Consider the following 55193-nt stretch of genomic DNA (forward strand, 5'->3'; position numbering starts at 1 on the left):
CCGGCTCGATCACCCGCCGCACCTTCGACCGCGCCTGCGCCAGCCAGGGCGTGCAGCCGCGGGTGCTGCTGGAGCTGGACAGCCGGGAAGCGGTGACCGAAGCGGTGGCCGCCGAACTGGGCGTCGGCGTGGTGTCTTCCCTGGAGGTCGGCAACGATCCGCGGGTTCGCGCGGTGCCGCTGGTCGGTCCCGAGCTGACCAACTGCCACCTGATCGGCTGCCTGGAGAAGCGCCGCGGCCTGCGGGTGATCAGGGCGTTCCTGGAACTGGCGGCGGCCTGAGTCGCGCCGTCAGCTCCAGTGACGCTCGCGGGTGCGGCGGTCTTCGCCGAAGCCGAACAGCGAGGCCAGCGAATACACGATCAGCTCGGCGATCCAGGCGACCAGCAAGGCGCAGCCCAGGCCCCAGGCGATCACCTCGGGCTTGAGCAGGACCTGGTAGCTGTAGCTGGCATAGGTTTCCATCAGCAACTCATGGTTCGGTGCGCGCAGCATGTGCCAGGCGCGGGCGTACCAGGGCCCCTGCATGGCCTGCCACTCGGCGTCGAGCATGCGCGCGCGGCGCATCAGGCGGTCGAGGTTCTCGCCGTCGCGCTGGAACACCGGATCGCTGTTGCTGCGGTAATGCCTGACCAGTTCCTCCAGGCTGCCGTTGAAGAACTGTCCGGCGGTCTGCTGGAAGCCCTGGATGTTCTGCGCGGCCTCCAGGCGATGGGCGTCGACGCGTTTGGCGTAGTCGTCGATGAAGCCGGGCACCTGCACCCCGAGCAGCAGGCCCAGGGTGAACAGCACCAGTCTCAGGTAACTGCGGAACATGCGCTCTCCTCGTCCACGGCGGCGATTCAGACCCGCCCCTTGGCCAACACCTCGCCGCCCCACCAGAGGACCCACTCGCCGCTCTGCTGCAAAGTCCAGTTCTCGTTGTCGGTGAGCGGCTCGGTGGCGATCACCGTGACCACGTCGTCCGGCGTGGTTTCCGCATGGAAGTCCACGGTCAGGTCGGCATCCTTCAACCGTGCCGGGCCGAACGGCGCGCGGCGGGTAATGTAGGCGAGTTTGCTGGAGCAGAAGGTGAACAGCCAGTCGCCGTCGCTGATCAGGGCATTGAACACGCCTTTCTTGCGATATTCGTCACAGGCCGAGATCAGCACCGGCAACAGCACCTCCACCGGCACCGGCTCGGGGAAAGCCCGGCGCACGCGGTTCAGCAGGTCGCAGAAGGCCGCCTCGCTGTCGGTCTCGCCGACCGGGCGGTAGAAGCCGGGCTTGGGCTGGAAGTCGGCCAGTTGGCCATTGTGCGCGAAGGTCCAGTAGCGCCCGCCGAGTTCGCGGATGAAGGGGTGGGTGTTGCTCAGCCCGACCTTGCCGACGTTGGCCTGGCGGATGTGCCCGATGACCGTCTCGCTCTTGATCGGGAAGCGCTGCACCAGCCGCGCCACCTCCGAATCGACGCTCGCCAGCGGGTCCTGGAACAGCCGCACGCCGCGTCCTTCGTAGAAGGCGATGCCCCAACCGTCGCGGTGCGGGCCGGTGCCGCCGCCGCGCTGCATCAGTCCGGTGAAGCTGAAGACGATGTCCGTCGGGACGTTGGCGCTCATGCCCAATAGTTCACACATGGCTCAAACCTCCCTGAGCAAGGCTGTACGTAGTAGTTCTCCTTCCCGCTGCAGACGCGCCTGCAGGCTCGCGCGACCAACCGGCAGGAAACGGGTCAGGGCGCGCCAGAGCAGTCGCGGCAGGTCGCCGCGACGCCGGGGAATCAGGTGCAGATGCAGGTGCGCCACGTGCTGGTTGGCCGCCACGCCATCGTTGAGCAACAGGTTGATGCCTTCCACGCCGAAACCGGCCCGGCGCAATGCGCGACCGGTACGCTCGGCGAGCGCCGGGAGGGCGTCGCGGGCGGCGGCGGAAAGATCGCTCAGGTGCGGGGCGTGCTCGCGGGCTACGATCAGCACGTGCGCCGGTCGCAGCGGAAAGATGTCCAGCAGGACGATGAAATGCTCGTCCTCGAAGAGTCTGTGCGCCGGCTCGCGGCCACCCGCTATGGCGCAGAACACGCAATCCATGGGAAATCCCGACATAGGCCTCGCCTCATGCTGAACGCCTGCCGGGCGTAGCGCAAGAATGGATTTCGTCGCGAAAGGCTACAGGCGCGGCTCGATGCGCATGCGCCGGTCGCCGTGCTCGTCGGTGCGGGTGTCGACGTCCGGCATCAACTCGGGCTGCATCATCTGCCGCAGGGTCGGCTCGTCCTCGGCATCCTGCGACGGATGCCGGCGATTCTTCCAGGCCCGCTCCAGCGGCCAGCGGATGGCGGCGATCAGCAGGTACAGGCCGAAACCCAGCAGCGCCACCAGGGCCAGGTCGGAGACCGCGCGCCAGGCGTTGTTGCCGACCTTGAACACGACGTCCAGCGCGGTGATGGCGATGGCCGGGGCGTAGAGGTCGTTCTGCGGGTCCACCGGAGTCGGCGTGAACAGCAGGATGAAGACGATCAGCCGCAGGGGTTCGCGCAGCCAGCGCCACATCCAGCCGGTCATCAGCCAGAACACCAGCATCAGGCCGAGTCCGGCGATGGCGTAGGCGCCCCAGGCGATCAGATAGTCTTGTTCATTCATGCGGCGTGCGTGGCGATAGCGGTGATGGGGGGCTTATGATAGCCGCTTTTGCATGCCGACGCGCCTACCCACCGATGGCGGGCGCCGCGCCGCCAGTTTTATTCAGATTTCCCGGCCTCGCGCATGGCCGGATCGACGAGGATTCCCGATGCCCCATCCGCAGCCCCCCATCGCCCGCCGCGACGCCGGACGCGACCCCTACGCCTGGCTGGAGGAGCGCGACGCCCCGGAGGTGCTCGACTACCTGAAGGCCGAGAACGCCTACCTGGATAGCGAACTGGCCTACCAGGCCGGGTTGCGCGAGACCCTGTTCGAGGAGATCAGGGGACGCATCCGCGAGACCGACCTGTCGTTGCCCAGTCCCTGGGGTCCGTGGCTGTACTACCAGCGCACCACCGCCGGCGATGAATACCCGCGCCACTACCGCTGCCCACGTCCGGCGGACGGCAGCCTGGCGGTCGACGAAGGCGCCGAGCAACTGTTGCTCGATCCCAACCAGTTGGCCGACGGCGGCTTCCTCTCCCTCGGCGCCTTCAGCATCAGCCCCGACCAGAGCCTGCTGGCCTACAGCCTGGACACCAGCGGCGACGAGATCTACCGCCTGTTCGTCAAGGACCTCGCCAGCGGCTCGGTGCAGGCCCTGCCCTTCGACGACTGCGACGGCAGCCTGACCTGGGCCAACGACAACCGCACACTGTTCTTCGGCGAACTGGACGACACCCACCGCCCGCACAAGCTCTATCGCCACCGCCTGGGCGAGGCCGGCGCCGAGCTGGTGTTCGAGGAAGGCGACGGGCGCTTCTTCCTGCACTGCTACCGCTCCAGCTCGGAACGCCAGTTGATCCTCCTCCTCAACAGCAAGACCACCAGCGAGGCCTGGGTGCTCGACGCCGACCAGCCGCAGGGAACGTTCCGCTGCCTGGCGCCGCGCGAGGAAGGCCATGAGTACTACCCCGACCACGGTCGCCTCGACGGCCGGGGCCTGTGGTTGATCCGCAGCAACCAGGCGGGGATCAACTTCGCCCTCTACCAGGCCGAGGAGTCGCGGCCGACTCGCGAGCACTGGCAACTGCGCGTGGCCCACGACCCGCAGCGGACCCTGGAAGATGTCAGCCTGAACGCCGAGGCGGTGATCCTCGGCCTGCGCGACGGCGGCCTGCCGGTGATCGAGGTGCAACCGCAGGGCCTGCCGGCCTACCGCGTGCAGTTGCCGGACGCCGCCTACAGCCTCTACGTGCAGGACAGCCTGGAATTCGACAGCCCCTGTGTGCGACTGCGCTACGAGGCCCTGAACCGTCCGGCGCAGGTACGCCAGCTGAACCTCGCCGATGGCACGCAGACCGTCCTCAAGCAGACCCCGGTGGAAGGCCCCTTCGACGCCGACGCCTACGCCAGCCGGCGCATCTGGGCCAGCAGCGGCGACGGCACGCAGGTGCCGGTCAGCCTGGTGGCGCGCAAGGAAGTCCTCGACGGCATCGCCGCCGGGCGCCCCGCGCCGCTCTATCTCTATGGCTACGGCGCCTACGGGCATAGCCTCGATCCCTGGTTCTCCCACGCTCGCCTGAGCCTGCTCGAACGCGGCTTCGTCTTCGCCATCGCCCATGTCCGTGGCGGCGGCGAACTGGGCGAAGCCTGGTACCGGGCCGGCAAGCTGGAACACAAGCAGAACAGCTTCGACGACTTCATCGCCTGCGCCGAGCACCTGCTCGCCGAGGGCTACTGCCGTCCCGAGGGCCTCGCCATCAGCGGCGGCAGCGCCGGCGGGCTGTTGATCGGCGCGGTGCTCAACCAGCGCCCGCAACTGTTCGGCGCGGCGATCGCCGAGGTGCCGTTCGTCGACGTGCTGAACAGCATGCTCAATCCGGACCTGCCGCTGACCGTCACCGAATACGACGAGTGGGGCAACCCGCAGGAGCCCGAGGTGCATGCGCGGATCGCCGCATACGCGCCCTACGAGAACGTCAGGGCCCAGGACTACCCGCACCTGCTGGTGGTCGCCGGCTACAACGACAGCCGCGTGCAGTACTGGGAAGCCGCCAAGTGGGTGGCGAAACTGCGGGCGACCAGGACCGACGCCAACCTGCTGTTGCTCAAGACCGACCTCGGCGCCGGCCACGGCGGCATGAGCGGCCGCTACCAGGGGCTGAAGGACGTGGCGCTGGAATACGCCTTCCTGCTCAAGGTCCTCGGCCTGGTATGACGACCGCGGGGGCCGGCGACGCCGGCCTTCCGCCACGAAAAAGGGAACCTTCGTGAAACGACGCTTCTGGCCCGCCATGGGCCTGCTCGCCGCGATCATGCTGGCCGTCTACCTGGCGAATCCGTTCGGCACCGCCAGTCTCGACCCGCGCGCGCGGCTCCTCGGCGTGGCGCTGTACAAGATCCCTTCGCGCTCGATGGAACCGACCTTGCAACAGGGCGACTTCATCCTCGCCAACGCCGCGCGCTACGCCTTCGCCGACCCGCAGGTCGGCGACCTGGTGGTGTTCCGCTTCCCGCCGCAGCGCAGCATCGCCTATGTGAAGCGCATCGCCGGGATACCCGGCGATCGCGTGCGAATCGATGGCGGCCGGCTCTACGTCAATGACCACCAGGTGACCGAGCCCTACCTGGCGCAGCAGGCGCTGCACCAGCCGGACTCCCTGCGCATGGCCGAGCGGACCGTCCCCGCCGGCCACTACTTCATGCTCGGCGACAACCGCGACAACTCCAACGACAGCCGCTACTGGGGCTACGTACCGCGCGCCGACCTGGTCGGCCGGGTGTTCGTCGTCTGGTATGCCGAGGACACCCGGCGCATCGGTTCGGTGCGCTGACGCCCCTCAGAAGAACTGGGTGACGCTGATCTTGGCGTTGCGTCCCTGGCTGTAGACCAGGTCGCCGCCCAGCGGCTGGCGATAGGAGCGGTTGAACAGGTTGTCCACGGTGAAGTCGATGCGGGTGTCCTTCAGGCCCAGCTTGGCCGGGACCCACTCGGCGAACAGCCGATGGGTGTCGTAGCTGTCGTTGGCCGCGTGATCCCAGTAGATATCGCCGGAACCGGTACCCATCCCGCCGCTGTAGCGATCGCTGGGCAGGCGGTCGGTCTTGCGCACGAACTCGCCCTGCCAGCCGAGCTTGGCGTCCCATTCCGGAACCTTCAGGCCGAGCATGGCCACCCACTTCGGCGGCGGGATGTCGCGCGCCCACACGTTCGGTCCCCAGGGATTGCTGTAGGCACCATCGTGCTTGCCGGTCATCCACGAGTAGGACAGGCTGCCGAACAGCCGCTGGCTGTCGTAGAAGCTCTCGATCTCGAAGCCCTTGATGGTCAGGCCCGGCAGGTTGCGGTAGTTGCTCAGCGGCAGCATGTCGCCGCAGCTACCGCCGATACTGCCGTTGTCGATCGACTGCTGGCGGCAGCCGACGCTGCGGGTGCGGAATATCTCGTCCTTGATGCGGTTCTGGAACAACGTGGTGCGGATCTGCAGGCTGTCGCCGGCGACCAGCAGGTCCGGCAGGTTGATCACGCTGCCGCCACGGATCGCATGGATGCGCTCGGCGTCCAGGTCGCGGCTGCTGCCACCGATGGTCGAACTGTTCTGCACTTCGTACTGCTCGTCGATCACCGGCGCTCGCCAGGTCTCGGTGTAGTCGGCGAAGAACGCCAGGTTCGGCGTCGCGGTCCAGAACACCGACAGCCGCGGCGACCAGCCGGAGTAGGTCTGGGCGCGATAGTCATGGCCGAGCTTGGGATTGTCGTAGATCGGCGCCAGGTTGGCCTGGCCGTCGTTGCGCACGCTGTCGAAGCGCATCGATGGGGTGACGGTCAGGCTGCCGTAGGTGATCGCGTCCTGGATGTAGAAGCTCTGCGTGTCCTGCTTGCCGGCCGGCATGAATGCCGGTTGCAGCCAGCCGTAGTTGTAGCGCGGGGTCTCGTAGGTCTTGCCCGGCATGTGCATGAGGATGTCGCGCTTGTGCTTGTGCAGCGCCGTGCCCAGGGTCAGCTCGTGCTGTAGCGCTCCGGTATCGAAACGGCTGGTGTTGCGCAGTTCCAGGACCTTGTCCTGGTACTCGGTACGCATCCGCTTGCCGCCGGTGGCGAGCTGGTAGAAGGCGGTGTCCTCGCGACGGTCGAGTTGCTCGGTGCGGGCGTCGGAATAGCTCAGTTGCAGGTCGATCCAGGGATTGTCCAGCGGATGGTAGTTGTACTTGCCGGTCCAGGTGGTGTCGGTGGTATCGCGGTGGGCCAGCAGGCGGGTCAGGCCCAGCTCGTAGCCGTAGCGGTCGATGGTCCACTGGCTCGGCGGGGTCGGGTAGCTGCTGGCGGAGAACGGCGTCCAGCGCGAGCTTTTCGAGCGCAGGTAGGTGAAGCCCAGGTCGTGCTCCTCGGTGGGGTGCAGGTTGAGCTTGAACAGGCCGGTCTTCTCGTCCTGGGCGCTGTTGGGCAGGCGCTTGGGGTTGATCGGGTAGTCGGTGGGCGACAGCGGCAGGTTGTCGGCCAGCTTCATGTCGCGGCCGTCGCGGCCGTTGAGGTAGAGCAGGGCATCGACGCGGCGGTCTTCGCTGCGACCGAACACGGCGCCGGAGTAGATCTTCTGCTGGTCGTTGGAGTGATAGCCGTACTTGAGCATGGCGCCGAGGTCGCGGTCTTCGCGCAGCAGGTCCGGGGCGTCCTTGGTCTCCATGTGCACGGTGCCGCCGAAGCCGCCATTGCCGGTGAACACCGAGTGCGGCCCCTTCTCCACCTCGATGCGCTTGATCATTTCCGGTTCGATGAACACGGTGCCTTGCTGGTAGCGCTCGAAGCCGCTCTTCTGCGCGCCGTCCAGGGTATAGGGCACGTCCTCGGCGTCGCCCAGGCCCCAGATGTTGGTGGTCTGTCCGCCCGGCTTGGGCGAGCCGCCCATGGTCACCCCGGGCAGGGTCTGCAGCAGGCTGGGGATGTTGTCCGCCTGCTGGCGTTCGATATCCCGCCGGGTCAGGGTCGAGCGGCCGACGTTGCTGGCGTCCACTTCGCGACCGTTGCCGACGATGGTCTGCGCGTCCAGTTGCAACGCGTTGTCGCTGTAGGCGTCGACCTGGCGCCGGCGCACCACGTAGCCGCCGCCCGCCTCCACCAGCTCCAGCTCGGAACCGACCAGCAACCGCTCCAGCGCCTCGCGCACCCCGTAGCTGCCGCTCAGCGCCGGAGCGCGCAGGCCCCGCAGGAGCGACTCGTCGAACAGCACCTGGACCTGCGCCTGCTGCGCCAGGCGCGACAGCGAGGCGGCCAGCGGCTGCGCCGGCAGGTCGAAGCGTCGTTCGGCAGCGCTGGCGCCGGCGGCCCACAACGCGGCGCCGAGCACGGCGGCGGAACACAGTGGGCGCCAGGCGGCGCGGGTGAAAGGCAAGGTCATGCTGGAACTCTCCCCAAGTGACTGCTGGATGTCGCCGGCAGCGGCGACGGACAGCAGAGAAGACGCAGCAGGGAGAAAAACCCACATATGCGAATGAAAAATATTTTCATTAATGCTGAAGACGCGCCTCAGCGCGCCAGGATCAGCACCTCGCCGCCAGCCTGCGGCTGTACCCGCACCGGCAATAGCGCCGGCAGGGCGAGGAGAAAATCGTCGGGGCGGGCGATCCGCACCGTGCCGGAGACCCGCTTGCCGGCAAGCCGGGGATCTCCCAGGCGGATCGGCGCGGCGCGATAGCGCGACAGTTCCTCCACCAGTTCGCCCAGCGGCTTGTCGCGGAACACCAGTTGCCCATCGCGCCAACTGGCGACCTGCTCCGGCGCCACATGGCCGAGTTCCAGGCGCTGGTCGGCGAGGTCCAGGCGCGCGCTGTCGCCAGCCAGCAGCACATGTTCGGCATCCTTCTCCAGGGACGGCTGCAACGCCACGCGCCCCTGTTTCACCGCCACGGCGAGGGCCTGCGCGTTGCGCCGGACGCTGAACTGGGTGCCAAGTACGGTGACCCGGCTGTCGCCGCTGCCGACCCGGAACGGCCGGGCCGGATCGTGGCTGACCACGAAGAACACCTCGCCTTTCTTCAACAGCACGTCGCGGGTGCGCTCGGCGTAACGCACCTGCACCTGGGTATCGACGTCGAGGAACAGCTTCGAGCCGTCCGCCAGGACCACCTCGCGCTGCTCGCCAGGCGCCGTGCCGTAGGCGAGGTTCGGCCCGAGCGACTGGTCGCGCCAGAACAGGGTGGCGACGAGCAGCGCGCAGAACACGAAGAACGCCGCCGCCAGCGCCCGTGGCAGGCGCCAGGCCGGCACCGGCTCGGGAATATCGTCCAGCGCCGGGCGCGGCAGGCCGTCGAATTCGCGCCAGAGCCGCTCCATGCCCTCGAGCGCTTCGCGATAGCGCGGATCGGCGCGTAGCCAATCCTCCAACTCGGCCCGGCAGGCAGCGCTGAAATGCCCGGAACGACGCCGGCTGAACCAGTAGGCGGCGCGGTGATCGATGTCCTCTTCGGTTTCGTCGGCGAACAGCGGTTCCAGTCGTTCCAGCGGCTTCATCCTTCGCCTCCCTGGCCAAGCCGCCGCTTGCAGTGCAGCAAGGCGCTGGCGATGTGCTTTTCCACCATGCTCAGGGAGATTCCCATGCGCTCGGCCACTTCGACCTGGGACAGGCCGTCGAACTTGTGCAGGACGAACGCTTCGCGCCGCCGCGGCGGCAACTCGGCCAGCGCGGCCGCCAGGTGGCTGAGGCGCTGCTGCTGTTCGAAACGCTCGCCCGGCCCGGCCGCCTCGCCTTCCAGCGCGGCGGGTTCGTCGTTCGCCGCCGGCCGGTCGAGATCCTGGCCGCGGCTCTGCTGCCGGCGCCAATGGTCGCGCAACAGGTTGCGGGCGATCTGGAAAAGAAATGCGCGCGGCTGCTCGACCGATTGCCGGCCCGGCCATTTCAGCCACTGGGCGAAAATATCCTGGGCAAGGTCGGCGGCGTCCGCCGAACTGCCCAGGTGCTTGCGCAGGAAGCGCAGCAACTCGCCATGAAACGCCTGATAGGCATGCGAGACGGAACCACGGAAGCGCTCATCCATCCGTGCATCCTCCGGCGGCGCCCCCCGCGCCGTTGACCCGCTGCAACACCTCGCCTCCCCGCTTCCGTCGGATACGGAAGTCCCTTCGCAAATATGCGAATGATAATACATATCATTTCACAAGGTAAGGAAGTGCGACGGACGCGAGCTCAGCCGGCGCGGAAGATCAGGTAGTCCTCCCAGTCGTCCTCGGCCACCTGGGTCTCGCTGAGCATGCGCCCGGACTGGGAAATACGTTCCTTGTGGACCCGCTCCGGGTCGCCGCAAACCAGGTGGTGCCAGAGCGGCAGGTCCTTGCCTTCGGCAACCAGGCGATAGCCGCAGGTCGGCGGCAACCACTGGAACTCGTCGGCCTGCGCCGGGGTGAGCTGGATGCAGTCGGGGACGAAACGGATGCGCTCGGCGTAGTTGGTGCAGCGGCAGCTTTGCAGGTCGAGCAGCTTGCAGGCGATACGCGTGTAGTAGACGCTGCCGTCGTCCTCGTCCTCGAGCTTCTGCAGGCAGCACAAGCCGCAACCGTCGCACAGCGACTCCCACTCGTCCTGGTCGAGTTGGGCGAGGGTCTTGCGTTTCCAGAAGGGTTCGACTTTGGCGGCCATGGCATCGGGGGCTGGTGAAAAGGCGCGATAGTCTAGTCCCCCGCCCCTTCCAGGCCAAGCACCGGCCGGCACATGGCTACTTCAGGTAGGAGCGCAGCGCGGTCACCACCAGCTCCAGGTCTTCGCGACGCTGCTCCGCGCTCGCCTGCTCGGCGCCGAGGTGTTCGCGGATGTGCCCCTCCAGCACTTCGTTCATCAGGCCGTTCACCGCACCGCGGATCGCCGCGATCTGCTGCAGCACCGCCGCGCATTCGCTGCCCTCTTCCAGCGCCTGCTCCAGCGCCCGGGTCTGCCCGGCGATGCGGCGCACCCGCGCCAGGAGCTTCTTCTTCCCATGGATGGTATGGGCCACCGCTCTCTCCTCCAGGTAATATACTGGGGTATAGTATATTTTCGACGTCTCGACAGGACAGTAGCAAATGCCCGGCACCCCGACTACCCAGCCCCTGCGCCATTCCCATCGGTTCGACCAGGGCAACCCGCTGGCCGAGCGCAACACGCGCTGGGCGGTATTGCTCACCGCCTGCATGATGGTCGCGGAAATCGCCGGCGGCTGGCTGTTCAACTCCATGGCCCTGCTCGCCGACGGCTGGCACATGAGCTCCCATGCCCTGGCCCTGGGTCTTGCGGTACTCGCCTACGGCGCCGCGCGGCGCTATGCCAACGACCCGCGCTTCAGCTTCGGTACCTGGAAGATCGAGGTGCTCGGCAGCTACACCAGCGCCCTGCTGCTTCTGCTGGTAGCCGGGCTGATGCTCTACCAATCGGTCGAACGCCTGCTCGACCCCAGCCCGATCCACTACCAGCAGGCGATGCTGGTCGCCGCGCTCGGCCTGCTGGTCAATCTCGCCTGCGCCTGGCTGCTGCGCGACGGCCATGCCCACCACGGGCACGACCACTCGCACCATCACCACGACCACGACCATCATGCCCACCGGCACGATCTGAATCTGCGCGCCGCCTACCTGCACGTGCTGGCGGATGCCGCCACCTCGCTGCTGGCGATCGTCGCGCTGGCCGGCGGCCTGCTGTGGAACGCGGCCTGGCTGGACCCGCTGATGGGTATCGTCGGCGCGGTACTGGTCAGTGTCTGGGCATGCGGCCTGATCCGGCAGAGCAGTCGGGTATTGCTGGATGCGCAGATGGACGCGCCGGTGGCTGCGGAAATCCGCGCAGCGATCGCCAGCAGCCCGCTGCCGGCGGAACTGCTCGACCTGCACCTGTGGCAGGTCGGCCAGGGCAAGTACGCCTGCCTACTGAGTCTGCTGACCACCGAGGAAGGCAGCGCCGACTATTTCAAGCGCCGCCTGGCCGAGCATGAGGAACTGGTGCACATCACCGTCGAGGTGAATCCGCTGCTCCCGCTCGCTGCCTGAGGGAACGCGGCTCAGTAGCCGCGAGCGAAGTCCACCTCGCCACGCATGGCGGTGCCCGCCCAGAAGCGCGCGAGGTTGTCGCGGAACAGTTCGACCATCGCCCCCGGCAGGGTCGGCGCGGCGGTGTGGCCGGTCAGCAAGAGGCGCGGGGTATGCCAGAACAGGTGGTTGGCCGGCAGCGGCTCTTCGCGGCAGACGTCGATCACCGCGCCGGCCAACTGGTTGTTCTCCAGCGCCGCCACCAGGTCGGCGTCCACCACCGCGACGCCACGCCCGGCGTTGATGAACAGCGCCGTGGATTTGAGCCGGGCGAACAGCGCACGGTCGTAGATGTCGTGGGTATCGGGGGTGTCGGGCAGCAGGTTGATCAGGTAGTCGGCCGTCTCCACCAGGCGGCCGAGGTCGTCGAGCGAGCCCATGCGGTTGAACGGCACCAGCGAACGCGGATTCTTCGCCACCCCGGTCAGGTCCATGCCGAAGCCGGACAGGGTATGCGCCACCGCCTGGCCGATCTCCCCGGTACCCACGATCACCGCCTGCCGGCCACGCAACCCGCCAGGCGTGCGGCTATCCCATTGCGAACCGACCTGGCTGGCCAGGCGACCGAGGAACTGGCGCTCGTGGGCGAGCATGTAGGTCAGCAGGTATTCGCTCATCACCTGGCCGAAGATGCCTACCGCGCGTGTCAGGCTGTAGTCCTTCGGCAGGTCGGCGGCCAGCAGCGGCGTGATGCCCGCCCAGGTCGACTGCACCCAGACCGGATGCACGCCCTGGCGCAGCATCTGCGCCACCAGGTCGGGCTGGCCGAGCCAGATCGAGCACTCGCTGGCGGCGTCGATGAGTTGCAGGGGGTCGTCCCCCGCCACCACCTTCAGGCTGGGGTCGGCCGCCATCAGCAGCGCGGCATAGAGAGCGTGGTCACGTTCGAGAATCAGCAAGCGCATGGGTCACACTGCCAAGCCGGACAAGGGCTGGCGATCAGGCCGGAGAATATTGTTCTTTCATGCATCACGGCTCCTGGAGGGAAGCCCTCGAGAGCAGCAGGATTGGCGCTGGTAGACCACGGTCGCTGCCAGGGGTTCCGCTATCGTGCGACATCTTGCGGACATCATGCACCGAAGGCGCAGCCTTGCACAGAGCGGGTTTCACGTCGTTAAAGTGGCGCCGGGAAGCCGGCGCCAGCGGGGTACGGCTCGCGTCAGAGCGGGTCGTTCATGCGCAGCAACTCTTCCGGGAGATGCTCGATGTACTCTTCTTCGCCCGGCGGCATCTGCAGGTGGAAGCCCTGCTTCTCGATGTTCTCCAGGACCTTGGCGACATCCTCGCGGGCCAGTTGGCGCTCGGGGGTGAGCAGCAGGTCGAAGACATGTTGCGGCGCGCCGAACGACACCAGCAGGGCCTCGGGCACGCGGCTCAACGCCTCGCGCTTGTCGACGTAGAGGTACATCTCGTTCTTGCGCGGGCTCTTGTAGACGGAACAGATTCGTTTCATGCGCTCTCCAGGGCGTCCAGCAGGGCCTGGCCCATGCGTTCGCGGCGCCAGCCGCGGAGGGAATCGGGTAGTTCGTAGGGACCGTCGGGATAGCCGCTCTTGAGCAGTGCCTCGAGGATCTTCTTGCGCAGCATCAGCTCGGGCGCCATGCCCAGGGTCTCCGCTTCGCGCTGGCCGATGGCGCGCAGGCTCTTGAGCAGCGGGGTGACCTCCGGCGGCAGCGGCTCGGGCAGCGCCTCGGGCCATTCGCTCTGCGGCAGGCGCGCAGCCTGGGCGATCAGTTCGATGAGGAAGTCGCCGTCCTGGCGCACGGTGCGCGGATGCATGTCCTCGATCGCCGCCAGGTCGGTCTTGTTCTTCGGCAGCAGGCGCGCCAGCGGCCACAGGGTGCGTTCGCGCAGCACGTGGTTGCGCGGCCGGTTGCGCAGGCGTGCCTGCTCCTCGCGCCAGGCGCAGAGTTCGCGGAGCACCGCCAGTTGCTGCGGACGCAGCCGCCAACCCAGCTTGACCTCGCGGTAGGCCTCGCGCGGATCGCTCTCGCGGCAGAGGTTGGCGACCAGTTCGGCGCCGTCCTCCAGCAGCCAGGCGCGTTTCTCCTCGCTCAGCCGCGCATCCAGGGCCAGGTAGACCTGGGCGAGGTGCTGGACGTCGTCGGCGGCGTAGCGCATCTGCATCTCGGTGAGCGGCCGTTGCAACCAGTCGGAACGGGTCTCGTCCTTGGGCAGGTCGATGTCCAGCACCTCCTTCACCAGCTTCGAATAGCCCATCGAATGGGCCATACCGAGATAGGCGGCGGCCAACTGCGTATCGAACAGCGGCACCGGCAGGCTGCCGGTGAGGCGCAGGAACACCTCGAGGTCTTCGCTACAGGCGTGCAGCACCTTCACCACCCGCTCGTCTTCGAGCAGTTCGGCGAAGGGACTCCAGTCCTGGATCAGCAGCGGATCGATCAGCCACTCCTGCCGGCCATCGCCCACCTGCACCAGACCGGCCGCGGGATAGAAGGTATCGACGCGCATGAACTCGGTATCGAGCGCGAGGTACGGCTGTGTGCGCCATTCCCGGCATTGCTGCGCCAGGCTGGCATCATCGCGGATCCACTGGATTTCGGGCGCGGTCACGAACATCTCCTTGGTCAAGTGCGGCGCATTATATAGAGCCTCGCGCCCTGCGAGCATTCCGCTCGGCACCGCGCTTGCCGATGAACGTAGCGAATGTCCATACTCCGCCCCTTGTCCGACAATCCGAACAAGGGAACTGCATGAAGAAGCTCAGCGGAATAATCGTCCTCCTGCTGGCTGGCGCGGCTCTTTACCTGGCCCTGAAGACCAGCCCGATCGACCCGCTCGCCTGGGATGCCCCGGCCGCTCCGCAGATGACCGGGGTCCTCGAACCCAACGACACCCTGATGAAGGCCGAGCTGCTTGGCCAGGGCCAACTGCACGGCCCCGAGGACACCGCCGTGGACAGCCAGGGCCGCGTCTATGCTGGTCTCGCCGACGGCCGCGTGGTACGCCTGGACGCCAGCGGCAAGGTCGAGACCTTCGTCGACACCGGCGGCCGCCCGCTGGGCATGGACTTCGATGCCGCCGGCAACCTGATCCTCGCCGACGCCTGGAAAGGCCTGTTGCGCATCGATCCGCAGGGCAAGGTGGAAACCCTCGCCACCGAGGCCGACGGCGTCCCCTTCGCCTTCACCGACGACCTCGACATCGCCAGCGACGGCCGCATCTACTTCAGCGACGCTTCCAGCAAGTTCCACCAACCCGACTACATCCTCGACCTGCTCGAGGCCCGACCGCACGGCCGCCTGCTGCGCTACGACCCGTCCACCGGCAAGACCGAGGTGCTGCTCAAGGACCTGTACTTCGCCAATGGCGTGGCACTCTCGGCAAACGAGGACTTCGTACTGGTCAACGAGACCTACCGCTATCGCATCACCCGCTACTGGCTGAAAGGCGAGAAGGCTGGCCAGCACGAGGTGTTCATCGACAACCTGCCGGGCTTGCCGGACAACCTCCAGGGCGACCGCAAGGGTACCTTCTGGGTGGCCCTGCCGACCCCGCGCAAGGCCGACGCCGACTTCCTCCACCGACATCCCTGGCTGAAGGCGCAGCTGGCCAAGCTGCCGCGCATGTTCCTGCCGAAGCCCACTGCCTACGGGCTGGTCATCGCCATCGACGAACAGGGCAGGATCGTCCGCAGCCTGCACGACACCAGCGGCCACCACCTGCGCATGATCACCTCGGCGAAGCCGGTGGGCGACCAGCTCTACTTCGGCAGCCTGGAAAACGACCGGATCGGCCGCCTGGCGATTCCCTGAAAAAGCCGAGGCGAAAAAAAGCCCGGCGCAAGCGCCGGGCCAAGCCAATCGGACAAGCGTTCCGAGGGATAGAACACAGGAGCGGATACCTCGGAACGAGCCGATTCTGCATGTCTGGACAAATACCTCGCTGCCGGGCGAGGCTGATGACCGAGTAGGAATCTTCCTCGCCTGGAGCCAGCCCTTTCCTTTCGCCATTTCTCCGCCTCGCCGCGCGACGCCGGGATGACGCGACGCGGTCCAAGGGGCATGATCCACCCATCCGCCACCGGCTTTGCTTCCCGACCCAAGGAGTCCGCGATGTCGTCCGCCCAACTGCTGACCGCGCAACAACTGGCCGCCCGCCTCAGCGAACCCGACCTGCTGGTCCTCGACTGCCGTTTCGCCCTCGAAGACCCGTCCTACGGTGCCCGCGTCTATCAGGAGAACCACATTCCCGGCGCGCATTTCGCCGACCTCGAACGGGATCTTTCCGCTCCCGTGCGCAAGGGCGTGACCGGTCGCCATCCGCTGCCGGATCCCGCCGAGCTAGCGCTCAAGCTACAAGCCTGGGGCCTGCGCCAGGATAGCCAGGTGGTGCTCTACGACGACGGCCCCGGCGCATTCGCCGCCCGCGCCTGGTGGCTGTTGCATTGGCTGGGCAAGCGCGACGGGGTCTACCTCCTCGATGGCGGCCTGGCGGCCTGGAAGGCTGCGGGGCTGGCACTGACCAATGGCGAAAGCAGTCTTCGACCCGGCGATTTCCAGGGCCAGCCCGATGCCTCGCTGTTGATCGACGCCGCCACCCTCCAGGCCCAACTGGGCCAACCCGGACTGGCGCTGCTCGATGCTCGCGCGCAGCCGCGCTTCCGTGGCGAAGTCGAGCCCATAGATCCGGTCGCCGGACACATTCCCGGTGCCCAGTGCGCCGCCTTCAGCGACAACCTTAGCAGCGACGGCCGCTTCCTTCCGCCGGAACAATTGCACCAGCGGTTCTCCGCCCTGCTGCGCGGTCGCCCGGTGGACGAGCTGGTTGCCTACTGCGGCTCCGGCGTCACCGCCTGCCACAACCTGTTCGCCCTGAGCCTCGCCGGCTTCCCGCTTCCGCGCCTCTACGCCGGCTCGTGGAGCGAGTGGATCACCGACCCGCGCCGCCCGGTCGCCACCGGCGACTGACGACGCCATACGCTCGGACGCGGCTTACGCCGCGTCGGGCAGCTTCCTGAAGTAGTCGAGCAACTCCTTCTGCAACGCCTCGTTGCGGAACAGCCCGAAATGCCCAACCGCCCCCTCGGCCCGTCCCTTGCGACGCAACTCCAGGTGCGCCGCGGCATAGACCAGGTGAAGCTTTTCCGCCGCAGCCCAGGGCACGTAGTCGTCGTCCTCGAACAGGAAGCTGGCGACGGGGATGTCCAGCGCCTCGTAACCCTGCCGCTGCAATCCGAAGCGCGGTGCCAGGAGGTAGTCCGGCTGCCGTACCCAGCGCGCCCAGTCGCGCATGAAATGACTCGGCATATCCAGGCTGCCGAGGCCGAAGAAACGACTGGGAAAGCGTCGGAGCAGTCCGGTCAGTAGCGGCACCGCCACGCAGAACAGGCCGAACATCTGCCAGCGTTGCCTGCCTCGCCAGCGCCTCCAGTACGGAAACGAACCGGCGACGAACGCGGCGCCGCTCAATCCGCTGGCCTGACCAGCCAGACCGAGCAACTGCGCGCCGATGCTGTGGCCGACGAAATAGCGCGGTAGCTCCGGCGCGCGCGCTCGGCACCAGGCCAGCGCCGCATCGATGTCCTCGCGTCCCCAGTCGGCCAGGCGATAGCTAGCCACGGCAGGGTCGTCGCCTTCGCTGCCGCGGTAGCTGAACAACAGCACCTCGTAGCCGGAAGCCGCGGCCAGGACGGCGAAGCGCTGGTAGAAGGCGCGCCTGACGCCGAGCGCGCAGGCCACCACGATGCTCCCCTGCGCATCGCCGACGGCCGGGAAGTGGTCGCCGGCCAGGCGCACGCCGTCACGGCAGGCGATCTCCACTGCGGTACTCATTCGCGCTCTCCTTTGCCGTGCGGGTTCGAGCAGCCGGGACGGACGCAATGCTCGACGGATCGCCAGGCGTGCTAGCATGAACATACCGACGGTATGTAAGAAGGCAACAGTATGAATGTCAAGAGCAGGCAGCAGGAAAATGCCGAGGCGACCCGCGAGGCACTGCTGGAAAGCGCCCTCTCCGCCTTCATCGAACATGGCTACGGCGGCGTCTCCATCGACGCCATCGCCCGCGAGGCGCGCGTGACCAAGGGCGCGTTCTACCACCACTTCGGCAGCAAGCAGGAACTGCTCGCCGAATGCTACGAACGCCAGGTACGGACGATCGCCGAGGACCTGGACAGGGTGCCGGCGCATGTCGACAAGTGGGCGGAGGCCGCCGCACTGGCCGACGCCTTCATCGACAGCGTGATGGCGCGCGGCAAGCGGCAACTGTCGCTGCAGGAGGTGATCACGGTCGTCGGCTGGGAGCGATGGAAACGCATCGACTCGCGCCATACGCTGCGCTACGTCGGGCGCTTGGTGGACGAACTGGCGGCCAGTGGCGAACTCAAGGACTACCGCCGGGAAACCCTGGTCGGCCAGCTCTACGGCTTCCTTACCCAGGCCGCGATGAGTCTTCGCGATGCACGCAACAAGCGGCAAGCGGCCAATGAAGTGAAAGCCATCCTCCGCGACTTCCTCTACAGCCTGCGCAGGGGCTGAGTATGCCGCCCAGCACAAGCGAAGCAAGGACGCGCCGGTTTAATTTCCAGCGGGCATATCAGCCGTTCTCTAAAGCTGGAAACAATTTAAAAACAGTCCTTTACAGCTGACTTGTTTCACTACACTTCAAATCAAGCGGCTAAGTCCGCTATCGGCGGGGCCATCGGAATAGAAGCTGCCAAACTGCCCGGCCCCGCCGATCCACCTTGCGCGAGGCCGTCATGGGTATTTCCGCCAACGATCTTTGCCAGCACGTGATACGCCCGACCCTGGACTACCTGTCCTGCCACAGCCCCGCCGCCGAAGCGCTGCTGCTGGGCGCGGCGGCCTGCCAGTCGGCGCTGGGGAGCGCCCTCGACGACCGCCGTGGCCACGGCCTGTACCGGATCGCCAGCGAACGCCACCAGCAGCTCTGGGACCAGTACCTGGCGCTGGACCCGGAGCGCGCCAGCCGGGTCCGCGGCCTGGCCAGCCAGCATGCCTTCCTTGCCGCGCCGCACCTGGAACTGACGGTGAACCTGCGCTACAGCACGGCCATCGCCTGGTCGCTGGTGGAAGCCGCGCGACTGCCGCTGCCCGACCAGCACGACCACCTCGCCCAGGCTCGCGTGTGGCGCCAGGTATTCCAGCCGCACGGTCGCCTGCACGAGTTCATCGACGCCTGGCAACGCTGCATCGGCAGCCTCAGCCAGGTCGCCTGACGGCGAATGGAAAAATCCCGCGTCCGAAACAGACCAACCGGTCAGAAAATTTTTTACATACAGACACGAACGGTTGCGCTACCTTCGCTTCACTGGCACCGGAGCCAACCGCTCTGTTCCGCACCCTGCGGAACTTCGGAACACTGGCGCCGGTCTGGGAATCTTGGTAGTTTGCGCGCCGTTATACACAGGAGTTGCTCCAACAATGAAAACAATATGGTTTAAAACCTCTCTCGCACTGACCATTAGCGCTGTCTCCACCTACACCCTCGCCAACGGCATCGCCATCAACGAACAGAGCGCCAGCGGCGCCGGCACCGCGTACGCCGGCCGCGCCTCGTCCGCGCTCGATGCCAGCACCATCTACGGCAACCCGGCCGGCCTGTCCAAGCTGAAACGCACCGAAGTCAGCGGCGGTCTGGCCATCGTCAAGGCCAAGGACGACATCAGCCAGGCCCACAGCACCGCCCAGGGCAGCAACAAGGGCGACTCGGTACCGCTGGCCGCCGTACCGTTCGGCTACTTCTCCACGCCGATCAACGAAGATTTCACTTTCGGCCTGGGCATCTACGTGCCCTACGGCATCATCAACGATTACGAAAACGGCTTCATGGGCAGCTCCCACGGCTCCTATAGCAAGGTGCAGGTGATCACCGTGCAGCCGACCATCGCCTGGAAGATCAACGACAAGGTTTCCGTCGGCTTCGGTCCGACCTTCAACCGCATCGACGGCCAGTTGAAGAACACCCTGGCCACCAATGGCCTGCTCGGCAGCAACGGCGATACCAAGATCAACATCAAGGGCGACGACACTGCCATCGGCTACAACGTCGGCGTGATGGTCGACCTGACCGACGACACCACCTGGGGCCTGACCTACCACTCCAAGGTCAAGTACCACCTGGGCGGCAACACCGAAGTGAAGAACGCTCCGGGTGCCCTGGGCCTGAATGGCAAGTACGATGCCAAGCTGGACATCACCCTGCCGGAATCGGTGGATACCTCCATCACCCACAAGTTCGACGACAAGTGGACGGGCTACCTGGGCGCCGTCTGGACCCGCTGGAGCCGCCTGGAGAAGATCGAAGTGCGCAACAGCGGCGTACCGGCGCTCGGCCAGGCCCTGGGCTTCAACACCATCGGCGAAGACCTGAACTTTCGCGACACCTGGTCCTTCTCGGTAGGTACCTCCTACCAGGCCACCCCGGAGTGGGTGCTGCGTACCGGCTTTGCCTACGAGCCCTCGCCGACCACCAACGAGGACCGCAACGTGCGCATCCCGGTGGGCGACCGCAAGGTCTTCACCGTCGGTGCCGGCTGGTCGCCGAACCAGGACCTGACCGTCGACGTGGCCTACGCCTACCTGTGGGAAACCACTGCCGGCGTCAACCAGGAAGGCAGCGCCCTGCAGCCGGCCTACAGCGCCAAGTACGACAACAGCGCGCATGGCCTGACCGCCCAGGTCACCTATCGCTTCTGATCGCACGCGCCAACGAAGAAGCCGGGCATTGCCCGGCTTTTTCATGCCTGCTCCTCAGGGCTGGCTGGCGATGGCTTTCTCGATGGCGGCCTGGAGCTGCGGATCGTCCGGGGTGGTCTTGCTGGAGAACTGCGCGACCACCCTGCCCTGGCGATCCACCACGTACTTGTAGAAATTCCAGCGCGGCGCCTGGCCGCTCTGCTCGGCCAACTGGCGGAACAGCGGGATCGCCTCGTCGCCGCGCACGTGCTGCGGCTGGGTCATGGCGAAGGTCACGCCGTAGTTGCCATAGCAGATCTTCGCGGTCTCGGCGGTATCCGCGGCTTCCTGCTTGAAGTCGTCGGAAGGTACCCCGAGCACTTCCAGGCCCTGCCCCTTGTAACGCTGGTAGAGCGCCTCGAGCCCCTTGAACTGCGGGGTGAAGCCACAGTGGCTGGCAGTGTTGACCACCACCAGCGGCTTGCCGGCGTAACGCTGGCAAAGATCGATGCTTTCCTTGGAACGCAGCTTGGTCAACTGGCCCTGCAACAGTTCCGGGCAATCGGCGGCCCAGCCGCTCAGCGGCAGCCCGGCGAGCGCCAGGGCGGACAACAGCACGCGAGGTTTCATGGAATGGCTCCTTGGCGACGAATGTCCCAGCTTACCCTTCCCCGCGCCTATCGCCACCTATCAGCATGCGCCCATGCCCAGTTCCAGCAGCGCCAGTCCGCCACGCTGCCAGCCCCACCAGGCGAGTCCCAGCAGCGCCCCGGCGGCGAGCAGCCAGGCCAGCTTCACGCCGCGCCTCCGGCCACCTGCAGGCGCGCCACCGGACGCTCGCGCACCGGCCAGTTGAGCAGCGCCGCGAGCAGGCTTAGCAGGATCGACAACTGCCAGACCAGGTCGTAGCTGCCGGTGCGGTCGTAGACCACCCCGCCCAGCCAGCCGCCGAGGAAGGCGCCCAACTGGTGGAAGAGGAACACGATGCCGCCGAGCATCGACAGGTTGCGCACGCCGAACAGGGTCGCCACGGTGCCGTTGGTCAGGGGCACCGTGGACAGCCACAGCAGCCCCATGGCCACGCCGAAGGCGTAGGCGCTGTAGACGCTCAGCGGCAGCCAGAGGAACAGCACGATCACTACCCCGCGCACCAGGTACAGCGCGGTCAGCAGGCGCGGCTTCGACCAGCGCCCGCCGAGCCAGCCGGCGATGTAGGTGCCGAACACGTTGAACAGCCCGACCAGCGCCAGCACCGTGGTGCCGACCTGCGCCGGCAGGTGCTGGTCGACCAGGTAGGCCGGCAGGTGTACGCCGATGAACACCACCTGGAAGCCGCAGACGAAGAAGCCCAGCGCCAGCAGCCAGAACCCGGAATGCGCGCAGGCCTCGCGCAGCGCTTCGCCGAGGCTCTGTTCGTGGCCCTGCGGCGGCAACGGGCGATCCTTCATCAGCCCGGCCAGCGGCACGATCAGCGCCACCAGCAGGCCCAGGGCGAGCAGGGCCGAGGACCAGCCCAGCCAGCCGATCAGGCCGAGGGTACCGGGCAGCATGGCGAACTGGCCGAAGGAGCCGGCCGCGCTGGAGATACCCATCGCCATGCTGCGCTGCTCCGCCGGCACTGCGCGGCCGACGGCGCCGAGGATCACCGAGAACGAGGTGCCGGAAAGGCCCAGGCCGATCAGCAGGCCGGCGCTCAGCGACAGCCCGGTGGCCGACTGCGAGAGTCCCATCAGGACCAGGCCGAGGGCGTACAGCAGGCCCCCCACCAGCACCGCCCGCGCCGCGCCGTAGCGGTCGGCGAGCGCCCCGGTGAACGGCTGGGCCAGGCCCCAGACCAGGTTCTGCAAGGCGATGGCGAAGGCGAAGACTTCGCGGCCCCAGCCGAAGTCGGCGCTCATCGGCGCGAGGAACAGGCCGAAGCCATGTCGCACGCCGAGGGACAGGGCGAGGATCAGGGCTCCGGACAGCAGGATCCAGAAGGCGGCACGCGGCATGGGTCGCTCCATCTACGGGTATATACCCGCTTTATCGTGAACGAAGCGCCTCGGCGAGAGGCTTCGTCGGTTGTCAGTCCAGTCGCTCCAGTTCCGCCAGCAACGCCGCCAAGGCGCCGCTGCGCTCCTCGCCAAGGCGCCCGGCGAGACGCCGCTGCGCGTCTTCCCAGGCCGGCGTTCCGCGCTCCAGGGCATCCAGCCCGGCAGGCGTCAGCTCGACCAGGCGGTTGCGCTGGTCCTCGCCACCGGTCAGGCGCAGCAGGCCGTCGCCTTCCAGCACCCGCAGGTTGCGACCGAGGGTGCTGCGGTCGAGTCCCATGGCTTCGGCGAGTTCGGAAATGCTCGGCCGGTCCAGGCGCCGCAGGTGCCGCAGCAGGGAAAACTGCGCCACCTTGAGGCCGGTATCGGCCAGCGCCTCGTCGTAGAAGCGGGAAACGCTGCGGGCGGCGCGACGCAGTTTGGTACAGAGGCATTGGGTCGGTAGCATGGATGCGTGTATATACCCGTACCTCTCGTCGGTCAAGCGGATTGTCCGAACTGCCAACGCCGTCTGTTGCCCCTGCCAAGGCCGGACGCCGGGCGCTGGCCTATAACTCGCGCTGTCAGCGGCGACCGGGAGCACCCGGCGCCCTCCATCCATCGCCGAGGTAGCCATGCCCGTTTACAAAGCCCCGCTGCGCGACACGCGCTTCCTGCTCAACGAAGTCTTCGATTTCCCCGAGCATTACCGCAACCTGGTCAACGGAGCCGAAGCCACGCCGGACATGGTCGATGCGATCCTCGGCGAATGCGCGAAGCTCTGCGAGGAAGTGATCGCCCCGCTCTACCACAGCGGCGACGAGGAAGGCTGCCACCTGGAGAACGGCGAAGTACGGACGCCGAAGGGCTACAAGGAAGCCTACGAGGCCTATGTCGCCGGCGGCTGGCAGGGCCTCTCGCACCCGGTGGAGTACGGTGGTCAGGGCCTGCCGATGAGCCTCGGCGCGCTCAAGCAGGAGATGATGGGCACAGCCAACTGGCCGTTCTCCATGTATCCCGGCCTCTCCCTCGGCGCGATGAACACCCTGATGCAGCACGGCACCGAGGAACAGAAGCAGACCTACCTGGTTCCGCTCACCGAGGGCCGCTGGGGCGGCACCATGTGCCTCACCGAGCCGCAGTGCGGCACCGATCTCGGCCAGGTGAAGACCCGCGCCGAGGCCAACCCCGACGGTAGCTACGCCATCAGCGGGACGAAGATATTCATCTCTTCCGGCGAACACGACCTGACCGAGAACATCGTCCACATCGTCCTCGCCCGCCTGCCGGACGCACCGAAGGGCACCCGCGGCATTTCCCTGTTCATCGTGCCCAAGTTCCTTCCCGGCGAAGGCGGCGCGCTCGGCCCGCGCAACGGCGTGAGTTGCGGCGCGCTGGAGAAGAAGATGGGGATCAAGGCCTCGGCCACCTGCGTGATGAACTTCGACGGCGCCACCGGCTTCCTCATCGGACCGCCGAACAAGGGTCTGGAATGCATGTTCACCTTCATGAACAGCGCCCGCATCGGCACCGCCATCCAGGGCGTGGCCACCGCCGAGCTGGCCTACCAGGGCGCCCTCGCCTACGCCCGCGAACGCCGCTCCATGCGCGCGCTCTCCGGGACCAAGGAACCCGACCAGGTCGCCGACAGCCTGATGCACCACGGTGACGTGCGGCGCATGCTGCTGACCCAGAAAGCCATCGCCGAAGGCGGCCGGGCGCTGGTCTACCTGGCCACCCAGTACGCCGACCGGATGATCCAGGGCATCCTCAGCAAGGACGACGCCGAATACGAACGCTGGGACGACAAGCTCGGCTTCCTCACGCCGATCCTCAAGGGCTGCCTGACCGAACTCGGCCTGGAAAGCGCCAACCTCGGCATGCAGGTGTTCGGCGGCCACGGCTATATCCGCGAACACGGCATGGAGCAGATCGTCCGCGACGCGCGGATCGCCACCCTCTACGAAGGCACCACCGGCATCCAGGCCCTCGACCTGCTCGGCCGCAAGGTCCTGCTGATGACCCAGGGCAAGGCCGTGCGCGACTTCACCAGGGGCGTGGCCCGGTTCGCCGTCGACCTGCTGAAGAACGAGCCGCGCATGCGCGGCCGCGCCCTGGTGCTGCTCAAGCTCTGCGCCCAATGGAACCTGCTGACCCTGCGCATTGCCCTCACCGCGCGCAAGCAACGCGATCTGGTGAGCACCGCCAGCCACGACTACCTGATGTTCTCCGGCTACGCCACGCTGGCCTATTCCTGGGCCCTCCAGGAAGCCGCTGCGCGCCGGCGACTGCGCCAGGGCGGCAGCGAGTCGGCGGACTTCTACAAGGCCAAGATCGCCACCAGCGAGTTCTACTTTGCCCGCCTGCTTCCGCGCGCCAAGGGCCACGCGGCGGCGATGGCGAAGCCGACCGGTTCGATCATGGACCTGAAGAGCGAGCACTTCGCCTTCGACTGAGGCGACCACCCGCAGCGCGCCAGCGGAGCCTCAGTCTCCGCTGGCGCCAGCCGCCGTCAGCAACAACGCACGGACGTCGTCGAGCATCGAGTCCCACTCGTCCTGGCCAATGTCCATCAGGCGGAAGTAGCGCAACATGAAGGCGCCCTCCACCGCCAGGAACGCCAGGCGCGCACGGCGCCCCTCGGGTGCGGACAGGTCCAGGCCTTCCAACCGGCTGCGATACCACTGGTTGCTGCCCTCCAGGTGCTCGGGCGTCTGGATCAGCGCCGCCATCAGCGCCGCCGCCTTGCTGCTGGACAACTCGTCCGAACGCTGGGTCGCCTCGGCATGCGCGCGAACCCGCGTCAGCGGCGTCGGCTGCTTCCCCGCCACCGCTTCGAACAGGCTGTCGTAGGCCTTGCCCCAGCGCTCGAAGATCGCGTCGATCAGCGCGTCCTTGGTACCGAAGCAGTACTGCACGCCGCCCTTGGTGATGCCCATTTCCTTCGCCACCGCATCGATGGTCAGGCCGGCCGCGCCCTCGCGGGCGATCACCGCCTCGGCGGCATCGAGCAACTGGTCGCGGTCGATCGTTCGTCGGCGTCCCATGGCTACCTCTTGAGTTTAAATCCATACGTATGTATTTATATTTTCACGCGTCCGCCCGTGGCGCGCAATTCCCGTTATCCACGGCGAGCGAAGAACCGTTCGCCACAGAGGTTATCCCATGTTCCGGCAGAACCGCTGGCTGGTCCTGGCCATCGTCTCCAGCGCCCTGTTCCTCATCATCATCGACATGACCGTGCTCTACACGGCCCTGCCGCGCCTGACCCACGACCTCGGTGCGACGGCCGCGGAGAAGCTCTGGATCGTCAACGCCTATCCGCTGGTGGTCGCCGGCCTGCTGCCCGGCGCCGGCTTGCTCAGCGACCGCCTTGGCCACAAGCGGCTGTTCCTCGCCGGCCTGCCGCTGTTCGGCCTGGCCTCGCTGTGCGCCGCCTTCGCCCCCAGCGCCGCGGCGCTGATCGCCGCCCGCGCCGGGTTGGCGGTGGGCGCGGCGCTGATGATGCCGGCGACCCTGTCGATCGTCCGCCATGTCTTCCAGGACGAACGCGAACGCGCCCTGGCCATCGGCATCTGGGCCTCCGTCGCCTCTGCCGGCGCGGCGCTGGGGCCGGTGGTCGGCGGCGTGCTGCTGGAGTTCTTCTGGTGGGGCTCGGTGTTCCTCATCAACGTCCCGGTGGTGGCCATCGCCCTGTTGCTGGCGCTGCCGGCCATCCCCGCCTGCGGCGGCCAGTCACGGCGACCATGGGACGCCCTCGGCTCGCTGCAGGTGATGTTCGGCCTGGTCGGGGTGGTCTATGCGATCAAGGAACTCAGCGCGCGCGCCCCGGACTTCGGGCTGGCCGTCCTGGCCGCGCTCGGCGGCATGCTCTGCCTGTACCTGTTCGTCCGCCGCCAGCGCCGCGCCCGCGAACCGATGATCGACTTCGCGCTGTTCCGCAACCGGCGCTTCGCCCGCGGCGTCGCGGTGGCCCTGGTGGCGACCATGGCGCTGGTCGGCATGGAACTGGTGTTCAGCCAGCACCTGCAACTGGTGCAGGGCCTGACGCCGCTGAAGGCCGGCCTGTTCGTCCTGCCGATCCCGCTGGCCTCGCTGGTGGTCGGGCCGCTGGCCGGCTGGCTGGTGCCGCGCTGGGGCGAGAACCGGGTGATGTGCGCCTCCCTGCTGCTCGGCAGCGCCGGATTGCTCGGCCTGGCCCTGTCCTACCAGTCCGCCACCGGAGCGCAACTGGCCAGCCTGGTGCTGCTCGGCGTCGGCTTCGGCGGCGCGATGACCGCCGCCTCCACCGCGGTGATGCTCAACGTGGACGAACAGAGTTCCGGAATGGCGGCCGCCATCGAAGACGTGTCCTACGAACTGGGCGGGGTGATCGGCGTGACCCTGCTCGGCAGCCTGATGAGTTTAGTCTACGGGATGTCGCTGAGGCTGCCCTCGGCCGAGCTGCCGGCGCGGGTCCGCGACAGCCTCGACGACGCCCTGTTGGTCGCCGAGGGCCTGGCGCCGGAGGTCGCGTCGCGGCTCGTCGAGCTTGCCCGGCAGGCTTTCGACCAGGCCTTCGTCGCCGTGCTGCTGGCCGCCGCCGCGCTGCTCTTCCTCAGCGCCATGGCGGTCCTGCGCCAGCCGCGTCCGGCTACAGAGCCAGCGCCACCAGCACCGCACACTCGGTAAGTTCGACCAGCGCGCCGGCGGTGTCCCCGGTGGTGCCGCCGAGGCGCGCGAGGAAACGGCTGCGCAGCCAGGCGAAGAGCATCAGCGTCACCAGCAACGCCAGCAGGCCGGCCAGGCCGAACGCCAGGGCCAGGCCGAAACTCACCCCCAGCACCCACGGCAGGCTGCGCGCCGGCAGGTGCTCGGCGATGGCCTGGCCGAGGCCGCCGGGGCGCGCGTAGGGCGTGGTCAGGAACAGCAGCGGCAGGCTGCTGCGCGCCAGCCACGGAGCCAGCGGCAACAACCCGGCCTCGCCCTGGCCGAGCAGCGCCGCCAGGGCGGAGAACTTCAACAACAGGACCAGTACCAGGACCACCACCGCCACCGGGCCGCTGCGCGGGTCCTTCATGATCGCCAGGGTCCGCTCGCGGTCGCCCAACCCGCCGACCCAGGCGTCCGCCATGTCGGCCAGGCCGTCCAGGTGCAGCGCGCCGCTCAGCGCCACCCACAGGCTCAGCAGCAAGGCTGCCTGCAACAGCGGCGGCGTACCGTCGAGCGACCGCGCCGCGGCGTACAGCACGACGCCGATCAGCACCCCGACCAGTGGATAGCAGAGCACCGCGCGGCCGAACTGTTCCGGCGTCGGCATCGCCGACAGGCGCACCGGCAGGCGGGTGAGGAACTGCAAGGCGACCAGCAGTGAGCGCAAGGCTTCGCGCATGACTATTCCCCTTCCCGGCATTCGTGCCAGCGATCGTCGCCCTCTCCGGCGCGCAGGCCGAACAGTGCGCCATGACCGACGTCCACCTGCAGCAAGTGCTCGCGCGGCAGGCCACGGGCGCGAGCGAGCAACAGACGGATGACGCCGCCATGGGTCACCAGCAGCACACGACGGCCGGCATGACGCTGGCGCAGGCGTCGCTGGGCGGCCAGCACCCGCGCCTCGAACTCGGACAGCGGCTCGCCGCCCGGCGGGGTAAAGGCGTAGGGATCGGCCCAGAAGCGGCCGAGCGCCTCGCTGTGGCCGTCCATCAGGCTGGCCGCCGAGCGCCCCTCCCAAGCGCCGAAATGCAGTTCGCGCAGATCGTTTTCCAGTTCCAGCTCGATCCCCTGGCGCTGCGCCAGTTCCTCGGCGAAGGCGCGGCAACGTTGCAATGGCGAGCTGACCAGCAGGTCCCAGCGTCCGCCTTCCACCGCCGTGCGCATCTGCGCCCAGCCACGCGCGGTCAAGGCGTCGTCGAGGCTGCCGCGGAAACCGCCGCCGGACTCGGTTTCGCCATGCCGCAGGAGGTCCAGGCGCAGGCTCATGCCGGGCGGTCCGAGACCGCCGCTTCGGCGAAGGTCGCCATCCCCGCGTGCAGCGCGCAGGCCTGGCGCAGCAGCGGCACTGCCAGCGCCGCGCCGCTGCCCTCGCCCAGGCGCAGGCCGAGGTCGAGCAGCGGTTGCGCCGCCAGGGCTTCGAGCACATGCCGATGGCCCGGCTCGGCACCACTGTGGGCGAACAGCAGCCAGTCGCGGCAGGCCGGGTTCAGGCGCACCGCGCAGAGCGCCGCGACGCTGCAGATGTAGCCGTCGACCAGGGCGACCATGCCTTTCTGCGCGCAGGCCAGGTAGGCGCCGGCCAGCGCGGCGATCTCCAGCCCACCGAGACGGCGGAGGGTTTCGAAGGGGTCGGCGCGATGGGCGCCGTGCAGGGCCAGGGCGCGCTCGATCACCGCGGTCTTGTGCGCCACGCCGCTGGCGTCCAGCCCGGTTCCCGGCCCGACCAGCGCGCTCACCGGCGCATCCAGCAGCGCGCAGGCCATGGCCGCCGCCGCGGTGGTATTGCCGATGCCCATCTCGCCGCCGATGAACAGCTGGCTGCCGGCCTGCTCGGCGCGGCGCACGCTTTCGCGCCCGGCCTCGAGCGCCAGCAGGCACTGTTCGGCGCCCATCGCCGGGGCCTCGACGAAGTTCGCGGTACCCGCCGCCAGGCGCAGGTGGCGCACGCCGGGCAAGGCTTCCAGGGGGACGGCGGTGCCCAGGTCGACCACCTCCAGGCCGGCGCCGAGTTCGCGCGCCAGCACGCTGATCGCCGCGCCGCCGCGGACGAAGTTGCGCAGCATCTCGCCGGTGACCGCCTGCGGATAGGCCGAGATGCCCTCGGCGACTACCCCGTGGTCGCCGGCGAAGACCGTCACCCAGAGCCTCTCCAGGCTCGGTCGTTCGCGCCCCTGCAACGCCGCCAGGTCGATCGCCACCTGCTCCAGGCGGCCCAGCGAGCCGCGCGGCTTGGTCAACAGGTCCTGGCGTTCGGCCGCGCGCCGGCGCATCTGCGGATCCGCCTCGCGGCAGGTGTCGCGCCACCATTGCAGACTCATAGCGGTTCTCCTTTCAACGGCATGGGCAGGCCGGCGACGGTGAAGGTCACCCGCTCGCAGCGTTCGGCGATGGCCTGGTGCAGCCAGCCGGCCTCGTCGACGTAGCGCCGGCTGAGTTCGCCCAGCGGCACCACGCCGAGCCCGGTTTCGTTGCTGACCAGGATGATCCGTCCCGGCAGCGCGCCGAGACATTCCAGCAGCGCCTCGCGCTCGCCGTCGAGACGCTGGGGATCGTCGCAGAGCAGCAGGTTGGTCAGCCACAGGGTCAGGCAGTCGACCAGCAGGCAGCGTCCGGGCTCGGCCTCGCTGCGCAGCGTCGCCGCCAGCGCCAGAGGCTCCTCCAGGGTTCGCCAGTGGGCCGGGCGGCGCGCGCGGTGCTCGGCGATGCGCCGGCCCATTTCGCCGTCGCCGGCCTGGGCGGTGGCGATGTAGCTCACCGCCAGCCCACTCTCGGCGGCCAGGCGCTCGGCCAGGCGGCTCTTGCCGGAACGGGCGCCGCCAAGGATCAGGTCACGCATGGGGTTCTCCGCAGAGGGCGAGCAATCGCCCGGTATCCAGGTGGCGCTCGACCAGGTCGGCGAGCCGCTCGATGTCGCGTTCGCGCAAGGCCTGGTAGTCCACCGCCTGGACCTCGCGCAGGCCGGCCCAGCGCAGCAGCGCCGAACAGGCCGCGGTGGATTCGAACAGGCCGTGCAGGTAGGTGCCCATGACGTGCCCGTCGACGCTGCGGGCACCATCCGCGCGGCCATCGTCGAGCACCACCGCCGGCCGCGCCAGGGCCTCGCCACGGGTGACCCCGGCATGGATCTCGTAGCCCGACAGCGGCGCGTCCTCCAGGCTCAGGCGGCCCTGTACGTTGCGCAATTGCTTGTCCGCCTCCAGGGTCGTTTCCAACGCCAGCAGGCCGAGGCCAGCGCTGCTGCCGGCCGCGCCTTCCAGGCCGAGCGGATCGTGCAGGCGCTCGCCGAGCATCTGCAGGCCGCCGCAGATCCCCAGCAGGCGACCGCCGTAGCGCAGGTGACGGAGGATCGCCTCGTCCCAGCCACGCTCGCGCAGCGCCGCGAGGTCGGCGCGCACGCTCTTCGAGCCGGGCAGGACGATCAGGTCCGCCGACGGCAGCGCCTGGCCGGGGCCGACGAAGCTCAACTCGACCTGGGGGTGCAGGCGCAGCGGATCGAAATCGGTGTGGTTGCTGATCCTCGGCAGCACCGGCACCACCACCTTCAGGCGCGGCCCGACCTTGGCCGCCTGGCGCGTGTCGATGGCGTCCTCCGCCTCCAGGTGCAGGTCGCTGACATAGGGCAGCACGCCGAGCACCGGCTTGCCGGTGCGCGCCTCCAGCCAGTCGAGGCCGGGTTGCAGCAGGGCGATGTCGCCGCGGAAGCGATTGATGACGAAGCCCTTGACCCGCTCCCGCTCCGAGTCGGAGAGCAGTTCCAGGGTGCCGACCAGGTGGGCGAAGACCCCGCCGCGGTCGATATCGGCGACCAGGATCACCGGGCAATCCACCGCTTCGGCGAAGCCCATGTTGGCGATGTCGTTGGCGCGCAGGTTGATCTCCGCCGGCGAGCCGGCGCCCTCCACCATCACCACCCGGTAGGCGGCGGCGAGCCGCCCATGGGAAGCCAGCACCGCTTCCATCGCCACGCGCTTGTAGTCGTGGTAGGCGGCGGCGTCCATGCTGGTCACCGCGCGGCCATGGATGATCACCTGGGCGCCGATATCGGTGTTCGGCTTGAGCAGCACCGGGTTCATGTCGGTGTGCGGCGCCAGCCGGCAGGCCTGGGCCTGGACCGCCTGGGCGCGGCCGATCTCGCCGCCGTCGGCGGTGACCGCGCTGTTCAGCGCCATGTTCTGCGGCTTGAACGGCACCACCGCGACGCCGCGCCGGGCCAGCCAGCGGCACAGCGCGGTCACCAGGGTGCTCTTGCCGGCGTCCGAGGTGGTGCCCTGGACCATCAGGGTCCGCCCGCGATCACTCATGAGCAGGCTCCTTGAAGCCGAGCAGCGCGGCATCGAGCCGGGCCCAGGCGGCCTCGTCGGCGGGCAGGCCGAGGCGCAGGCTGGCCGGCTGCTCGAACTGGCGTGTGAGGATGCCGCGCCGCGCCAGGTAGTCGTGCAACGCCGCGCAGCGTGGATCGACCAGGCGCTGGAACAGCGCGCTGCCGCCCGCCGGCGGCCAGCCGTGGCGGCGCAGCAGTTCCTCCAGGCGCTGGCTGGCGGCCAGCAGGCGCTCGCGCTGCTGGCGCTGTTGCTGGCGGTCGCGCAAGGCGCTCTGGGCCACATGGCGCACCGGGCCATTGACCGTCCACGGACCGAGCTGCTCGGCCAGCGCCTGCAACAGCGGCCGTTCGCCGAGGGCGAAGCCGAGCCGCGCGCCGGCCAGGCCGAAGAACTTGCCGAACGAGCGCAGCACGATCAATCCGGGCCGGTTGCTGCAGGCCGCCAGGCTCGACTGCGGGGTGCAGTCCATGAACGCCTCGTCGACCAGCAGCCAGCCGCCGCGACGTTGCAGGCGGGCATGCCAGGCCAGCAACTCGGCGGGCTCGAAGACCCGCCCGGTGGGGTTGTTCGGGTTGACCACCAGCAGCACGTCGAGGCTGTCGAGATAGGGCTCGACCTCGGCCTCGCCGATCTCCCGCACCAGGTGCCCGGCCTGGCGCCAGGCGTGGGCGTGCTCGGCATAGCACGGCGACAGGACGCCGACCCGCCCGCCCCGCCGCAACCTTGGCAGGGCCTGGATCGCCGCCTGGCTGCCGGCCAGCGGCAATACCCGTTCGGCGCCGTAGTAGAGGCAGGCGGCGGCTTCCAGGCCGTCGTCGCTCTCCGGCAGGCGGGTCCAGGCCTGCTCGGGGATCGCCGGCAGCGGAAACGGCCAGGGCGCGATGCCGGTGGACAGGTCCAGCCAGTCCGCCAGCGGAATGTCGTAGCGGCGCGCCGCCTCGCGCAACCGCCCTCCGTGTTCAAGCATGCAGCCACCCCATGGCCCAGAGTCCGGCCAGCACCAGCAGCCAGAGCAGCACGCCCTGGCGCACCAGCGCCAGGGCCCGATAGATGTCGCGGCCCTGCGGCTGCGGGCCGCTGCCGAGGAGCGGCCGCTGGTGCAGCTCGCCGTGGTAGATCGCCGCGCCGCCCAGGGAAACCCCCAGCGCACCGGCGCCGGCGGCCATCACCGGGCCGGCGTTGGGGCTGTCCCATTGCGGCGCCTGCTCGCGCCAGCAGCGCAGGGCCTGGCGGGTGCCGCCGAGCAGCGCGTAGGTCAGCGCCACCAGCCGCGCCGGCAGGTAGTTGAGGATGTCGTCGATCTTCGCCGCGGCCCAGCCGAAGCGCTCGAAGCGCGCGTTGCGGTAGCCCCACATCGCGTCCAGGGTATTGCTCAGGCGATACAGCACCACCCCCGGCGCGCCGGCCACGGCGAACCAGAACAGCGCGGCGTAAACCGCGTCGCTGCCGTTCTCCAGTACCGATTCGGTGGCCGCGCGGGCGACCCCGGCCTGGTCCAGTTCGCGGGTATCGCGGCTGACCAGGTAGCCGACACATCGCCGCGCCTCGTCCAGGTCGCCGGCGCGCAAGGCCAGCGCCACCGGTTCGGCGTGCTCGCCGAGGCTACGCAGGCCGAGCGCGGCGTACAGCGCCAGGGCCTGGACCAGCCAGCCGAGGTAGGGAAGTTCAGCGAGCGCCCAGGCCAGCAGGGTCAGCGGCAGTACCGCGAGGACCCAGGCGGTCACCCCGTGGCTGCGCCAGCCGACCCCGGGATCGCCCTCGCCGGCCAGGCGCGAGCGGTTGAAACGGCGCTCCAGGCGGTCGGCCAGGCGGCCGAAGGCGACCAGCGGGTGCCAGCCCTGCGGCTCGCCGAAGCGCGCATCCAGCACCACGCCGAGGATACCCAGCAGTGCGCTCATGCTCGCTCGCCCCAACGGTTCTGGTAGACCAGCTCGGCCAGCGGACGCGGTTCGCTCCAACCCTCCAGCGCCAGCATCGGCGCCGGGTAGAACTCCGCCACCGGGCCCAGGCAGAGCACCGCCACCGCCTCGCTGCCGGGCGGCAGGCCGAGCAACTCGCCCAGCGCGGCCGGATCGAACAGCGATACCCAGCCCAGCCCCAGGCCCTCGGCGCGACTGGCCAGCCAGAGGTTCTGGATCGCGCAGGCGAGCGACGCCAGGTCCATCTGCGGCAGGGTCCGGCGACCGAACACATGGCGTTCGCGGTCGTCCATCAGGGCGGCGACCAGCAGTTCGGCGCAATCCAGCACGCCCTCGACCTTGAGCCGCATGAACTCGTCGGAGCGCTCGCCGAGGGCTTCGGCGGTGCGTCCGCGTTCCTCCTCGACCAGCCCGTGGATGGCCCGCCGCAACGCCGGCTCGGTGATACGGATGAAGCGCCAGGGTTGCATCAGGCCGACGCTGGGCGCCTGGTGTGCGGCCTCCAGCAGCCGCGCGAGCAGCTCCGGCGCCACGCTGCCGCCGCTGAAGTGGCGCATGTCGCGGCGCTCGGCGATGGCCCGGTAGACGGCGGCGCGTTCCGTGGCGCTGAAGGCGTGGGAAGAATCGGACATGTCAGTCGGCGTCTCGCGCGGGCGCCAGCAACGCAGCGGCGGCCTGCGGGTTGGAAGGCAGGTAGAAATGGATATAGGAAGCCGTCAGCCGGCCAAGACGGAACACCGCCTCCGCCGTGTTCCGGCCGTTCGGGCAGACGCCCCGGGCCAGAGGCTCGACGGCGCAGTCGAGGGTCGAGTGATGGAAGGTATGACCGCGCAGCCGCCCTTCCGGCAGCTCGACCTCCTGCAAAGCCAGGGCGGTCAAGCGCTTCTGCAGGCGCGCCCGGCCCGGCAGCAGGCCGAGCAGTTCGCCGCGCTCGCCGTCGGCGTCTTCCAGGCAGTCGAGCAGGTAGAGCATGCCGCCGCACTCGGCCAGCAGCGGCTTGCCGGCGGCATGGTGGGCTCGGATCGCCTCGGCCATGGCGCGATTGCCCTGCAGGCGCCCCAGGTGCAGTTCGGGATAGCCGCCCGGCAGGTACAGGCTGTCCACGGCGGGCAACGCCTGGTCCTGCAGCGGCGAGAAGAACGCCAGTTCGGCGCCGAGTTCGCGCAGCAGGTCGAGATTGGCCTGGTAGAGGAAGGCGAACGAGGCATCGCGAGCCACGCCGATGCGCACGCCTTCCAGGCTGCGTTGCAGCGGCGCCGGAGCGGGCACCTCGAAGGTCACCGGCTCCGGCAGGTCGGTCTCGGCGCTGGCCCGCAAGGCGTCGGCGGCGGCGTCCAGGCGCACATCGAGATCGGCCAGTTCCTCGGCCTGGACCAGGCCCAGGTGGCGGCTCGGCAATTCGAATTCGGCCGAGCGCGGCAGGCCGCCGAACCAGCGCATGCCGGGCGGCAGGCAATCGCGCAGGATGTCGCTGTGGCGCTGGCTGCCGACGCGGTTGCCGAGCACTCCGGAAAACGGCAGGTCCGGCTGGAAATGCGCCAGTCCGTAGGCCAGGGCGCCGAAGGTCTGGGCCATCGCCGCGCCGTTGATCACCCCCAGCACCGGCACGCCGAAACGCCGCGCCAGGTCTGCCGCCGAGGGGTTGCCATCGAACAGGCCCATCACCCCTTCGATGAGGATCAGGTCGGCCTCGCCGGCGGCCCGCGCCAGCAGGCGTCGCGCTTCGGCCTCGCCGACCATCCACAGGTCGAGCTGGTAGACCGGCGCGCCGGAGGCGCGAGCGAGAATCATCGGGTCGAGGAAGTCCGGTCCGCACTTGAACACCCGCACCCGTCGCCCCTGGCGCGCATGCAGGCGGGCCAGAGCGGCGGTGACGGTGGTCTTGCCCTGGCCGGAGGCCGGGGCGGCGATCAGCAGGGCCGGACAGCGTGCCTGGGTCATGGGCGAAGCGTCTCCGCGCATGGCGCCGGCATCAGAACTCCACTCCTTTCTGCGCCTTGATCCCGGCCTTGAACGCGTGCTTGACCAGGCTCATCTCGGTCACCGTGTCGGCGGCCTCGATCATCCCCGGCTGCGCGCCGCGACCGGTCACCACCACATGCTGCATGGCCGGGCGCGCCTGGATGTCGGCGAGGACCCTGTCCAGTTCCAGGTAGCCGTGCTTGAGGGCGATGTTCAGTTCGTCCAGCACCACCAGGCCAACGTCCGGGTCGGCCAGCAATTGCGCGGCGACCTTCCAGGCCGCCTCGGCCTTGGCGATGTCGCGCTGGCGGTCCTGGGTCTCCCAGGTGAAGCCCTCGCCCATCACGTGATAGCTGACTTCCTCGGGGAAGCGCCGGAAGAAGGCTTCCTCGCCGGTGCTGGCGGCGCCCTTGATGAACTGCACGACACCGACCTTCATGCCATGGCCCAGGGCCCGCGCGACCATGCCGAAGGCCGAGCTGCTCTTGCCCTTGCCGTTGCCGCTATGCACCAGGAGCACGCCGCGTTCATCGCGGGCCTGGGCGATCTTCTCGTCGACCACGGCCTTCTTGCGCTCCATCCGCTCGCGGTGGCGCTGGTCCTTCTCGGGGGATTCGTTCATCGTCGATCACTCCTTGCGGCGACGCGGCCGCGCCGTCGCCTCGTTCATTCGAAATACCCGGCCTCACAGGGCCTGGTAGCGCACGCTGAGGTAGACCGCCTGGCCAGGCTGGTTGTAGCCATACGCGGTTTCGTAGTCGGCACCGAACAGGTTGGCGATCCGGCCCTGCAGGCGCCATTCGTCGTTCAGCCGGTACTCGCTGCGCAGGTCGAGGGTGGCGTAGCCGCCCAGGCGCACCTCGTTGGCCGGGTCATCATAGCGTCGGCCTTCGGCGTGCACGCTGGCGCCCAGCGAAAGACGCTCGAAGCGCCGGTCCAGTTCCAGGTTGAACATCCGCTGCGCCCGGCGCGGCAGTTCGTTGCCGTCGTTGACGCCGCCGGAACGGTTTTGCGGGTCGAGGAAGGTCGCGTTGGCGTTCCAGTCCCAGCCCAGCCACTGGCTGCCGAGGACCAGTTCGACGCCACGGATGCGCGCTTCGTCGATGTTGAACGGCACATAAAGCCCCTGACGGGTTGTATAGGTGATCAGCGAGTCGATGTCCGTACGATAGGCATTCACCGCCCAGTGCCCCCAGTCGTGCGTACCGCTGAGACCGACCTCCAGGCTGCGCGAAGTCTCGGCGTCCAGGTCGGGATTGCCGTAGTCGGGGAGGTAGAGTTCGTTGAAGGTCGGCGCCTTGAACGCCGTACCGTAGCTGACGGTGAAGCGCAGCGCGTCGCTCAGCGCGTAGCCCCAGGCGGCGCTGCCGGTGTCGTGCACGCCGAACTGCTGGTTGTCGTCACGGCGCAGGCTCAGTTGCCAATCCTGGCGACCGTACCGGCCGAGGTACTGGGCGAACCAGCCTTTGTTCAGCCGCGAGTCGACGCTGAAGGCTTCGCTGCTGCTGATCTCGTCCTTCTGCCAGTCGTAGCCGAGGGTCAGCACATGGCCTTCGGCCAGGGTCAGGTCGTTCTGCCAGGACAGGCTGTCGCGACGGGTATCGAAGCGCGAGTAGAAACGGCCATCCTGATAGGCATCGGCCTTGTCCTCGCTGCGCCCGGCCTGGAGGGTCACCAGCCAGGGATCGAGCGGAGTGAAGCGGGCACGGCCGCCGACCAGGTTCTGCTCGCCGTCGGCGTTGGTATTGAAACCAGAGTTGCCGAAAACCTGGTCATAGTCGTTGTGCGACTTGGCCCTGAGCAGGGTGCCGTCGAGTTCCAGGCCATTGTCGAAGCGATAGCCGCCGCGCAGGTTACCGGACAGGTTGCGATAGCCATCGCGGTCTGGTTCGTAGCTCGAGGTGCCTGCGCGCTTGGCGTTGATGCCCGCCGTATCGAAGCTGCTCACCCCGAGGCTGTACCAACCGTTGCCAGCGCCGCCGCTGACCCCGGCGCTGCCCTCCAGGGTGTGATGGGTGCCGTAGCCGGCGGAGAAGAACGGCTTGGCGCCCTGGCCGTCGCCGCGCCGGGTGAAGATCTGGATCACCCCGCCGATGGCCTCCGAGCCGTACAGGCTGGAACGCGGCCCGCGGACCACCTCGATGCGCTCGATCAGCTCCACCGGCAAGTCCTGGAACGCGGTGAGGCCAGCGCTGGCCGAGCCGACCTTGATGCCGTCGATCAGCACCAGCACATGGTCGGACTCGGTGCCGCGCAGGAACAGCGTGGTGTTCTTGCCGAAACCGCCGTTGTTCGCCAGCGACACGCCGGGTACCTGGCGCAACAGCTCCGGCACGCTGCGCGCCTGGCTGCGCTCGATATCCTCGCGGTCGATGACGCTCACCGCCGCCAGGCTCTGGGAAGCGGTCTGGGCGGTACGGGTGGCGGTCACCACCTGGTCGGCAAGGCTGACCGGTTCGGCCAGGCTCAGGGAAGACGCGCCGCACAGCGCCACGGCTGCCGGGGTCAGGAAAACTCTGTTCATGCTCTGCGCTGCTCCGTCGCTCTCACCCGCGCGACCTGGGTTGAGGCAGACGGAGGACGAAGCGACGGCAGGAGACGTCCGACAGCGCCCTCCGCGATGCCGTGGGTGCGTCAGGCCGGTCTCCGGGCTCGCGAGCGAAGCGCTGGACGCTTCCAGCCGCGCCTTCCCATGCCTGAGCACAGTGGTCATCGAGCGGCTGTCTGATTCGCCTACCGTTGCGGGGGCAGCGCTGGCCTGGTTCCGACGGAACGCACCAGCTTCCCTGTTTCACCCCTTGCGGGGCACCTGTCGCAAGGCGCGCAGCTTAGTGGTTCGGGGCTTGCGCGGTCAATGTGGCCGGCCACCGCAGAACTAGCGCCCGGCTCCGGGGAGCGGGTCCGCGCGCAGCGCCGTCCCGGCCGGAGCATGGCTGCGGCACCACTGCCGCCAGGTAGCCTGCAACTGCACCAGCGCGGCGCCGGCCAGCTCGCCGCGTTCGCTGCCGGCCAGCGGGCTGGCGGCCAGGGCCTTGAGCAGGCGCGCGGTCGGCGGGTCGAGGGCGTGTTCACGCTCGGCCCGCGGGCCATCGCCCAGCAGCGCCAGGCGCAGGCGCCGCAGGTAGCGGTCGCGGGCCTGCGCCAGGGACGCCGGGACCTCCTCCAGGCACTGCCGCAGGTAGAGCAGCTCGTCGCCGAAGTCGAGTCCCATCAGGCCGTCCGACCAGGGCTGGCGGCGCCCCTCCGGTAAACGGTCGTAGCGCTGCGCCAGGCGGATCAGGCGATCCGCGGTGCGCCCGCCGAACCAGGCCTCGGCCTGCGCCGGCGAGCGCAGGGTGAGCCGCGCCAGGTCGCCGAGGGTGGCCTGCAGCATGCGCCGGTAATGGCGTTCGCCCGGCCGCAGGCTGACCAGGTTGAACACCAGCACGGCGAAGGCCACCCCAAGCACCGTCGACAGGGCGTTGTTGAGGAAGTGCGCGAGGTCGTAGCTCATGCTGTTGCTCGGCGCGACGTTCTTCACGAAGAAGATGCAGAACGGCGAGGCGATCCCGGCCAGGCTCGCCCGGTTCACGCACAGCGCGGCGAAGAACAGCGGTACGCCCAGGCCCAGGCAGAGCAGCGGGAAGCCGTCCACGCCGGGCAGGTAGAACAGTGCGACGAAGCCGGCCAGCGGGATCGACAGGAGGATCCCGCGAAGGAAGTTCAGGCCGGCCTGGGCCGGGTTGTCGCGGCTGGCGAAGAGACTCAGCACCACGCCGGTGATCGACACCGCGCCCAACCCACTCGGCCAGGCGCTGGCCAGCCAGAACGCGGCCACGCAGAGGAACGCCAGGGCGCTGCGCAGGCCGAACAGCACGCCGCGCTCGATGTCCCGGTGCCAGGCGATGGCGCCCGGCGCCTGGCGGGTGGGCGCGCCATAGACCAGCGCCTCGACGCTGCGCCCGGCCGCCCTCGCCTCGCCGAGCAGGCGTTCGAGGCAGACCAGGCACAGGTGCAACTGTCCGTGCGCCGCGTCCAGCGCCAGGCGCAAGCGCTGCCGGCAGGCCTCGAACTCGGCCTGGCGGCCCTCGCGCAACAGTGCCTCGAGTTCTTCCAGCCAGGGCTGCAAGGCGTGCGCGCTGGCCGGATCGAGCAGCCTCCGCTCGCGAGCCACCTTGCGCGCCGCGCGCAGCAGGCCGAGCAGGTCGAGGCCTAGCACGCGCAAGGCCTGGGAGCGGGCGCGGCCGAGCGCACCCTCGAACCAGGCGTGGTCGCGCTGGGCGTCCGCCGCGGCGATCCGCCCCAGCGCCGCGAGCAGCTCGCCGCGTTCGTCGGCGCCGCGCAGCTCCGCCGCGGCCGCCTGCAAGCCGGCCTCCCAGGCCGCCTTGCCCTGGTTCGCCAACTGGCGTTCCAGGCGCCGCGGCCAGAGCAGTACATTCACCAGCGCCGCGCAGAGGATGCCCAGGCCGATCTCCGAGCAGCGGGCCACCGCCTGGTCGAACACCGTCGCCGGATCGGCGCTGGCCGGCAGGGCGACGATCGCCGCGGTGTAGCCGGCCAGGACGAAACCGTAGGACGCATGGTTGTGCAGCAGCGACGCGCCGGCGGTGCAGAACGCCAGCCAGAGCGCCATCAGCAGGAGGAAGGGCAGCGACGCCTGACCATAGAGCGCGACCATGCCGATGGACACCAGCGCACCGGCGCAGGTGCCGATCAGGCGGAACATGCCCTTGGCCAGGACCATGCCGCTATAGGGCTGGCTGACCACGAACACCGTCATCAATGCCCATTGCGGCTGCTCCAGCTCCAGGCTGAAGGCCAGGTACAGGGCCAACCCGCCGGCCAGCAGGGCCTTCACCGCGAACTGCAGTTCGTGCAGGCGCGGGCACAGCAGCACCTGCACCAGGTCGGAGGAAAAGAAGGAAGGCTTGGCCATCGCGGACGCCCCGAAATACATGAGCGAGCGAATTATTAGCAAGCTAATTTTCTATTGTCCAGCCTCTCCCCGAACTTTCCCGAAGAGCGTTTCGCCCTGCGAAACATGCGCCACGGAGGCCCACTGAAGCCGACCAACACGCCTGCGCAGAAGGCGCCAACCGGCAGCGGCAGCCGCCGAACGTTCGTATACAATATCCCGCACGTTCCCAACGCCACGCAGGTTGCCCCGCTTGCCTCTCTCCATGCTCAACGCCCCTAACCTGGGCATCGCCCCTTCGGCCTCCGAGATCATCGCCAAGCACCTGCGCGAAGCGATCATCGCCGGGCATTTCGCCGAGGACGAACCGATCCGCCAGGACGACATCGCGCAACTCTTCAATGTCAGCAAGATTCCCGTCCGCGAGGCCCTCAAGCGCCTGGAAGCGGAAGGCCTGGTGCTGTTCCAGCGCAACAAGGGCGCGGTGGTGACGCGTATTTCCGAACCGGAACTGGCGCAGATGTTCGAAGTGCGGGTGCTGCTCGAGGCGCAGGCGATCCGCCTGGCGGTGCCGAACATGGACGAGACCACCTTCGCCCGCGCCGAGGCGATCTGCGCCGACTTCGTCGGCGAAGACAACGTCGGACGCTGGGCCGAACTCAACTGGCAACTGCACGCCTGTCTCTACGAACCGGCACAGCGGCCGTTCCTGGTCAACCTGATCCGCTCCATCCACGACAAGCTGGAACGTTACCTGCGCATGCAGATGAGCCTGTCCGAAGGCAAGCAGCGCGCCGACCAGGAACACCGCGAGATCGTCGCCGCCTGTCGCGCCGGCGATGCCGAACGGGCCGCGGCACTGATCGAGGCACATATCGTCGGGGTCTGCCGGACCCTCTACGAACACCTGCCGAACCGCCCGGCCAGCACCTGAGCCGGGCCATCCCGGCTATGCCGCTTTCGTCACTCGCCTGAGCGAAAACCCTCAAGCGCCCCGCCCCGCCGAAACGCCACCCTGTGGCGCATACCCCGGCACAGGCGAGGGCCACCATGCAACGCATCCGCATCATCGATTCGCATACCGGCGGCGAGCCCACCCGCCTGGTCATCGGCGGCTTTCCCGATCTCGGCCAGGGCGACATGGCCGAGCGCCGGCGCCTGCTCGGCGAGCGCCACGACGCCTGGCGCGCCGCCTGCATCCTCGAACCGCGCGGCAGCGACGTACTGGTCGGCGCCCTGCTCTGCGCACCAGTCGATCCCGAAGCCTGTGCCGGAGTGATCTTCTTCAACAACAGTGGCTACCTCGGCATGTGCGGCCACGGCACCATCGGCCTGGTCGCCTCGCTGGCACACCTAGGGCGGATCGGTCCCGGCGTGCACCGCATCGAGACACCGGTCGGCGAGGTCGAGACGACCCTCCACGAGGACGGCTCGGTCAGCGTGCGCAACGTGCCGGCCTACCGCTACCGTCGCCAGGTCAGCGTCGAAGTGCCCGGCATCGGCCGGGTCAGCGGCGACATCGCCTGGGGCGGCAACTGGTTCTTCCTGGTCGCCGGACACGGCCAGCGCCTCGCCGGCGACAACCTCGACGCCCTCACCGCCTACACCGTCGCCGTCCAGCAGGCGCTGGACGACCAGGACATCCGCGGCGAGGACGGCGGCGCCATCGATCACATCGAACTGTTCGCCGACGACCCCCACGCCGACAGCCGCAACTTCGTGCTCTGCCCCGGCAAGGCCTACGACCGCTCGCCCTGCGGCACCGGCACCAGCGCCAAGCTGGCCTGCCTGGCCGCCGACGGCAAGCTGCTGCCCGGCCAGCCCTGGCGCCAGGCGAGCGTGATCGGCAGCCAGTTCGAGGGGCGTTACGAATGGCTCGACGGCCAGCCCGGCGGGCGTATCGTGCCGACCATCCGCGGCCGCGCCCACGTCAGCGCGGAAGCCACCCTGCTGCTGGCGGACGACGATCCGTTCGCCTGGGGCATCCGCCGGTGAACGCCGAGGTCATCGTGGTCGGCGCCGGCATCGTCGGCAGCGCCTGCGCCCATGAACTGGCGCGTCGCGGCCTCGACGTACTGGTGCTGGACAGCCGCCGCGGCGGTGCCACCGCGGTGGGCATGGGGCACCTGGTGGCGATGGACGACAACCCGGCCGAACTGGCCCTCAGCGACTACTCGATCCAGGCCTGGCGCACCTGGGCGGCGGATCTGCCGGAAGACTGCGCGTACCGCAATTGCGGCACCCTCTGGCTGGCCGCCGACGCCGCCGAACTCGCCGAAGCCGAGCGCAAGCGCCAGGCCCTGCTGGCCGCCGGCGTCGCCTGCGAGATGCTCGACGCCGCGCGCCTGCGTGACCTGGAACCGGTCTTGCGGCCAGGCCTCGCCGGCGCCCTGAAGGTGCCGGGCGACGGCATCCTCTACGCGCCCAACGCGGCGCGCTGGCTGCTCGAACGAGCCGGCCCGCGCCTGCGTCGATTGCACGCCGAAGTCAGCGAAGTGGACGGCAGCCGCCTGCGCCTGGCCGACGGCCGCTGGCTGAGCGCCGAGGCGCTGGTGCTGGCCAACGGCATCCATGCCGGCGAGCTGTGCGCGGAGCTGCCGATCCGCCCGAAGAAAGGCCACCTGCTGATCACCGACCGCTATCCCGGCACCCTCCGCCATCAACTGGTGGAACTCGGCTATGTCAGCAGCGCCCACGCCAGCAGCGGTACCTCGGTAGCCTTCAACGCCCAGCCGCGCCCCACCGGGCAGATCTTCCTCGGCTCCTCGCGGCAGTTCGACACGCTCGACCCGCAGGTGGAAGGCCCGGTGCTGGCGCGCATGCTGCGGCGTGCCCTGGACTACCTGCCGGGGCTCGCCGGCCTCAATGCGATCCGTGCCTGGACCGGCTTCCGCGCCGCCACTCCGGACGGCCTGCCGCTGCTCGGCGAGCACCCGGCGCAGCCGGGCCTGTGGCTGGCGGTCGGCCACGAGGGCCTGGGCGTGACCACCGCGCCGGGCAGCGCGCGCCTGCTCGCCGCCCAGTTGTTCGGCGAAACGCCGCCGCTGGATCCCACGCCTTATCTGCCGCAACGCTTCCTCTCCAGCTCCGGGAGTGCCCGGCCATGATCGAACTGTTCATCGACCGGCGTCCGCTGCGGGTCGCCGTCGGTACCAGCGTGGCGGCCGCCCTCGCCCTCGGCGGCGACGGCTGCTCCCGCAGCGCGGTCGGCGGCGGGCGGCGCGCGCCGTTCTGCGGCATGGGCGCGTGCCAGGAATGCCGGGTATTGATCGACGGTCGGCGACGCCTGGCCTGCCAGACCGTCTGCCAACCCGGCATGCGCGTGGAGACCCAGGCATGAGCGCCGACTACGACCTGCTGATCGTCGGCGCCGGCCCCGCCGGCCTGGCCGCAGCGCTGGCCGCCGCGCCGAGCGGCGCGCGCATCGCCCTGGTCGACGACAACCCGGCCGCCGGCGGACAGATCTGGCGCGACGGCCCGCGTGCCAGCCTGCCGCCGCGTGCCCATCAGATGCGCCAACGCCTGGCCGGGCAGGCCAATGTCGAGCACTTCCCGGCGACCCGGGTGGTCGCCTGCGGTCCCGGCAGGCGCCTGTTGCTGGAAGACCCGCAACGCGGCTGGCAGGTCGGCTACCGACGCCTGGTCCTCTGCACCGGCGCCCGCGAACTGCTGCTGCCGTTTCCCGGCTGGACCCTCCCCGGCGTCACCGGCGCCGGCGGCCTGCAGGCGTTGGCCAAGGGCGGCCTGCCACTGGCCGGCCAGCGCCTGGTGGTGGCTGGCTCCGGCCCGCTGCTGCTGGCCAGCGCCGCCAGCGCCAGCCAGTGCGGGGCGCGCCTGCTGCGCATCGCCGAACAGGCGCCGGCGAGAACCCTGGCCGCCTTCGCCGTACGCCTGCCGCGCTGGCCCGGCAAGCTGTGGCAGGCCGCCGGCCTGTTCGCCCGTAGCTACCGCGCCGACAGCTACGTGCTCGCCGCCCTCGGCGAGGAGCGCCTGGAAGCCGTGCGCCTGCGCGAAGGCGGTCGGGTCCGCGAGATCGCCTGCGAACGCCTGGCCTGCGGCTTCGGCCTGGTGCCCAACGTGCAACTCGGCCAGGCCCTCGGCTATCGCCTCGACGGCCAGGCGCTCGCCGTCGACGAATGGCAGGCCGGCAGCCTGCCCGACCACTACGCCGCCGGCGAATGCACCGGCTTCGGCGGCAGCGAACTGGCCCTGGTGGAAGGCGCCATCGCCGGCCATGCCGCCGTCGACGAGCGCGACGCGGCTCGCCGCCTGTGGCCACGACGGCGACGCTGGCAGGGCTTCGCCGACACCCTGGCGCGACACTTCACCCTGCGTGCCGAACTGCGTGAACTGGCGGAGGCGGATACCCTGGTCTGCCGTTGCGAAGACGTCCCCTTGGCCGCGCTGGCCGGGCATGCCGGCTGGACCGAGGCCAAGCTGCACAGCCGTTGCGGCATGGGCGCCTGCCAGGGGCGGATATGCGGCGGCGCCGCGCAATTCCTGTTCGGCTGGACACCTCCGGCGCCGCGTCCGCCGTTCAGCCCGGCGCGCCTGGAGACCCTGGCCCGCTGGCAGGGCGACGCCGGCTAGCGACGCTCGGCGCGATACAGCCAGCCGAGGCCGGCCAGCGACAGCAGCAGGCCACCCAGCAGCATGGGTGTCAGCGGCTCGGCGAACATCCAGTGCGCCCATAGCAGGGTCAGCGCCGGGCTCAGGTACAGCGCCGCGCTGCCGCCCTGTGCGGAAAGATGGCGCAGGCCCAGCCAGTACAGGCCGTAGCCGCCGAAGGTGGGCAGCAGCACCAGCCAGGCGAGCCCGAACAGGAATCCGCCGGACAGCGGCGGCCGCAGGCTACCCTCCGCCAACGCCAGGCCGGCGAACGCCGGCAGCGCGGCGCCGATCTGCACGAACAGCACCACGGCCAGCGATCCCGGCGCGTCGTCCCAGCGCTTCTGCAACAGGGTGGCCAGGGCCAGCGCCAGCATGCCCAGCAGCGGCAGGCCGTAGGCCCAGCCCGGCGCCCGCCCCAGCGCCAGCGCCGCATGCCCGGCCCAGAGCACCCCGGCGACGCCCAGGGCGATCCCCGGCCACTGCCCCGGCCGCGTTCGCTGCCCCGGCAGGACCAGCGCCAGCAAGGCCACCAGCAGCGGCAACAGGTCGGCCATCAGCGCCGCCACGCCCGGCGAGACGCCGAGTTCGATGGCCTTGGCGATCGGCGCGATGTAGCCCGCGTAGGCCAGCACCCCGATCAGCGCCTGGCGCCGCCACTGGCGCGCCGACAACCGGCGCAGCCCGGCCCAGGCGAAGGGCAGCAGCAGCGCCAGGCAGACGGCGAAGCGCCAGAAGCTGGTGAGGAACACCGGCGCCTGTTCCATGGCATAGCGGTAGCCGACGAAGCCGGAACTCCAGGCCAGTACCATGCCCAGTTGCACGGCCAGCAGGCGGGTCGCCCCGGGCATCGCTCGCGGGGTGCAGGTGGTCGCGCGCATCGCTCGCCTCCGTCGGTCAGGTTCGAGTCGAGGCTAGGCGGCCTCCGCCGCTACTATCAAACGAAACTATCTGCACCAGTCATGCAGGAAATCGGAACCATGAGCGCCAACCTGGATATCGAGCTGCTGCGTACCTTCCATGCCATCCTGCGCTTCGGCCGCTTTCTCGCCGCGGCCAGCCACCTCAACCGCAGCCCCTCGGCGGTGAGCACCCACGTCCGGCGCCTGGAGGAACTGGCCGGCGGCCGGCTGTTCGAGCGCGACAACCAGTCGGTGCGGCTGACCCCGCTGGGGCAGCGGTTCCAGCGCCAGACCGCCGAGCTGCTGGAGACCCACGACCGCGTGCTCGCCGGGTTGCGCAGACGGGAAGAGCCGCTGCGGGTGCGCTTCGGCATTTCCGAGGAATACGCCGGCAAGCTGCTCGGCCGTCTCCTGCCGCGCCTCGGCGCGGAACTGCCGGCGCTGGAGCTGGAGGTGCTCACCGACGCCAGCGGCAGGCTGGCCGGACGCCTGCGGCGCGGCCAGCTGGACCTCGCCCTGCTGGTGCAAGCGCAAGACGCCCCCCCGTACGACGGGCACTCCCGCGAGATCGGCGGCACCCAGCCGGTGTGGGTTGCCGGCCACGGCCTGCGGATCGATCCGCAACGCCCGCTGCCGCTGGCCCTGCACGGCCAGGGTTGTCCCTATCGGCAGGCGCTGCTGGAAGCCCTCGGCGCGACGGGCCGGCGCTGGCGCACGGTGGTCAGCAGTCCCGGCGCGGCGGCGCTGGAAGCGGCCATCGAAGGCGGCCTGGCGATCGGCGTGATCGACCGCGCGCGGGTCGGCCCGACGATGCGCGTGCTGGGGCCGGCGGAGGGCTTCGCCGAACTGCCCGCCCACCGCATTCGCCTGGCCTTCGCCCCGGGAGAGCGGCCGCCGGCGCTGGAGCGCCTCGGCGAACTGATCGCCGAGGAGTTCCGGCTCTGAGCCGCTACAGCGCCGGGCGCTAGACCCGCAGGCGGTGGCCGTCTGTCAGTCTCCGGCAGCAGTCGCTCACTGCGCGGCGATGCTTTCCCGTTCACGCCACTCGCGCAGCAACGCCTGGCGCCGGCGCCGCCCTCGATGTGCGCGCCCTGCTGTCGCAGGGTGGCGATATCGCGGTAGAGGGTGCGCAGGCTGATCCCCAGTTCGCCGGCAAGCACATGCCCGGCCACCGGGTAACGATGCCGGCGCAAAATCTGCAGCAGGTCGAGCAGGCGCTGGCTACGGGACAGGGCGCCGACTCACAGTTGCTCCAGGCAGTCGCGAGCGTGGTCGTCGAGGGGGACGAAGACCAGCAGGCGATCGCCGTTCTTCGGCGCCGACCACCAGTTGGTCTGCTGCAGTTCGAATTCGCCGCAGCGCGCATGACGGAAGCGCTTGAGCTGGTTTTCGATGCCCATCACCTCATTGCGCCGCCAGATCTCGCGGAACTCCGCCGAAACCTCCAGGCAGCGCTGCAACTGCCGCTCCCACAGCGGATCGCCCATGCGCTCGACCATTGCCGCGCGGAAGAAGCCGACCATCCGCGGCAACGCCTCCTCGCGGTTGGCCATGCAGTAGCGCCAGCGCTCGTGGGTCAGCGCCAGGTAGATGCAGTTGCGGTCTTCCTCGGGGATCTCCGCCAGGTCGATGCCCACCAGCCGGCAATAGGCGCGGTTGTAGCCGCGGATGTCGAAACGGGCGTTCTGCACCATGGCCGGCAACGGGTCGAGGGCATCGAGGATGGCCTGGGTGGCGGCCGAAGGCTTCTCGCAGACCACCCGCCGCGCCGAGGTCGGCGCGGCCAGCCCGGCGAGGTTGAACAGGTGGTGGGTTTCCGTCTCGTTGCACAGCAGGGCCCGGGCGATGGCTCCGATCACCTGCTCCGAGGCGCGTACCGCGCGGCCCTGCTCCAGCCAGGTGTACCAGGTCACGCCGACCCCGGCGAGCTGCGCCACCTCCTCGCGACGCAGGCCCGGCGTGCGTCGGCGGCCGAGGCGGGAAATGCCGACCCGCTGCGGCTCGATGCTTTCCCGCCGGCGGCGCAGGAAGGCCCCCAGCTGTTCGGCGCGGGACGGCTGCGCGGGGCTTTCCGCAGCGTGGCTGGCAGGGGCGTCGAGGGGCATGGCGAAGTCCTCCGGAGGGCAGACGGGTAGCGCCAATACCAGGATAAGCAAGAACTGGTACCGGGTTAGCCAGAAGCGCATGCTGCCAGCCCACTCCCTTCCGCACAAGGACTCCGCCCATGCCCAGCACCGTCTCGTCGTCGCGGCTCGGCCTCGCCGGGCTCTGCATCCTGCTGGCGGGGCAACTGTTGCCGATGATCGATTTCTCCATCGTCAACGTCGCCCTCGACGCCCTCGCCCATTCCCTCGGCGCCAGCGAAACCGAACTGGAACTGATCGTCGCCGTCTACGGCGTGGCCTTCGCCGTGTGCCTGGCAATGGGCGGCCGGCTTGGCGACAACTACGGCCGTCGCCGCCTGTTCGATCTCGGCGTCGCCCTGTTCGCCGTCGCCTCGTTGCTTTGCGGGCTGGCCGGTTCGGTCTGGCTGCTGTTGGTGGCGCGCGCCCTGCAGGGCGTCGGCGCGGCGCTGGTCGTGCCGCAGATTCTCGCCACCCTGCATGTCAGCCTCAGCGGCCACGCGCATTCCCGCGCACTGGCCGCCTACGGCGCCATCGGCGGCCTGGCCTTCGTCGTCGGCCAGGTGCTCGGCGGCTTCCTGGTCTCCGCCGACATCGGCGGCCTCGGCTGGCGCAGCGTGTTCCTGATCAACCTGCCGATCTGCCTCGGTATTCTCCTTTGCAGCCGCCGCTGGGTACCGGAGACCCGCGCCGAGCATGCCGCCCGCGTCGACGCGCCGGGCACCCTGCTGCTCGCCGCGCTGATCCTCTGCCTGCTGCTGCCGCTGGCTCTCGGCCCATCGCTGCACTGGTCCTGGCCCTGCGCCCTGCTGTTGGCAGCGGCGGTGCCGCTGCTGGCCTGGCTGTGGCGCACCGAGCTGCGCCAGGAACGTCGCCAGGCCTGGCCGTTGCTGCCGCCGTCGCTCCTGCGCCTGCCGAGCATCCGCTTCGGCCTGTTGCTGGCGATCCTGTTCTTCGCCTGCTGGAGCGGCTTCATGTTCGCCCTCGCCCTGGCCCTGCAGGCCGGCGCCGGTCTCTCGCCGGTACAGGCCGGCAATGCCTTCATCGTCCTCGGCGCCTCCTACTTCGTCTCGGCGCTGCTCACCGCCCGGGTGGCGGCGCGGATCGGCCCGGTACGCCTGCTGCTGCTCGGCTGCGTCATCCAGATGTACGGCCTGCTCGGCCTGATGCTGACCCTGCAACGGGTCTGGCCGCAGCCGGGCATCCTCAACCTGGCGCCGGCGACCCTGGTGATCGGCTTCGGCCAGGCGTTCATCGTCAGCAGCTTCTTCCGCATCGGCCTCTCGGAGGTGCCGACCGCCCAGGCCGGCGCCGGCAGCGCCATGCTCGCCACCGTCCAGCAGGCCTCCCTCGGCCTCGGCTCGGCGCTGCTCGGCGCGGTGTTCGCGCACAGGCTGGAGCGCCATGGCGACTACCTGGAAGCGACGCAGACGACCCTGGCCGTCGAGTTCGTCCTGATGACGCTGCTGCTCGGCGCCACCTGCCTCTTCTACCTGCGCCGCGTGCGCACGGTGCCATTGCGCTGCGACTCGCCGGGCAACTGAGGCGCGCGGCCGGGCCCTGTTCCCGGCCGCCGGCGCCCCGTATGCTGGCGCGGTCCCCCAGCCAGGCCTTCGCCCCGATGCACGACCTGCTCGCCGCCCCGCCCCCCGCCGACCTCGCCAGCCTGCTGGCCAGCCTGCGCCAGGTCGAGGCGCTGCTCGACGCCATGCCCGGCGTGGTGTTCTTCGTCAAGGACGAGCGCGCCCGCTACGTCCTGGTCAACCGCACCCTGGCACGCCGCTGCGGCGTGAAGGACAAGGCCGAACTGCTCGGCCGCAGCGCCGACGAGGTCTTCCCTTCCAGCCTCGGTCCGCTCTATGCCGAGCAGGATCGGCGCGTGCTGCGCGGCGGCGCGACGCTGGAGAACCAGTTGGAGCTGCACCTCTATCCCGGTCGCCAGCCGGGCTGGTGCCTGACCCACAAGCAGGCGCTGCGCGATGCCGACGGGGCGATCATCGGCATGGCCGGCATCTCCCACGACCTGCCGGCGGCGCAGTCGGCGCACCCGGCCTACGGCCGGCTGGCGGCGGTGGACGCGCATATCCGCGAGCACTACGACCAGCCGCTCAGCCTCGCCGATCTCACTGCCATCGCCGGGCTCTCGGTGGCGCAACTGGAACGTCACTGCAAGCGCATCTTCCAGCTCACCCCACGGCAGATGATCCACAAGGCGCGGCTCGGCGCCGCCTCGCAACTGCTCGCCGGCGACGCGCCGATCACCGAGATCGCCCTGCGCTGCGGCTACACCGACCACAGCGCCTTCAGCCGCCAGTTCAAGGCGCTCACCGGACTCTCGCCGAGCCAGTACCGCGAGACCCATCGCCAGCCCCGAAAAGCGTAACGCCTCGCCCCGCCACGGGGCGGCGGTAGCAATCCTGCTCCCTTTTGTAACACCGCCGGCCGCGTCCGAGCGGGGCGCAGTCCGGCGCGGCATGGCACAGCGACGCGCCAGCCAAAGCGGTCGCGCTCCAGCGAAAGATTTTTTATCGGCGTCGGACGAGGTTCTGGCACAGCCATTGCTCGCTTAAAATATCGTATACGAAATCACAAATACGAGATGTGCCGCCCTTCCGCTCAACCGCATCGCCAGAGGCCCCCATGAATACCAAGAAGACCCTTGCCCTAGCCCTCACCGCTGCCCTGGGCTGTTCCCTCGCCGGTCTCGCCCAGGCCGACAAGCTCGACGACATCATCGAGTCCGGCAAGCTGCGCTGCGCCGTCACCCTGGACTTTCCGCCGATGGGCTCGCGCGATGCGCAGAACAACCCGGTGGGCTTCGACGTCGATTACTGCCACGACCTGGCGAAGGCCCTGGACGTCAAGGCGGAGATCGTCGAGACGCCCTTTCCCGACCGCATCCCGGCACTGGTATCGGGTCGCGCCGACGTGATCGTCGCGTCCACCTCGGACACCCTGGAGCGGGCCAAGACCATCGGCATGAGCATCCCCTACTTCGCCTTCGTCAAGGTGGTACTGACCCGCGAGGACACCGGCATCGCCAGCTACGAGGACCTCAAGGGCCGCCCGGTCGGCGGCACCGCCGGCACCTTCGAGGCGCTGGCCCTGGAGAAGGACAGCCAGGCCTGGGGCGACGCCAAGGGCAGCTTCCGCGCCTACCAGTCCGAGGCCGACACCGCCCTGGCGATCAGCCAGGGGCATATCGACGCCACGGTCGTCTCTTCCACCGTCGCCGCCTCGTGGATCAAGTCGGGCAAGTACAAGGGCCTGAAGATCGCCGGTGACGCGCCCTATGACATCGACTACGTGGCCCTCGGCGCCAAGCGCAACGAATACGGCCTGCTCAACTACCTGAACCTGTTCATCAACCAGCAGGTGCGCACCGGCCGCTACGCCGAGCTGGCGCAGAAATGGGTCGGCGGCACGGCGCCAGAGCTGACCACCAGCGCGGTCTACCGCTGAAGCCGAGGGCGCGGTCCGCCGTCGGGCCGCGCCGTTTCCCCCCGTCCTGGATGCGCCGATGAAGCACGCACACCTCATCGTTCCCCGTACCCTGGTCGCCGGCAGCGCGTCCGGCGAACTGCTGTACGCACCGACCGGCCTGAGCTTCTGGGGCGGCGTCGACCCGCGCAGCGCGGAAGTGATCGACCGCCACCACCCGCTCAGCGGCCGCCGTCTGCACGGCAGGCTGCTGGCGATTCCCGGCGGGCGCGGCTCCTGCACCGGCAGCAGCGTACTGCTGGAACTGATCCTCGGCGGATGCGCGCCGGCGGCGATCCTCCTGCGCGAACCGGACGAAATCCTCGCCCTCGGCGCCATCGTCGCCGAGGAACTGTTCGGCCGCTCGCTCCCCATCGCCTGTCTCGGCGAGCGCTTCGACGAACTCGCCGCCTATCCCTGGGCGCGCCTGACCGACGGTCGCCTGGAACTCCACCGCGATGCCCCGCCGCCGCTGGAGGCCCGGCCCGCCGAAGCGCTGGCGACCGATGCCGGCCCGCGACTGGACGCCTTCGACCAGGCCCTGCTCGCCGGCGAACACGGCGAAGCCGCGCGCCTGGCGATGCGCATCGTCCTGCGCATGGCGGCGTTGCAGGGCGCGCAACGGCTGGTCGAGATCCAGCGCGCGCACATCGACGCTTGCATCTACACCGGCCCGGCCGGCCTGCGCTTCGCCGAGACCCTGCGCGACCTCGGTGCCCGGGTGCGGGTACCGACCACCCTCAACGCCATCTCCGTGGACCAGCGCCGCTGGCGCGAACAGGGCGTACCCGCCGCCCTCGGCGAGCCAGCCGCGGCCCTGGCCCAGGCCTATCTCGACATGGGCGCGCAGCCCAGCTTCACCTGCGCGCCCTACCTGCTCGACGACAGCGCGCGGGCCGGCGAACAGATCGTCTGGGCCGAGTCCAACGCGGTGCTCTTCGCCAACAGCGTGCTCGGCGCACGCACCAACAAGTACGCCGACTTCATGGATATCTGCTGCGCCCTCACCGGTCGCGCGCCGCTGGCCGGCTGCCACCTCGACGAGCAGCGCCAGGCGCGGGTACTGATCGAAGTGGAAGACCTCGGCAGCGTCGACGATGCCTTCTACCCTACCCTCGGCTACCTCTGCGGCCTGCTCTGCGACGGACAGATCCCGGCGATCGACGGCCTGCGGCAGCGGCAGCCGGACCGCGACGCGCTCAAGGCCTTCGGCGCGGCGCTGGGCACCAGTTCCTCGGTGCCGATGTTCCACGTCATCGGCGTCACCCCGGAAGCCCCTGACCTGGCCAGCGCCTTCGGCGGCCGCGCGCCGCGGCGGACCCTGCGGGTCGGTCGCGAGCGCCTGCGCGACGCCTGGCGCGAGCTGGACAGCGCCGACGAGACGCGGATCGACCTGGTGGCGCTGGGCAACCCGCACTTCTCCGCCAGCGAATTCGCCCAGCTCGCCGCGCTCTGCCACGGCCGCCGCAGACACCCGGAGGTAGCGCTGGTGATCACCAGCAGCCGGCAGGTCGTCGCCCAGGCCGAAGCGGCCGGGTACCTGGCGACGCTGCAGGCGTTCGGCGCGCGGCTGGTCACCGACACCTGCTGGTGCATGCTCGACGAACCGCTGGTGCCGCCGGGCGCGCGCACCCTGATGACCAACTCCGCCAAGTATGCCCACTACGCCCCCGGACTGGTCAGCCGCCAGGTGCGCTTCGCCGGCCTCGCCGGCTGCGTCGAGGCCGCCGTCGGTGGACGGGCCCCCGCCGGGCTGCCCGCCTGGCTGAGCGAGGACTGCTGATGTTCGACTACACCTTCCACTGGCGCTCGGCGTTCAACGCCCTGCCGGAGATGCTCGCCGGCAGCCTGGTGACGCTCCAGGTCACCGCGCTGTCGATGCTCTTCGGCATCCTCATCGCCCTGCTCCTGGCCTTCGCCCGGCTCGGCGGCAACCGCCCGCTGCGCGCCGCCGCCGGAGCCTGGATCTCCATCGCGCGGAATACCCCGGCGCTATTCCAGATCTACATCCTCTACTTCGGCCTGGGCTCCTTCGGCCTGCACGTCAGTTCCTGGTTCGCCCTGCTCGCCGGGGTCACCTTCAACAACGCCGGCTACCTCGCCGAGACCTTCCGCGGCGGCCTCCAGGCGGTGCCCGAGACCCAGCTGCGGGCGGCCCGCTCGCTGGGCATGAGCGCGCCGCAGGCCTATCGCCTGGTGGTGATCCCGCAGCTGCTGCGGGTGGTGTTCTACCCGCTGACCAACCAGTTGGTCTGGGCCATGCTGATGACCTCCCTCGGCGTGGTGGTGGGCCTGACCAACGACCTCACCGGCGTCACCCAGGCGCTCAACGTCAAGACCTTCCGCACCTTCGAATACTTCGCCCTGGCCGCCGTCCTCTACTTCGCCATGGCCAAGCTGCTGGTGCTGGCCGCCCGCCTGCTGGGCTGGCGCCTGTTCCGTTACTGAGGGGAATGCCGTGTTCACCACCAGCCTCACCGCCAACGACCTGCTGTTCCTCCTGCAAGGCGCCTGGACCACCCTCGCCATCACCGCCATGGCGATGCTGATCGGCACCCTGCTGGGTGTCGTCTTCGGCCTGCTCCGCGCCCTGCTGCCACGCGCCAGCCTGCCACTGGCGGCGCTGCTCGACGTATTCCGCAGCGTGCCGCTGCTGATCCAGTTCGTCCTGCTCAATTCCTTCAAGAGCATCCTCGGCCTCGACTGGAGCGCCTTCGCCGTGGCCTGCCTGGTGCTCGGCGTGTACGCCGCCGCCTACTGCACCGAGGTGGTCCGCGGCGGCGTCCTCTCGGTGCCGCCGAGCGTGCGCCGGGCCGCGCGTTCGCTGGGCCTGAGCTACCGCCAGGACCTGTTCCACATCGTCCTGCCGATGGCCGCCCGGGTGGCCTTCCCCGGCTGGGTCAACCTGACCCTGTCGGTGATGAAGGACACCTCGCTGGTGCTCTGGATCGGCATCGTCGAACTGCTGCGCGCCTCGCAGACCATCGTCACGCGCATCCAGGAACCGCTCTTCGTGCTCTGCATCGCGGGGCTCGTCTATTACCTCATGAGCTGGGTGGTCGCGCGACTCGGCGCCCGGCTGGAACGGAGATGGCAGCAATGATCGAGATCAGCGGCGTGCACAAGGCCTACGGCCAGTTCGAGGTGGTCAAGGGCGTCGACCTGAGGGTGGACAAGGGCGAGGTGCTGTCGATCATCGGCGGCTCCGGTTCCGGCAAGTCGACCCTGCTGATGTGCATCAACGGCCTGGAGCCGATCCAGCGCGGCAGCATCCGCGTCGACGGCATCGACGTGCATGCCCGCGGCACCGACCTCAACCGCCTGCGGCGGAAGATCGGCATCGTCTTCCAGCAGTGGAACGCCTTCCCCCACCTGACCGTGCTGGAAAACGTCATGCTCGCGCCGCGCAAGGTGCTCGGCAAGAGCCGCGCCGAAGCCGAGGCGATGGCGCTGAAGCAACTCACCCACGTCGGTCTCGGCGACAAGCTCAAGGTCTTCCCCCAGCGCCTTTCCGGCGGCCAGCAACAGCGCATGGCGATCGCCCGGGCGCTGGCGATGTCGCCGGACTACATGCTGTTCGACGAAGCCACCTCGGCGCTCGACCCGCAGTTGGTCGGCGAGGTGCTGGACACCATGCGCCTGCTCGCCGAGGAAGGCATGACCATGGTCCTGGTCACCCACGAGATCCGCTTCGCCCGCGACGTGTCCGACCGGGTGGCGTTCTTCCGCAATGGCCTGGTCCACGAGATCGGCACCCCCGACCAGGTGATCGGCAACCCGCAGCGGCCGGAGACGGTGGAATTCCTCCGCTCGGTGCTCTGAGCCCGCCCCCGCACAGGAGATAGCCATGCGTTCGCAGCGGATCGTCCACATCGTCAGTTGCCATGCCGAAGGCGAGGTCGGCGACGTGATCGTCGGCGGCGTCGCCGCGCCGCCCGGCGCCACCCTCTGGGAACAGTCGCGCTGGATCGCCA

Annotated in this window: 56 protein-coding genes, 1 pseudogene and 1 riboswitch (2 of these 58 only partly in view); of the genes and pseudogenes, 25 read left to right on the forward strand and 32 right to left on the reverse strand. The window is 69.2% G+C overall.

All coding sequences use genetic code 11. The annotated features are described in order from the left end of the window. Nucleotides 1-281: the final stretch of a LysR substrate-binding domain-containing protein gene (locus tag M6E97_RS16410; protein WP_003109262.1), read on the forward strand. Its footprint begins 580 nt before the window's first position; the window shows 281 of its 861 coding nt (coding positions 581-861); the start codon falls outside the window, past its left edge; its stop codon occupies nt 279-281. Nucleotides 282-290: 9 nt separating this feature from the next. On the opposite strand, the gene M6E97_RS16415 is transcribed toward M6E97_RS16410, so the two are convergent. The 4 genes from M6E97_RS16415 to M6E97_RS16430 form a co-directional block, all read right to left on the reverse strand. Next, entirely contained in the window at nt 291-815 is a 525-nt protein-coding gene (locus M6E97_RS16415; protein WP_003086848.1) for a DUF2937 family protein, read from the reverse strand. A gap of 26 nt (nt 816-841) precedes the next feature. Continuing rightward, entirely contained in the window at nt 842-1615 is a 774-nt protein-coding gene (locus M6E97_RS16420; RefSeq protein WP_003082680.1) for a class II glutamine amidotransferase, read from the reverse strand. A gap of 3 nt (nt 1616-1618) precedes the next feature. Beyond that, a complete protein-coding gene (locus M6E97_RS16425) occupies nt 1619-2080 on the reverse strand; it encodes an HIT family protein (protein ID WP_003133454.1) in 462 nt (153 codons plus the stop codon). Nucleotides 2081-2143: 63 nt separating this feature from the next. Next, nucleotides 2144-2617, reverse strand: a complete 474-nt coding sequence (locus tag M6E97_RS16430; protein ID WP_003086834.1) for a hypothetical protein — start codon at nt 2615-2617, stop codon at nt 2144-2146. A gap of 148 nt (nt 2618-2765) precedes the next feature. Here M6E97_RS16430 and M6E97_RS16435 point away from each other — a divergent pair, with 148 nt between their 5' ends. Together M6E97_RS16435 and lepB are read left to right on the forward strand one after the other, a co-directional pair. Continuing rightward, on the forward strand, nt 2766-4817 hold the full coding sequence (locus tag M6E97_RS16435; RefSeq protein WP_033937660.1) for a S9 family peptidase: 2052 nt from the start codon (nt 2766-2768) through the stop codon (nt 4815-4817). 76 nt (nt 4818-4893) lie between these two features. Beyond that, complete coding sequence (lepB, locus tag M6E97_RS16440) at nt 4894-5433, forward strand: signal peptidase I (protein ID WP_023112178.1); 540 nt, start codon at nt 4894-4896, stop codon at nt 5431-5433. Between the two features lie 6 nt (nt 5434-5439). Here the strand turns inward: lepB and hxuC are convergent, their stop codons facing one another. From hxuC to M6E97_RS16465, 5 genes are all read right to left on the reverse strand, one after another. Further along, nucleotides 5440-7995: a heme receptor HxuC gene (gene hxuC / locus M6E97_RS16445; protein ID WP_023112179.1), complete on the reverse strand. Its 2556-nt coding sequence runs from the start codon at nt 7993-7995 to the stop codon at nt 5440-5442. Nucleotides 7996-8123: 128 nt separating this feature from the next. Continuing rightward, entirely contained in the window at nt 8124-9107 is a 984-nt protein-coding gene (locus M6E97_RS16450) for a FecR family protein (RefSeq protein WP_023110233.1), read from the reverse strand. Further along, a complete protein-coding gene (locus tag M6E97_RS16455) occupies nt 9104-9631 on the reverse strand; it encodes an RNA polymerase sigma factor (RefSeq protein ID WP_023112180.1) in 528 nt (175 codons plus the stop codon). Before M6E97_RS16455 ends, M6E97_RS16450 begins: the two co-directional genes overlap by 4 nt. Before the next feature lie 149 nt (nt 9632-9780). Continuing rightward, on the reverse strand, nt 9781-10230 hold the full coding sequence (locus M6E97_RS16460) for a YcgN family cysteine cluster protein (protein WP_003082662.1): 450 nt from the start codon (nt 10228-10230) through the stop codon (nt 9781-9783). A gap of 76 nt (nt 10231-10306) precedes the next feature. Further along, nucleotides 10307-10582, reverse strand: coding sequence for a metal/formaldehyde-sensitive transcriptional repressor (locus M6E97_RS16465; protein ID WP_003082658.1), 276 nt, complete (start codon nt 10580-10582; stop codon nt 10307-10309). A gap of 67 nt (nt 10583-10649) precedes the next feature. Here M6E97_RS16465 and aitP point away from each other — a divergent pair, with 67 nt between their 5' ends. Continuing rightward, nucleotides 10650-11606, forward strand: coding sequence for a CDF family iron/cobalt efflux transporter AitP (aitP, locus tag M6E97_RS16470; RefSeq protein ID WP_009314869.1), 957 nt, complete (start codon nt 10650-10652; stop codon nt 11604-11606). Nucleotides 11607-11617: 11 nt separating this feature from the next. Here aitP and M6E97_RS16475 read toward each other — a convergent pair whose 3' ends face one another. The 3 genes from M6E97_RS16475 to rnd form a co-directional block, all read right to left on the reverse strand. Beyond that, nucleotides 11618-12550: a D-2-hydroxyacid dehydrogenase gene (locus M6E97_RS16475; RefSeq protein WP_003086815.1), complete on the reverse strand. Its 933-nt coding sequence runs from the start codon at nt 12548-12550 to the stop codon at nt 11618-11620. Between the two features lie 254 nt (nt 12551-12804). Beyond that, a complete protein-coding gene (locus tag M6E97_RS16480) occupies nt 12805-13098 on the reverse strand; it encodes a YcgL domain-containing protein (RefSeq protein WP_023095907.1) in 294 nt (97 codons plus the stop codon). After that, nucleotides 13095-14219, reverse strand: a complete 1125-nt coding sequence (gene rnd, locus M6E97_RS16485; RefSeq protein ID WP_003086813.1) for a ribonuclease D — start codon at nt 14217-14219, stop codon at nt 13095-13097. The genes M6E97_RS16480 and rnd overlap by 4 nt, the downstream gene beginning before the upstream one ends. Nucleotides 14220-14359: 140 nt before the next feature. On the opposite strand from rnd, the gene M6E97_RS16490 reads away from it, so the two are divergent. Beyond that, entirely contained in the window at nt 14360-15421 is a 1062-nt protein-coding gene (locus tag M6E97_RS16490; protein WP_003082649.1) for an SMP-30/gluconolactonase/LRE family protein, read from the forward strand. Between the two features lie 300 nt (nt 15422-15721). Then, nucleotides 15722-16576 (forward strand): sulfurtransferase, encoded by an 855-nt coding sequence (locus M6E97_RS16495; protein ID WP_033938946.1) that lies wholly within the window; start codon nt 15722-15724, stop codon nt 16574-16576. Between the two features lie 24 nt (nt 16577-16600). On the opposite strand, the gene M6E97_RS16500 is transcribed toward M6E97_RS16495, so the two are convergent. Next, nucleotides 16601-17440 (reverse strand): alpha/beta fold hydrolase, encoded by an 840-nt coding sequence (locus tag M6E97_RS16500; RefSeq protein WP_019484325.1) that lies wholly within the window; start codon nt 17438-17440, stop codon nt 16601-16603. Nucleotides 17441-17551: 111 nt separating this feature from the next. Between M6E97_RS16500 and M6E97_RS16505 the strand changes: the two genes are divergently transcribed. From M6E97_RS16505 to M6E97_RS16515, 3 genes are all read left to right on the forward strand, one after another. Then, nucleotides 17552-18145: a TetR family transcriptional regulator gene (locus tag M6E97_RS16505; protein ID WP_023095909.1), complete on the forward strand. Its 594-nt coding sequence runs from the start codon at nt 17552-17554 to the stop codon at nt 18143-18145. 221 nt (nt 18146-18366) lie between these two features. After that, nucleotides 18367-18846, forward strand: coding sequence for a hypothetical protein (locus M6E97_RS16510; RefSeq protein WP_003082640.1), 480 nt, complete (start codon nt 18367-18369; stop codon nt 18844-18846). A 205-nt stretch (nt 18847-19051) separates the two neighbouring features. Then, nucleotides 19052-20326: an outer membrane protein transport protein gene (locus M6E97_RS16515; protein ID WP_058343307.1), complete on the forward strand. Its 1275-nt coding sequence runs from the start codon at nt 19052-19054 to the stop codon at nt 20324-20326. A gap of 54 nt (nt 20327-20380) precedes the next feature. Here M6E97_RS16515 and M6E97_RS16520 read toward each other — a convergent pair whose 3' ends face one another. The 3 genes from M6E97_RS16520 to M6E97_RS16530 all read right to left on the reverse strand — a co-directional run bounded on the left by M6E97_RS16520 (nt 20381) and on the right by M6E97_RS16530 (nt 22822). After that, nucleotides 20381-20935: a glutathione peroxidase gene (locus M6E97_RS16520; protein ID WP_003086801.1), complete on the reverse strand. Its 555-nt coding sequence runs from the start codon at nt 20933-20935 to the stop codon at nt 20381-20383. A 164-nt stretch (nt 20936-21099) separates the two neighbouring features. After that, complete coding sequence (locus M6E97_RS16525; protein ID WP_003449467.1) at nt 21100-22299, reverse strand: MFS transporter; 1200 nt, start codon at nt 22297-22299, stop codon at nt 21100-21102. A 73-nt stretch (nt 22300-22372) separates the two neighbouring features. Then, nucleotides 22373-22822 carry a MarR family winged helix-turn-helix transcriptional regulator gene (locus tag M6E97_RS16530; protein ID WP_010895547.1) on the reverse strand — a complete coding sequence of 150 codons (450 nt, stop codon included), beginning with the start codon at nt 22820-22822 and terminating at the stop codon, nt 22373-22375. Between the two features lie 130 nt (nt 22823-22952). Here M6E97_RS16530 and M6E97_RS16535 point away from each other — a divergent pair, with 130 nt between their 5' ends. Further along, the gene (locus M6E97_RS16535) at nt 22953-24773 is read left to right on the forward strand and encodes an acyl-CoA dehydrogenase C-terminal domain-containing protein (RefSeq protein WP_033938943.1); all 1821 of its coding nucleotides are present in this window, start codon (nt 22953-22955) and stop codon (nt 24771-24773) included. Nucleotides 24774-24803: 30 nt separating this feature from the next. Here the strand turns inward: M6E97_RS16535 and M6E97_RS16540 are convergent, their stop codons facing one another. After that, nucleotides 24804-25364 (reverse strand): TetR/AcrR family transcriptional regulator, encoded by a 561-nt coding sequence (locus M6E97_RS16540; protein WP_003109279.1) that lies wholly within the window; start codon nt 25362-25364, stop codon nt 24804-24806. Nucleotides 25365-25482: 118 nt separating this feature from the next. Between M6E97_RS16540 and M6E97_RS16545 the strand changes: the two genes are divergently transcribed. Beyond that, a complete protein-coding gene (locus M6E97_RS16545; RefSeq protein WP_003086789.1) occupies nt 25483-26988 on the forward strand; it encodes an MFS transporter in 1506 nt (501 codons plus the stop codon). On the opposite strand, the gene M6E97_RS16550 is transcribed toward M6E97_RS16545, so the two are convergent. From M6E97_RS16550 to M6E97_RS16605, 12 genes are all read right to left on the reverse strand, one after another. Then, on the reverse strand, nt 26951-27688 hold the full coding sequence (locus M6E97_RS16550) for an adenosylcobinamide-GDP ribazoletransferase (RefSeq protein WP_003086787.1): 738 nt from the start codon (nt 27686-27688) through the stop codon (nt 26951-26953). The two genes, M6E97_RS16545 and M6E97_RS16550, sit on opposite strands and share 38 nt — an antisense overlap. A 2-nt stretch (nt 27689-27690) precedes the next feature. Continuing rightward, nucleotides 27691-28275 carry an alpha-ribazole phosphatase family protein gene (gene cobC / locus M6E97_RS16555; RefSeq protein WP_003086784.1) on the reverse strand — a complete coding sequence of 195 codons (585 nt, stop codon included), beginning with the start codon at nt 28273-28275 and terminating at the stop codon, nt 27691-27693. Then, a complete protein-coding gene (cobT, locus tag M6E97_RS16560; protein WP_033938940.1) occupies nt 28272-29327 on the reverse strand; it encodes a nicotinate-nucleotide--dimethylbenzimidazole phosphoribosyltransferase in 1056 nt (351 codons plus the stop codon). Before cobT ends, cobC begins: the two co-directional genes overlap by 4 nt. Then, a complete protein-coding gene (cobU, locus tag M6E97_RS16565) occupies nt 29324-29845 on the reverse strand; it encodes a bifunctional adenosylcobinamide kinase/adenosylcobinamide-phosphate guanylyltransferase (RefSeq protein WP_019484513.1) in 522 nt (173 codons plus the stop codon). Before cobU ends, cobT begins: the two co-directional genes overlap by 4 nt. Continuing rightward, a complete protein-coding gene (locus M6E97_RS16570; RefSeq protein WP_019484512.1) occupies nt 29838-31310 on the reverse strand; it encodes a cobyric acid synthase in 1473 nt (490 codons plus the stop codon). The genes cobU and M6E97_RS16570 overlap by 8 nt, the downstream gene beginning before the upstream one ends. Then, nucleotides 31303-32298, reverse strand: coding sequence for a threonine-phosphate decarboxylase CobD (gene cobD / locus M6E97_RS16575; RefSeq protein WP_003133501.1), 996 nt, complete (start codon nt 32296-32298; stop codon nt 31303-31305). Before cobD ends, M6E97_RS16570 begins: the two co-directional genes overlap by 8 nt. Then, nucleotides 32291-33229, reverse strand: a complete 939-nt coding sequence (gene cbiB / locus M6E97_RS16580; protein ID WP_009876116.1) for an adenosylcobinamide-phosphate synthase CbiB — start codon at nt 33227-33229, stop codon at nt 32291-32293. The genes cobD and cbiB overlap by 8 nt, the downstream gene beginning before the upstream one ends. Further along, the gene (gene bluB, locus M6E97_RS16585; RefSeq protein ID WP_019485939.1) at nt 33226-33882 is read right to left on the reverse strand and encodes a 5,6-dimethylbenzimidazole synthase; all 657 of its coding nucleotides are present in this window, start codon (nt 33880-33882) and stop codon (nt 33226-33228) included. Before bluB ends, cbiB begins: the two co-directional genes overlap by 4 nt. Nucleotide 33883: 1 nt before the next feature. Beyond that, on the reverse strand, nt 33884-35191 hold the full coding sequence (locus tag M6E97_RS16590) for a cobyrinate a,c-diamide synthase (protein ID WP_003086772.1): 1308 nt from the start codon (nt 35189-35191) through the stop codon (nt 33884-33886). 31 nt (nt 35192-35222) lie between these two features. Then, entirely contained in the window at nt 35223-35834 is a 612-nt protein-coding gene (cobO, locus tag M6E97_RS16595; RefSeq protein ID WP_003086769.1) for a cob(I)yrinic acid a,c-diamide adenosyltransferase, read from the reverse strand. Between the two features lie 63 nt (nt 35835-35897). Next, a complete protein-coding gene (gene btuB / locus M6E97_RS16600) occupies nt 35898-37736 on the reverse strand; it encodes a TonB-dependent vitamin B12 receptor (RefSeq protein ID WP_003133505.1) in 1839 nt (612 codons plus the stop codon). A gap of 95 nt (nt 37737-37831) precedes the next feature. Continuing rightward, nucleotides 37832-38040: riboswitch (cobalamin riboswitch) on the reverse strand. Between the two features lie 47 nt (nt 38041-38087). After that, on the reverse strand, nt 38088-40127 hold the full coding sequence (locus tag M6E97_RS16605) for an FUSC family protein (RefSeq protein WP_003123102.1): 2040 nt from the start codon (nt 40125-40127) through the stop codon (nt 38088-38090). Nucleotides 40128-40371: 244 nt separating this feature from the next. On the opposite strand from M6E97_RS16605, the gene M6E97_RS16610 reads away from it, so the two are divergent. From M6E97_RS16610 to M6E97_RS16630, 5 genes are all read left to right on the forward strand, one after another. Further along, nucleotides 40372-41040, forward strand: coding sequence for a GntR family transcriptional regulator (locus M6E97_RS16610; RefSeq protein WP_003086767.1), 669 nt, complete (start codon nt 40372-40374; stop codon nt 41038-41040). A gap of 116 nt (nt 41041-41156) precedes the next feature. Continuing rightward, nucleotides 41157-42101, forward strand: coding sequence for a 4-hydroxyproline epimerase (locus M6E97_RS16615; RefSeq protein ID WP_034005201.1), 945 nt, complete (start codon nt 41157-41159; stop codon nt 42099-42101). After that, the gene (gene lhpB, locus M6E97_RS16620; protein WP_003145329.1) at nt 42098-43213 is read left to right on the forward strand and encodes a D-hydroxyproline dehydrogenase subunit beta LhpB; all 1116 of its coding nucleotides are present in this window, start codon (nt 42098-42100) and stop codon (nt 43211-43213) included. Before M6E97_RS16615 ends, lhpB begins: the two co-directional genes overlap by 4 nt. Continuing rightward, nucleotides 43210-43446: a (2Fe-2S)-binding protein gene (locus tag M6E97_RS16625; protein ID WP_014603678.1), complete on the forward strand. Its 237-nt coding sequence runs from the start codon at nt 43210-43212 to the stop codon at nt 43444-43446. The genes lhpB and M6E97_RS16625 overlap by 4 nt, the downstream gene beginning before the upstream one ends. Continuing rightward, nucleotides 43443-44696, forward strand: a complete 1254-nt coding sequence (locus tag M6E97_RS16630) for an NAD(P)/FAD-dependent oxidoreductase (RefSeq protein ID WP_034005200.1) — start codon at nt 43443-43445, stop codon at nt 44694-44696. The genes M6E97_RS16625 and M6E97_RS16630 overlap by 4 nt, the downstream gene beginning before the upstream one ends. On the opposite strand, the gene M6E97_RS16635 is transcribed toward M6E97_RS16630, so the two are convergent. Then, entirely contained in the window at nt 44693-45595 is a 903-nt protein-coding gene (locus M6E97_RS16635; RefSeq protein WP_003133530.1) for a DMT family transporter, read from the reverse strand. The genes M6E97_RS16630 and M6E97_RS16635 overlap by 4 nt on opposite strands. A 99-nt stretch (nt 45596-45694) precedes the next feature. Between M6E97_RS16635 and M6E97_RS16640 the strand changes: the two genes are divergently transcribed. After that, a complete protein-coding gene (locus M6E97_RS16640; RefSeq protein ID WP_034005198.1) occupies nt 45695-46561 on the forward strand; it encodes a LysR family transcriptional regulator in 867 nt (288 codons plus the stop codon). Nucleotides 46562-46698: 137 nt separating this feature from the next. Here M6E97_RS16640 and M6E97_RS16645 read toward each other — a convergent pair. Continuing rightward, nucleotides 46699-46848 (reverse strand): annotated as a pseudogene (locus tag M6E97_RS16645) (HTH domain-containing protein); the annotation flags it as partial. Nucleotides 46849-46857: 9 nt separating this feature from the next. After that, nucleotides 46858-47802 carry a helix-turn-helix transcriptional regulator gene (locus M6E97_RS16650; RefSeq protein WP_003133531.1) on the reverse strand — a complete coding sequence of 315 codons (945 nt, stop codon included), beginning with the start codon at nt 47800-47802 and terminating at the stop codon, nt 46858-46860. A gap of 38 nt (nt 47803-47840) precedes the next feature. Here M6E97_RS16650 and M6E97_RS16655 point away from each other — a divergent pair, with 38 nt between their 5' ends. The 8 genes from M6E97_RS16655 to M6E97_RS16690 all read left to right on the forward strand — a co-directional run. After that, complete coding sequence (locus M6E97_RS16655; protein WP_034005196.1) at nt 47841-49283, forward strand: MFS transporter; 1443 nt, start codon at nt 47841-47843, stop codon at nt 49281-49283. Nucleotides 49284-49324: 41 nt separating this feature from the next. After that, on the forward strand, nt 49325-50122 hold the full coding sequence (locus M6E97_RS16660) for an AraC family transcriptional regulator (RefSeq protein ID WP_003110834.1): 798 nt from the start codon (nt 49325-49327) through the stop codon (nt 50120-50122). Nucleotides 50123-50379: 257 nt separating this feature from the next. Next, complete coding sequence (locus tag M6E97_RS16665; RefSeq protein ID WP_034005194.1) at nt 50380-51201, forward strand: transporter substrate-binding domain-containing protein; 822 nt, start codon at nt 50380-50382, stop codon at nt 51199-51201. A gap of 58 nt (nt 51202-51259) precedes the next feature. Continuing rightward, nucleotides 51260-53002, forward strand: a complete 1743-nt coding sequence (locus M6E97_RS16670; RefSeq protein WP_034005193.1) for an aconitase X — start codon at nt 51260-51262, stop codon at nt 53000-53002. Further along, entirely contained in the window at nt 53002-53667 is a 666-nt protein-coding gene (locus tag M6E97_RS16675; protein WP_003086750.1) for an amino acid ABC transporter permease, read from the forward strand. The genes M6E97_RS16670 and M6E97_RS16675 overlap by 1 nt, the downstream gene beginning before the upstream one ends. Nucleotides 53668-53677: 10 nt before the next feature. Then, the gene (locus M6E97_RS16680) at nt 53678-54322 is read left to right on the forward strand and encodes an amino acid ABC transporter permease (protein ID WP_003082557.1); all 645 of its coding nucleotides are present in this window, start codon (nt 53678-53680) and stop codon (nt 54320-54322) included. After that, on the forward strand, nt 54319-55041 hold the full coding sequence (locus M6E97_RS16685) for an amino acid ABC transporter ATP-binding protein (RefSeq protein ID WP_003086746.1): 723 nt from the start codon (nt 54319-54321) through the stop codon (nt 55039-55041). The genes M6E97_RS16680 and M6E97_RS16685 overlap by 4 nt, the downstream gene beginning before the upstream one ends. Nucleotides 55042-55066: 25 nt before the next feature. Next, nucleotides 55067-55193 carry the beginning of a trans-3-hydroxy-L-proline dehydratase gene (locus tag M6E97_RS16690; RefSeq protein ID WP_003140430.1) on the forward strand. 908 nt of this gene lie beyond the right edge of the window, so 127 of the gene's 1035 nt are visible here — the first part of the coding sequence; the start codon lies at nt 55067-55069; its stop codon lies beyond the right edge, outside the window.

Source organism: Pseudomonas sp. B111 (assembly GCF_026428275.1).
GTDB lineage: Bacteria > Pseudomonadota > Gammaproteobacteria > Pseudomonadales > Pseudomonadaceae > Pseudomonas > Pseudomonas aeruginosa.

Coding starts and splice junctions, on each gene's coding strand:
- aitP (WP_009314869.1), top strand. CDS start 10,650: ATGCCCGGCACCCCGACTACCCAGCCCCTGCGCCATTCCCATCGGTTC.
- M6E97_RS16520 (WP_003086801.1), bottom strand. CDS start 20,935: ATGAAACCTCGCGTGCTGTTGTCCGCCCTGGCGCTCGCCGGGCTGCCG.
- cbiB (WP_009876116.1), bottom strand. CDS start 33,229: ATGAGCGCACTGCTGGGTATCCTCGGCGTGGTGCTGGATGCGCGCTTC.
- M6E97_RS16650 (WP_003133531.1), bottom strand. CDS start 47,802: ATGCGCTTCTGGCTAACCCGGTACCAGTTCTTGCTTATCCTGGTATTG.
- M6E97_RS16675 (WP_003086750.1), top strand. CDS start 53,002: ATGTTCGACTACACCTTCCACTGGCGCTCGGCGTTCAACGCCCTGCCG.
- M6E97_RS16435 (WP_033937660.1), top strand. CDS start 2,766: ATGCCCCATCCGCAGCCCCCCATCGCCCGCCGCGACGCCGGACGCGAC.
- M6E97_RS16610 (WP_003086767.1), top strand. CDS start 40,372: ATGCTCAACGCCCCTAACCTGGGCATCGCCCCTTCGGCCTCCGAGATC.
- M6E97_RS16450 (WP_023110233.1), bottom strand. CDS start 9,107: ATGAAGCCGCTGGAACGACTGGAACCGCTGTTCGCCGACGAAACCGAA.
- cobC (WP_003086784.1), bottom strand. CDS start 28,275: ATGAGCCTGCGCCTGGACCTCCTGCGGCATGGCGAAACCGAGTCCGGC.
- M6E97_RS16630 (WP_034005200.1), top strand. CDS start 43,443: ATGAGCGCCGACTACGACCTGCTGATCGTCGGCGCCGGCCCCGCCGGC.
- M6E97_RS16495 (WP_033938946.1), top strand. CDS start 15,722: ATGTCGTCCGCCCAACTGCTGACCGCGCAACAACTGGCCGCCCGCCTC.
- M6E97_RS16540 (WP_003109279.1), bottom strand. CDS start 25,364: ATGGGACGCCGACGAACGATCGACCGCGACCAGTTGCTCGATGCCGCC.
- M6E97_RS16545 (WP_003086789.1), top strand. CDS start 25,483: ATGTTCCGGCAGAACCGCTGGCTGGTCCTGGCCATCGTCTCCAGCGCC.
- M6E97_RS16550 (WP_003086787.1), bottom strand. CDS start 27,688: ATGCGCGAAGCCTTGCGCTCACTGCTGGTCGCCTTGCAGTTCCTCACC.
- M6E97_RS16505 (WP_023095909.1), top strand. CDS start 17,552: ATGAATGTCAAGAGCAGGCAGCAGGAAAATGCCGAGGCGACCCGCGAG.
- M6E97_RS16605 (WP_003123102.1), bottom strand. CDS start 40,127: ATGGCCAAGCCTTCCTTCTTTTCCTCCGACCTGGTGCAGGTGCTGCTG.
- btuB (WP_003133505.1), bottom strand. CDS start 37,736: ATGAACAGAGTTTTCCTGACCCCGGCAGCCGTGGCGCTGTGCGGCGCG.
- M6E97_RS16615 (WP_034005201.1), top strand. CDS start 41,157: ATGCAACGCATCCGCATCATCGATTCGCATACCGGCGGCGAGCCCACC.
- M6E97_RS16455 (WP_023112180.1), bottom strand. CDS start 9,631: ATGGATGAGCGCTTCCGTGGTTCCGTCTCGCATGCCTATCAGGCGTTT.
- cobD (WP_003133501.1), bottom strand. CDS start 32,298: ATGCTTGAACACGGAGGGCGGTTGCGCGAGGCGGCGCGCCGCTACGAC.
- M6E97_RS16625 (WP_014603678.1), top strand. CDS start 43,210: ATGATCGAACTGTTCATCGACCGGCGTCCGCTGCGGGTCGCCGTCGGT.
- cobT (WP_033938940.1), bottom strand. CDS start 29,327: ATGAGTCTGCAATGGTGGCGCGACACCTGCCGCGAGGCGGATCCGCAG.
- lepB (WP_023112178.1), top strand. CDS start 4,894: ATGGGCCTGCTCGCCGCGATCATGCTGGCCGTCTACCTGGCGAATCCG.
- M6E97_RS16475 (WP_003086815.1), bottom strand. CDS start 12,550: ATGCGCTTGCTGATTCTCGAACGTGACCACGCTCTCTATGCCGCGCTG.
- M6E97_RS16535 (WP_033938943.1), top strand. CDS start 22,953: ATGCCCGTTTACAAAGCCCCGCTGCGCGACACGCGCTTCCTGCTCAAC.
- bluB (WP_019485939.1), bottom strand. CDS start 33,882: ATGTCCGATTCTTCCCACGCCTTCAGCGCCACGGAACGCGCCGCCGTC.
- M6E97_RS16415 (WP_003086848.1), bottom strand. CDS start 815: ATGTTCCGCAGTTACCTGAGACTGGTGCTGTTCACCCTGGGCCTGCTG.
- M6E97_RS16430 (WP_003086834.1), bottom strand. CDS start 2,617: ATGAATGAACAAGACTATCTGATCGCCTGGGGCGCCTACGCCATCGCC.
- cobU (WP_019484513.1), bottom strand. CDS start 29,845: ATGCGTGACCTGATCCTTGGCGGCGCCCGTTCCGGCAAGAGCCGCCTG.
- hxuC (WP_023112179.1), bottom strand. CDS start 7,995: ATGACCTTGCCTTTCACCCGCGCCGCCTGGCGCCCACTGTGTTCCGCC.
- M6E97_RS16655 (WP_034005196.1), top strand. CDS start 47,841: ATGCCCAGCACCGTCTCGTCGTCGCGGCTCGGCCTCGCCGGGCTCTGC.
- M6E97_RS16590 (WP_003086772.1), bottom strand. CDS start 35,191: ATGACCCAGGCACGCTGTCCGGCCCTGCTGATCGCCGCCCCGGCCTCC.
- M6E97_RS16525 (WP_003449467.1), bottom strand. CDS start 22,299: ATGCCGCGTGCCGCCTTCTGGATCCTGCTGTCCGGAGCCCTGATCCTC.
- M6E97_RS16420 (WP_003082680.1), bottom strand. CDS start 1,615: ATGTGTGAACTATTGGGCATGAGCGCCAACGTCCCGACGGACATCGTC.
- M6E97_RS16490 (WP_003082649.1), top strand. CDS start 14,360: ATGAAGAAGCTCAGCGGAATAATCGTCCTCCTGCTGGCTGGCGCGGCT.
- M6E97_RS16665 (WP_034005194.1), top strand. CDS start 50,380: ATGAATACCAAGAAGACCCTTGCCCTAGCCCTCACCGCTGCCCTGGGC.
- M6E97_RS16425 (WP_003133454.1), bottom strand. CDS start 2,080: ATGTCGGGATTTCCCATGGATTGCGTGTTCTGCGCCATAGCGGGTGGC.
- M6E97_RS16480 (WP_023095907.1), bottom strand. CDS start 13,098: ATGAAACGAATCTGTTCCGTCTACAAGAGCCCGCGCAAGAACGAGATG.
- M6E97_RS16685 (WP_003086746.1), top strand. CDS start 54,319: ATGATCGAGATCAGCGGCGTGCACAAGGCCTACGGCCAGTTCGAGGTG.
- M6E97_RS16660 (WP_003110834.1), top strand. CDS start 49,325: ATGCTGGCGCGGTCCCCCAGCCAGGCCTTCGCCCCGATGCACGACCTG.
- M6E97_RS16635 (WP_003133530.1), bottom strand. CDS start 45,595: ATGCGCGCGACCACCTGCACCCCGCGAGCGATGCCCGGGGCGACCCGC.
- cobO (WP_003086769.1), bottom strand. CDS start 35,834: ATGAACGAATCCCCCGAGAAGGACCAGCGCCACCGCGAGCGGATGGAG.
- M6E97_RS16460 (WP_003082662.1), bottom strand. CDS start 10,230: ATGGCCGCCAAAGTCGAACCCTTCTGGAAACGCAAGACCCTCGCCCAA.
- M6E97_RS16670 (WP_034005193.1), top strand. CDS start 51,260: ATGAAGCACGCACACCTCATCGTTCCCCGTACCCTGGTCGCCGGCAGC.
- M6E97_RS16515 (WP_058343307.1), top strand. CDS start 19,052: ATGAAAACAATATGGTTTAAAACCTCTCTCGCACTGACCATTAGCGCT.
- M6E97_RS16500 (WP_019484325.1), bottom strand. CDS start 17,440: ATGAGTACCGCAGTGGAGATCGCCTGCCGTGACGGCGTGCGCCTGGCC.
- M6E97_RS16570 (WP_019484512.1), bottom strand. CDS start 31,310: ATGAGTGATCGCGGGCGGACCCTGATGGTCCAGGGCACCACCTCGGAC.
- M6E97_RS16640 (WP_034005198.1), top strand. CDS start 45,695: ATGAGCGCCAACCTGGATATCGAGCTGCTGCGTACCTTCCATGCCATC.
- M6E97_RS16510 (WP_003082640.1), top strand. CDS start 18,367: ATGGGTATTTCCGCCAACGATCTTTGCCAGCACGTGATACGCCCGACC.